At 68.5% G+C, this 55858-nt stretch carries 51 protein-coding genes and 2 pseudogenes (1 of these 53 cut by a window edge); 34 read left to right on the forward strand and 19 right to left on the reverse strand.

The features are described from left to right. Positions 1-411: pseudogene (locus CVH10_RS15720) on the forward strand (aldehyde dehydrogenase (NADP(+))); the annotation flags it as partial. A 108-nt stretch (positions 412-519) separates the two neighbouring features. Here CVH10_RS15720 and CVH10_RS15725 read toward each other — a convergent pair. Continuing rightward, a complete protein-coding gene (locus CVH10_RS15725) occupies positions 520-1461 on the reverse strand; it encodes an AEC family transporter (RefSeq protein WP_106489191.1) in 942 nt (313 codons plus the stop codon). 625 nt (positions 1462-2086) lie between these two features. On the opposite strand from CVH10_RS15725, the gene CVH10_RS15730 reads away from it, so the two are divergent. The 10 genes from CVH10_RS15730 to CVH10_RS15775 all read left to right on the forward strand — a co-directional run bounded on the left by CVH10_RS15730 (position 2087) and on the right by CVH10_RS15775 (position 11318). Further along, on the forward strand, positions 2087-3091 hold the full coding sequence (locus CVH10_RS15730) for a TRAP transporter substrate-binding protein (protein WP_106489192.1): 1005 nt from the start codon (positions 2087-2089) through the stop codon (positions 3089-3091). A 62-nt stretch (positions 3092-3153) separates the two neighbouring features. Next, complete coding sequence (locus CVH10_RS15735; RefSeq protein ID WP_369335827.1) at positions 3154-3687, forward strand: TRAP transporter small permease; 534 nt, start codon at positions 3154-3156, stop codon at positions 3685-3687. A 3-nt stretch (positions 3688-3690) separates the two neighbouring features. Then, complete coding sequence (locus tag CVH10_RS15740; protein ID WP_106489194.1) at positions 3691-4971, forward strand: TRAP transporter large permease; 1281 nt, start codon at positions 3691-3693, stop codon at positions 4969-4971. Positions 4972-4999: 28 nt separating this feature from the next. Continuing rightward, entirely contained in the window at positions 5000-6142 is a 1143-nt protein-coding gene (locus CVH10_RS15745; RefSeq protein ID WP_106489195.1) for a mandelate racemase/muconate lactonizing enzyme family protein, read from the forward strand. Between the two features lie 136 nt (positions 6143-6278). After that, a complete protein-coding gene (locus CVH10_RS15750; RefSeq protein ID WP_106489196.1) occupies positions 6279-7076 on the forward strand; it encodes an NAD(P)-dependent oxidoreductase in 798 nt (265 codons plus the stop codon). Next, positions 7063-7488, forward strand: coding sequence for an Ldh family oxidoreductase (locus CVH10_RS15755; protein ID WP_369335829.1), 426 nt, complete (start codon positions 7063-7065; stop codon positions 7486-7488). Before CVH10_RS15750 ends, CVH10_RS15755 begins: the two co-directional genes overlap by 14 nt. A 114-nt stretch (positions 7489-7602) precedes the next feature. Beyond that, the gene (locus CVH10_RS15760; protein WP_046078947.1) at positions 7603-8331 is read left to right on the forward strand and encodes a FadR/GntR family transcriptional regulator; all 729 of its coding nucleotides are present in this window, start codon (positions 7603-7605) and stop codon (positions 8329-8331) included. 248 nt (positions 8332-8579) lie between these two features. Continuing rightward, the gene (locus CVH10_RS15765) at positions 8580-9395 is read left to right on the forward strand and encodes an alpha/beta fold hydrolase (protein ID WP_106489198.1); all 816 of its coding nucleotides are present in this window, start codon (positions 8580-8582) and stop codon (positions 9393-9395) included. Then, positions 9392-10252, forward strand: a complete 861-nt coding sequence (locus tag CVH10_RS15770; RefSeq protein ID WP_106489199.1) for an alpha/beta fold hydrolase — start codon at positions 9392-9394, stop codon at positions 10250-10252. The genes CVH10_RS15765 and CVH10_RS15770 overlap by 4 nt, the downstream gene beginning before the upstream one ends. Before the next feature lie 13 nt (positions 10253-10265). Then, a complete protein-coding gene (locus CVH10_RS15775; protein ID WP_106489200.1) occupies positions 10266-11318 on the forward strand; it encodes a patatin-like phospholipase family protein in 1053 nt (350 codons plus the stop codon). 4 nt (positions 11319-11322) lie between these two features. Here the strand turns inward: CVH10_RS15775 and CVH10_RS15780 are convergent, their stop codons facing one another. Continuing rightward, positions 11323-11898 (reverse strand): Smr/MutS family protein, encoded by a 576-nt coding sequence (locus CVH10_RS15780; protein ID WP_046078951.1) that lies wholly within the window; start codon positions 11896-11898, stop codon positions 11323-11325. 190 nt (positions 11899-12088) lie between these two features. Between CVH10_RS15780 and prmB the strand changes: the two genes are divergently transcribed. From prmB to phaC, 5 genes are all read left to right on the forward strand, one after another. After that, positions 12089-13045 (forward strand): 50S ribosomal protein L3 N(5)-glutamine methyltransferase, encoded by a 957-nt coding sequence (prmB, locus tag CVH10_RS15785; protein WP_106489201.1) that lies wholly within the window; start codon positions 12089-12091, stop codon positions 13043-13045. Positions 13046-13064: 19 nt separating this feature from the next. Then, positions 13065-14150, forward strand: a complete 1086-nt coding sequence (aroC, locus tag CVH10_RS15790) for a chorismate synthase (RefSeq protein WP_106489202.1) — start codon at positions 13065-13067, stop codon at positions 14148-14150. A 55-nt stretch (positions 14151-14205) separates the two neighbouring features. Continuing rightward, positions 14206-14604: a DUF6489 family protein gene (locus CVH10_RS15795; protein WP_106489203.1), complete on the forward strand. Its 399-nt coding sequence runs from the start codon at positions 14206-14208 to the stop codon at positions 14602-14604. A gap of 132 nt (positions 14605-14736) precedes the next feature. Further along, positions 14737-15222 (forward strand): phasin family protein, encoded by a 486-nt coding sequence (locus tag CVH10_RS15800; protein ID WP_106489204.1) that lies wholly within the window; start codon positions 14737-14739, stop codon positions 15220-15222. A gap of 86 nt (positions 15223-15308) precedes the next feature. Continuing rightward, the gene (gene phaC / locus CVH10_RS15805) at positions 15309-17138 is read left to right on the forward strand and encodes a class I poly(R)-hydroxyalkanoic acid synthase (RefSeq protein WP_106489205.1); all 1830 of its coding nucleotides are present in this window, start codon (positions 15309-15311) and stop codon (positions 17136-17138) included. Between the two features lie 137 nt (positions 17139-17275). Here the strand turns inward: phaC and lnt are convergent, their stop codons facing one another. From lnt to miaB, 5 genes are all read right to left on the reverse strand, one after another. Further along, positions 17276-18733 carry an apolipoprotein N-acyltransferase gene (lnt, locus tag CVH10_RS15810; protein ID WP_035598888.1) on the reverse strand — a complete coding sequence of 486 codons (1458 nt, stop codon included), beginning with the start codon at positions 18731-18733 and terminating at the stop codon, positions 17276-17278. 50 nt (positions 18734-18783) lie between these two features. Then, positions 18784-19653 carry an HlyC/CorC family transporter gene (locus CVH10_RS15815; RefSeq protein WP_035598886.1) on the reverse strand — a complete coding sequence of 290 codons (870 nt, stop codon included), beginning with the start codon at positions 19651-19653 and terminating at the stop codon, positions 18784-18786. After that, positions 19650-20162 (reverse strand): rRNA maturation RNase YbeY, encoded by a 513-nt coding sequence (gene ybeY, locus CVH10_RS15820; protein ID WP_106489206.1) that lies wholly within the window; start codon positions 20160-20162, stop codon positions 19650-19652. The genes CVH10_RS15815 and ybeY overlap by 4 nt, the downstream gene beginning before the upstream one ends. Next, entirely contained in the window at positions 20159-21247 is a 1089-nt protein-coding gene (locus CVH10_RS15825; protein WP_035598881.1) for a PhoH family protein, read from the reverse strand. The genes ybeY and CVH10_RS15825 overlap by 4 nt, the downstream gene beginning before the upstream one ends. A gap of 318 nt (positions 21248-21565) precedes the next feature. Further along, positions 21566-22909 carry a tRNA (N6-isopentenyl adenosine(37)-C2)-methylthiotransferase MiaB gene (gene miaB, locus CVH10_RS15830; RefSeq protein ID WP_035598878.1) on the reverse strand — a complete coding sequence of 448 codons (1344 nt, stop codon included), beginning with the start codon at positions 22907-22909 and terminating at the stop codon, positions 21566-21568. Positions 22910-23304: 395 nt separating this feature from the next. On the opposite strand from miaB, the gene CVH10_RS15835 reads away from it, so the two are divergent. Both CVH10_RS15835 and CVH10_RS15840 read left to right on the forward strand, forming a co-directional pair. After that, entirely contained in the window at positions 23305-23946 is a 642-nt protein-coding gene (locus CVH10_RS15835; RefSeq protein ID WP_106489207.1) for a TIGR04211 family SH3 domain-containing protein, read from the forward strand. A gap of 9 nt (positions 23947-23955) precedes the next feature. Beyond that, a complete protein-coding gene (locus tag CVH10_RS15840) occupies positions 23956-24597 on the forward strand; it encodes a thiopurine S-methyltransferase (protein WP_035598871.1) in 642 nt (213 codons plus the stop codon). A gap of 82 nt (positions 24598-24679) precedes the next feature. Here the strand turns inward: CVH10_RS15840 and CVH10_RS15845 are convergent, their stop codons facing one another. Together CVH10_RS15845 and ggt are read right to left on the reverse strand one after the other, a co-directional pair. Further along, a complete protein-coding gene (locus CVH10_RS15845) occupies positions 24680-25270 on the reverse strand; it encodes a YajG family lipoprotein (RefSeq protein ID WP_106489208.1) in 591 nt (196 codons plus the stop codon). Between the two features lie 108 nt (positions 25271-25378). Beyond that, positions 25379-27124, reverse strand: a complete 1746-nt coding sequence (ggt, locus tag CVH10_RS15850; RefSeq protein ID WP_106489209.1) for a gamma-glutamyltransferase — start codon at positions 27122-27124, stop codon at positions 25379-25381. A gap of 169 nt (positions 27125-27293) precedes the next feature. Between ggt and rpe the strand changes: the two genes are divergently transcribed. The 3 genes from rpe (at position 27294) to CVH10_RS15865 (ending at position 29207) form a co-directional block, all read left to right on the forward strand. After that, the gene (rpe, locus tag CVH10_RS15855; RefSeq protein WP_016853796.1) at positions 27294-27992 is read left to right on the forward strand and encodes a ribulose-phosphate 3-epimerase; all 699 of its coding nucleotides are present in this window, start codon (positions 27294-27296) and stop codon (positions 27990-27992) included. Positions 27993-27994: 2 nt separating this feature from the next. Beyond that, entirely contained in the window at positions 27995-28291 is a 297-nt protein-coding gene (locus tag CVH10_RS15860) for a GIY-YIG nuclease family protein (protein WP_035598862.1), read from the forward strand. Between the two features lie 70 nt (positions 28292-28361). Further along, positions 28362-29207: a mechanosensitive ion channel family protein gene (locus CVH10_RS15865; RefSeq protein WP_106489210.1), complete on the forward strand. Its 846-nt coding sequence runs from the start codon at positions 28362-28364 to the stop codon at positions 29205-29207. 74 nt (positions 29208-29281) lie between these two features. Here CVH10_RS15865 and CVH10_RS15870 read toward each other — a convergent pair whose 3' ends face one another. Further along, a complete protein-coding gene (locus CVH10_RS15870; RefSeq protein ID WP_106489211.1) occupies positions 29282-30577 on the reverse strand; it encodes an NAD(P)/FAD-dependent oxidoreductase in 1296 nt (431 codons plus the stop codon). Positions 30578-30867: 290 nt separating this feature from the next. Between CVH10_RS15870 and CVH10_RS15875 the strand changes: the two genes are divergently transcribed. The 5 genes from CVH10_RS15875 (at position 30868) to trpC (ending at position 36069) form a co-directional block, all read left to right on the forward strand. Further along, positions 30868-31563, forward strand: coding sequence for a phosphoglycolate phosphatase (locus CVH10_RS15875; RefSeq protein WP_035598853.1), 696 nt, complete (start codon positions 30868-30870; stop codon positions 31561-31563). A 218-nt stretch (positions 31564-31781) separates the two neighbouring features. Next, the gene (gene trpE, locus CVH10_RS15880) at positions 31782-33269 is read left to right on the forward strand and encodes an anthranilate synthase component I (RefSeq protein ID WP_035598892.1); all 1488 of its coding nucleotides are present in this window, start codon (positions 31782-31784) and stop codon (positions 33267-33269) included. Between the two features lie 306 nt (positions 33270-33575). Continuing rightward, positions 33576-34160, forward strand: coding sequence for an aminodeoxychorismate/anthranilate synthase component II (locus tag CVH10_RS15885; RefSeq protein ID WP_106489212.1), 585 nt, complete (start codon positions 33576-33578; stop codon positions 34158-34160). A gap of 32 nt (positions 34161-34192) precedes the next feature. Beyond that, positions 34193-35212, forward strand: coding sequence for an anthranilate phosphoribosyltransferase (gene trpD, locus CVH10_RS15890; protein ID WP_106489213.1), 1020 nt, complete (start codon positions 34193-34195; stop codon positions 35210-35212). A 50-nt stretch (positions 35213-35262) separates the two neighbouring features. Then, complete coding sequence (trpC, locus tag CVH10_RS15895; RefSeq protein WP_106489214.1) at positions 35263-36069, forward strand: indole-3-glycerol phosphate synthase TrpC; 807 nt, start codon at positions 35263-35265, stop codon at positions 36067-36069. A gap of 75 nt (positions 36070-36144) precedes the next feature. Here the strand turns inward: trpC and CVH10_RS15900 are convergent, their stop codons facing one another. Beyond that, positions 36145-37101, reverse strand: coding sequence for a helix-turn-helix domain-containing protein (locus CVH10_RS15900; RefSeq protein ID WP_369335828.1), 957 nt, complete (start codon positions 37099-37101; stop codon positions 36145-36147). A gap of 189 nt (positions 37102-37290) precedes the next feature. Here CVH10_RS15900 and CVH10_RS15905 point away from each other — a divergent pair, with 189 nt between their 5' ends. The 3 genes from CVH10_RS15905 (at position 37291) to eat (ending at position 41073) form a co-directional block, all read left to right on the forward strand. Then, positions 37291-38697 (forward strand): ethanolamine ammonia-lyase subunit EutB, encoded by a 1407-nt coding sequence (locus CVH10_RS15905; RefSeq protein WP_035598841.1) that lies wholly within the window; start codon positions 37291-37293, stop codon positions 38695-38697. Continuing rightward, entirely contained in the window at positions 38697-39521 is an 825-nt protein-coding gene (eutC, locus tag CVH10_RS15910; RefSeq protein WP_106489216.1) for an ethanolamine ammonia-lyase subunit EutC, read from the forward strand. The genes CVH10_RS15905 and eutC overlap by 1 nt, the downstream gene beginning before the upstream one ends. Before the next feature lie 100 nt (positions 39522-39621). After that, positions 39622-41073: an ethanolamine permease gene (gene eat / locus CVH10_RS15915; RefSeq protein WP_106489217.1), complete on the forward strand. Its 1452-nt coding sequence runs from the start codon at positions 39622-39624 to the stop codon at positions 41071-41073. Between the two features lie 77 nt (positions 41074-41150). Here the strand turns inward: eat and CVH10_RS15920 are convergent, their stop codons facing one another. The 4 genes and pseudogenes from CVH10_RS15920 to CVH10_RS15930 all read right to left on the reverse strand — a co-directional run bounded on the left by CVH10_RS15920 (position 41151) and on the right by CVH10_RS15930 (position 46562). After that, a complete protein-coding gene (locus tag CVH10_RS15920; RefSeq protein ID WP_035598834.1) occupies positions 41151-42977 on the reverse strand; it encodes a sodium:proton antiporter in 1827 nt (608 codons plus the stop codon). 103 nt (positions 42978-43080) lie between these two features. Continuing rightward, a complete protein-coding gene (locus CVH10_RS27255) occupies positions 43081-43182 on the reverse strand; it encodes a DUF2905 family protein (protein ID WP_369335830.1) in 102 nt (33 codons plus the stop codon). 46 nt (positions 43183-43228) lie between these two features. Next, positions 43229-43282 (reverse strand): annotated as a pseudogene (locus CVH10_RS27260) (hypothetical protein); the annotation flags it as partial. 37 nt (positions 43283-43319) lie between these two features. After that, a complete protein-coding gene (locus CVH10_RS15930) occupies positions 43320-46562 on the reverse strand; it encodes an FAD-binding and (Fe-S)-binding domain-containing protein (protein WP_106489218.1) in 3243 nt (1080 codons plus the stop codon). Positions 46563-46731: 169 nt separating this feature from the next. Between CVH10_RS15930 and serS the strand changes: the two genes are divergently transcribed. Continuing rightward, positions 46732-48009 carry a serine--tRNA ligase gene (serS, locus tag CVH10_RS15935; RefSeq protein ID WP_035598826.1) on the forward strand — a complete coding sequence of 426 codons (1278 nt, stop codon included), beginning with the start codon at positions 46732-46734 and terminating at the stop codon, positions 48007-48009. Between the two features lie 86 nt (positions 48010-48095). Here serS and CVH10_RS15940 read toward each other — a convergent pair whose 3' ends face one another. Then, a complete protein-coding gene (locus tag CVH10_RS15940; protein WP_106489219.1) occupies positions 48096-48899 on the reverse strand; it encodes an SIMPL domain-containing protein in 804 nt (267 codons plus the stop codon). Positions 48900-49070: 171 nt separating this feature from the next. Here CVH10_RS15940 and CVH10_RS15945 point away from each other — a divergent pair, with 171 nt between their 5' ends. Beyond that, positions 49071-50183 (forward strand): AI-2E family transporter, encoded by a 1113-nt coding sequence (locus tag CVH10_RS15945; protein WP_035598820.1) that lies wholly within the window; start codon positions 49071-49073, stop codon positions 50181-50183. Positions 50184-50251: 68 nt separating this feature from the next. Here CVH10_RS15945 and trxA read toward each other — a convergent pair whose 3' ends face one another. Then, a complete protein-coding gene (gene trxA, locus CVH10_RS15950) occupies positions 50252-50575 on the reverse strand; it encodes a thioredoxin (RefSeq protein WP_035598819.1) in 324 nt (107 codons plus the stop codon). A gap of 240 nt (positions 50576-50815) precedes the next feature. Here trxA and cysB point away from each other — a divergent pair, with 240 nt between their 5' ends. Further along, entirely contained in the window at positions 50816-51787 is a 972-nt protein-coding gene (cysB, locus tag CVH10_RS15955) for an HTH-type transcriptional regulator CysB (RefSeq protein WP_035598816.1), read from the forward strand. Positions 51788-51874: 87 nt separating this feature from the next. On the opposite strand, the gene CVH10_RS15960 is transcribed toward cysB, so the two are convergent. Together CVH10_RS15960 and pabB are read right to left on the reverse strand one after the other, a co-directional pair. Next, positions 51875-52495 carry a phosphoadenosine phosphosulfate reductase family protein gene (locus CVH10_RS15960; RefSeq protein WP_106489220.1) on the reverse strand — a complete coding sequence of 207 codons (621 nt, stop codon included), beginning with the start codon at positions 52493-52495 and terminating at the stop codon, positions 51875-51877. A gap of 171 nt (positions 52496-52666) precedes the next feature. Next, a complete protein-coding gene (gene pabB / locus CVH10_RS15965; protein ID WP_106489221.1) occupies positions 52667-54022 on the reverse strand; it encodes an aminodeoxychorismate synthase component I in 1356 nt (451 codons plus the stop codon). A gap of 225 nt (positions 54023-54247) precedes the next feature. Between pabB and CVH10_RS15970 the strand changes: the two genes are divergently transcribed. Together CVH10_RS15970 and prpB are read left to right on the forward strand one after the other, a co-directional pair. Continuing rightward, entirely contained in the window at positions 54248-54991 is a 744-nt protein-coding gene (locus CVH10_RS15970; protein WP_035598806.1) for a GntR family transcriptional regulator, read from the forward strand. Then, positions 54988-55858: the 5' portion of a methylisocitrate lyase gene (gene prpB, locus CVH10_RS15975; RefSeq protein WP_035598803.1), read on the forward strand. 32 nt of this gene lie beyond the right edge of the window; 871 of the gene's 903 nt are visible here — the first part of the coding sequence; it begins with the start codon at positions 54988-54990; the stop codon falls past the right edge of the window. Before CVH10_RS15970 ends, prpB begins: the two co-directional genes overlap by 4 nt.

Genomic DNA, 55858 nt, shown 5'->3' on the forward strand with positions numbered 1-55858 from the left:
CTGCAGGCCGAGGTCTTCGGCGCCACCTCGCTGGTGGTCGAGTGCGCCGACCTGGACGAGGTCAAGCGCGTGGCCGAATCGCTGGAAGGCCAGCTCACCGCCACCCTGCAGATGGACGACGCCGACCTGGACGCGGCCCGCGCGCTGCTGCCGACCCTGGAGCGCCGCGCCGGCCGGGTGATGGCCAACGGCTGGCCCACCGGCGTCGAGGTGTGCCACGCCATGGTCCACGGCGGCCCGTACCCGGCCACCTCCGACGCGCGCACCACCTCGGTGGGCAGCGCGGCGATCCATCGCTTCCTGCGCCCGGTGTGCTACCAGAACCTGCCCCAGGGCCTGCTGCCCGAGGCCCTGCGCGACGGCAACCCGGCCGGCGTCAGCCGCCTGGTCGACGGCCAGCGCGAGGCCTGAGGCGCATCATTCTGATTGGCAAGCAGTAGTTTCTTGGCGGCCCTCGGGCCGCCTTTTTTGTAGGCCGGTGCCGTACCGCTGACTGACATGAGGCCCAGATACAGAGGGTCAGACGAGCCCGAGAGCCTTTAGCGCGAAGACGCCCGTGCTGATGGTGAAGAGGCTGATCAGGGTGCTGACCACGATGATGCTGGCGGCCAGCTCCGCGTTGGCGCCGGCGCCACGGGCCATGACGTAGGCCACGGCGGCACTGGGGCTGCCCAGGAACAGGAAGAGGATGCCGAGTTCGGGGCCGCGAAAGCCCATCGGCAGGGCCAGCAGGACGCCGAGAGCCGGCATCAGCAGGACCTTCCACAGGCTGGCTTCGAGGGACAGTGCACTGCTCTGCTTGATGGCGGACACGCTGAGGCCGCCGCCGATGCAGATCAGCGCCAACGGCAGCGATAGTGAGGCCAGGTAGTCACCTGAGGTCATCAGCCAGGCGGGCAGTTCCACACGCATATAGGTGAGGGGGAGTGCCGCCAGGATGCCGAGGATGAGGGGGTTGGTGGCGACATCCTTGAGAATGGCGAGCGGATGCGAGCTGATGGTGGGGCTGTAGACCGCCAGCACGATCGCGGACAGCACCAGATTGAGCACGATGATGGCGCCGGCCATGAGGCCGCCGAGGGACAGGCCGAGATCGCCGTACATGCTCGCCGCCAGCGCCAGGCCGACGATGCCGCAGTTGCCGCGGAAGGCGCCCTGGACGAACACGCCACGGTCCTCGTGCCGGCAGCGGGGGAGTGCCCATAGCCATATCAGCCCAAAGGCCAGGGTCGAGATGCCCAGGTAAAAGCCGACCAGTTCGAGGTTGAGCGTGCGGCCCGGTTCCGCGCGCAGGATGCTCAGGAACAATAGCGTCGGCATGGTGGCCTTGAACACCAGGCTCGAGGCGGTATTCACGAAGGCCTGATCGATCCAGCCCAGGCGTTTCAGGAGTGCGCCGATGAACACCATGGCGAAAACGGGGAGGCTGACTTCCAGTGTCCCGTGTAGAACGTCGCCCATCTTGCTGTTTCCTCCCTGTTTGCTTTGATACGCCGGGCAGAGCTTTGCGGGCGTTATTTATGCGCCTTATTCATATGATGTATTACATGAAAAGAGGCGGCAAGTGTCTGATCGATTGAGGATCATGTTCGAATCGTCAGAGAAGGATGCCGTTTTTCGACGTTTCGGAGTCGAAGCTGTCTTTTAGCACTTTGGTATAAATGACCTTGGAAACGCTTGTCAGTCATATACGCCCCGACTAGCTTGTCATTCATATTATGTATTACGTGGAGTATTTTCCCTCGGTTTGGTGAAGAATCGTAATAAAAAGGGCCTCTTTAAACTTGATGAATCAAGCCGGTATCTCGGCGTTGTCATCGGTGAATGTCATCGGTGAATGTCGTCGGGAGAGGCCGATTCGCCACATCCTGAGTGGAATCCTCAATGGCCAGATGGCTTCCTGCCCAGTGCCCTCGGCATGGGGCTCGATCACCGGAGCACGGCGCATGTTTCTGACGGCGCATCTTGCTGGAGGGGGATCTGTCAGGAAGCAACAGAACAGCCGATGAAGCTGTTGCATGTCGTCCGGCGACGGCAAGACAAAAACCACAATACGCTATCTCATCCTGCACTCGAGGAGTTTGCCATGCTGACCAACAAGATCATCAAGACCAGCAGAACCCTGAAAGTGTTTGCCCTGGCCGGCATCGCGTCGGCCGTCTCGATGTCGGTCCAGGCCGAGCAGTGGCGCGGTTGGAACATCCATCCGCCGTCCTATCCGAACAGCATGGCGCTGGAGAGCTTCGCCGAGGAGGTGGCGGAGAACACCGATGGCAGGATCGAGCCCAAGGTGTACCACAATGGCGTACTGGGCGCTCAGCCCGATGCCATCGAGCAGACCCGCAACGGGGCCTTGAATTTCGCCAACTTCAACATGGGCCCGATGGGGCCGATCGTGTCGGCGACGAACATCCTCTCGCTGCCGTTCATCTTCCAGAGCCCGGATGACATGTATCGGGTGATGGACGGGGACATCGGCGAACGCTTCGCCGAGGCGCTGGAAGAGAAGAACCTGGTGGCTCTCTCCTGGTTCGGCTCGGGGGCGCGCAGCCTCTACAACACCGATCATCCGGTGACAACGCCCGGGGACGTCGAGGGGCTCAAGGTCCGGGTCATGAACAATGACCTCTACGTGCAGATGATCGATGAACTGGGTGGCAACGCCACGCCGATGGCCTACAGCGAGGTCTATCAGTCGCTCAAGACCGGTGTCATCGACGGCGCCGAGAACAATTACCCCTCCTTCGAGTCCAGCGGCCACTACGAGGTGGCGAAGTATTACTCCCTCACCGAACACCTGATCCTGCCGGAATGCCTGTGCGTGGCGAAGTCGAGCTGGGACGAGCTGTCCGAGCAGGATCAGGGCATCGTGCGTGAAGCGGCGCAGAACGCGGCCGTGGAGCAGCGTCGGCTGTGGGAAGAGCGGGCCGAGACCAGTCGCCAGCGGGTGCTCGATGACGGCGTGGAGATCAACGAGGTGGCGGACAAGTCGGCGTTCCAGGCCGAGATGCAGCCGATCTACGACGACTTCGTTGCCTCGCATCCCGACCTCGAGGCGCTGGTCGAGGATGTTCGGGCCGCCCAGGAATGATCCTGTCCTCTCCCACGAGGGCCCCGGCGTCAGGCCGGGGCTCCCCGAAAGGATCCGACAACGTGAGCGCTTACTCTGATCACACGCAGGAAGCCGGGGAGGACGTCGATGCTCGTTCGGTGATCGATGTGGGGCTGGACGGTATCGCCCACGCCTGCATCGTCGTGTCGGGCGTGCTGCTGGTCTTTCTGATCGCGTCCTTCGGCTGGCTGGTCTTCGGCCGCTACGTGCTCAACGACACGCCGACCTGGGTGGAGCAGTCGTCGCTGCTGATCGTGGTCTACGTGACCTGCCTGGGGGCCGCCGCCGGGGTGCGCAACAAGAGCCACCTCAGCATCGAGTTCATTCGCGACGGGCTGCCGGCCCTGCCTCGTGCGCTGATGTGCCATGTGGCCGATCTCTTCGTGGTCCTGTTCGGGGTCTTCATGGCCTGGCAGGGCGGCATCATGGTGCTGGACAACCTCCAGCGGCCGATCCCGATGATCGGGCTCTCCGAGAGCTGGCGTGCGCTGCCGCTGGTCATCAGCGGTGGGCTGATGATGCTGTTCGCCGCCGTCAACATCGTCCAGCGCCTCGTCGCGCCTACCGGGAGGTGATCCATGGGACTCGCGATCCTCTTCGGCGTCTTCTTTCTGGGGCTGATCGCCGGCGCGCCGGTGGCCTTCGCCGTGGGCCTGGCGTCGGTCGTCACCTTTCTCTATGAAGGCTTCCCTCTGTTCGTCGGCTTCCAGCGCATTCTCTCCGGCATCTCGGTGTTCTCGCTGCTGGCGATTCCCTTCTTCATCTTCGCCGGCGAGCTGATGCTCCACGGCGGCATCTCTCACCGGCTGGTACGGCTGGCCTCGGCGGCGGTGGGGCGCATGCGTGGCGGGCTCGGCATGGTCAATGTCTCGTCGTCGATGCTGTTCGGCGGCATCTCCGGCTCGGCGGTCGCCGATACCTCGGCCTTGGGCTCGATCCTGGTGCCGGTGATGAAGGAGAAGGGCTACGACGCCGACTATGCGGTCAACGTCACCGTGACCTCGTCGGTGGCCGGGGTGGTGATCCCGCCCAGCCACAACATGATCCTCTACGCCGTGGCCGCCGGTGGCGGCATCTCGGTGACCCAGCTGTTCATCGCGGGCATCGTCCCCGGCATCCTGATGTGCCTGGCCCTGGCCGTCGCGGCCTACGTGGTGGCCGTCAAGCGGGGCTACGCCGGCGAGGCCTTTCCGGGCTGGCAGGCGCTGGCCGTGAGCTTCGCCGCGGCGCTGCCCGGCCTGCTGACGGCGGTGATCATCGTCGGTGGCGTGCTGTCCGGCATCCTGACGGTGACCGAGTCCGGTGCCTTCGGGGCCATCTACGCCATCGTGATCACGGGGCTGGTCTATCGTGAACTGCGCTGGGCATCGTTCAAGCAGGCCGTCTATCAGTCGGTGCGCACGACCTCGCTGGTGATGATCCTGGTGGGCTGTGCCTCGGCGTTTTCCTACCTGCTGGCGCTGTACAGCGTGCCGGAGATGCTGAGCCACGCGCTGCTGGCGATCTCCGACAATCCCTACGTGATCCTGCTGATGCTCAACCTGCTGCTGCTCGGCCTGGGCATGATCATGGACATGGCGGCGCTGATCCTGATCTGTACGCCGATCTTCCTGCCGGTCGCCACCCAGTTCGGCATGGATCCGATTCAGTTCGGCATCATCCTGATGATCAACCTGGGGCTCGGGCTGTGCACCCCGCCGGTGGGGTCCTGCCTGTTCGTCGGCAGCGTGATCGGCAAGATCCGGATCGAGCAGGCGGTCCGCACCATCTGGCCCTTCTACCTGGCGCTGTTCGCGGTGCTCATGCTGGTCACCTACGTGCCGGCGGTGTCGTTGCTGCTGCCGTCCTTTTTCCAGTAAGGCTTCTCGTACACGAAAGGACGCCTCGATGAAGATCGAACGCGTGCAGACGCATGTTCTCGATTATCGGCTCGATCAGGCCTTCGAGAGCGCCTCGATGCGCTTCGAGCGGCGCCAGCACTGTCTGGTCGAGATCGTCTGCGACGACGGCACCGTGGGCTGGGGAGAGTGCCTGGGACCGGCCAGGGCCAACGCCACCATCATCGGGCTCTATGCCGACGCCCTGGTCGGGGCCGATCCCCTCGAGACCGAGAAGCTCTGGCTCGACCTCTACCACCGTCTGCGCGACCAGGGACAGCGTGGCCTCACCATGACGGCCCTGAGCGGCATCGACATCGCGCTGTGGGACATCAAGGGCAAACGCTACGGTGCGCCGGTCAGCGAGCTGCTCGGCGGGCGCTTCCGCGAGGAGATTCGCGCCTACGCCACCGGCTCGTTCCGCCGTGATGGCGTGGACCGGGTGCAGGATGTCGCCGAGGAGGTGGCCGGCCATGCCCGGGAGGGGTTCCACGGCGTCAAGATCAAGATCGGCTTCGACGTCGAGGAGGACCTGCGCGTCATCGCCGCCGTGCGCGAGGCCATCGGCCCCGAGCGGCGGCTGATGATCGATGCCAACCACGGCTATGACGTGCTGGAGGCGATCGAGGTCGGCAAGCGCGCCGAGCGCTTCGGCATCGACTGGTTCGAAGAGCCGGTGTTGCCCGAGCAGCTCGAGGCCTATCGTGCCGTGCGCCAGGGCCAGCCGATCCCCGTCGCCAGTGGCGAGAACTGGCACGGCCGCTACGCCATGCTCGAGCCACTGTCGACCCGGGCGGTGGACATCGTCCAGCCCGACGTCTGCGGTGTCGGTGGCGTCAGCGAGATGCGCCGCGTGGCCGACATGGCGGCGATGTTCGGCGTGCGCCTGGTGCCGCACGTCTGGGGCACGGCGGTCTGCATCGCCGCCAGCCTGCAGTGCATGGCCGCGCTGCCGCCCAATCCGCCGCGGCGTCGCCCCATCGAGCCGATCATGGAGTTCGATCGCACCCCCAACCCCTTCCGTCAGGCCGTGGTCGAGGCGCCGCTGGAGCATCGGGACGGCGTCATGCGCATTCCCGACGGGCCGGGGCTGGGGATCGCCATCGACCGTGATGCCTTGCAGCGGTTCGCGCTAGTGGAGGAGGGCGCATGACCGGGGTGCCCGCCGGCACGCGGCGCGCTGCAAGGCTTCGACTCCGCCTGACAGCGGAGCGACGCTGATCCTGTTTTTCCATTCGCTTCCGTGTCCAAGAGGGCCGGTAGCGACTCGAACGCGAAGGAGGTAACAGATGTTGAATCGGATTCTGGTCACCGGCGCTGCCGGCGGCGTAGGCAAGGCCATTCGCCCCCATCTCTCGCGTCTGGCTCATCGGGTGCGCCTGTCGGACGTCGCCGACCTGGGCGAAGCGGCCGAGCACGAGGAACTCGTGCCCTGCGACCTGGCCGACGCTCAGGCGGTCAAGGCGCTGATGGCGGACTGCGATGGCGTGATTCACCTGGGCGGCGTGTCGGTGGAGAAGCCCTGGGAGGGGATCCTGCAGTCGAACATCATCGGGGTCTACAACCTCTATGAGGCGGCGCGCCACCTGGGCAAGCCGCGCATCGTGTTCGCCAGTTCCAACCATACGATCGGCTTCTATCCGCGCAGCACGCGTATCGACAGTCGGGTGCCGCACCGTCCCGACTCCCTGTATGGCGTCTCCAAGTGCTTCGGCGAGGACCTGGCCAGCCTCTATCACGACAAGTTCGGCATCGAGACGCTGAGCGTGCGCATCGGCTCCTGCTTTCCCAAGCCGGCGGACACCCGAATGCTGGCGACCTGGCTGAGCGTGGAGGACTTCGTCGCCCTGCTCGAGCGCGCCTTCGCCGCCCCGAAGCTGGCCTGCACGGTGGTCTATGGTGCCTCCGCCAACGCCGAGCGCTGGTGGGACAACAGCCAGGCGGCGTTCCTCGGCTGGACGCCCCGCGACAGCTCCGAACCCTGGCGCGTGGAGGTCGAGGCCGAGGCCGGCGAGATCGATCCCGACGACCCGGCGGTGGTCTACCAGGGCGGCAAGTTCGTGACCCTCGGCCATCCCGACGACTGAGCGATGCCTCGCTGGCGCCACCCTCGATCCTGACGCAGCGCTGAATGGCGCCATGCTGACGTTCGGAGGATACAAGGGATCGGCGTTGTCGATCATGATAGAGCTGCTCGCAGGCCCGTTGATTGGCGACCTGTCGGGTCATGAGACGTCGCCGGCCAACGAGGACGGGACCGGACGGCCCTGGCATGGGGAGTTGATCGTGGCGATCGATCCGCACAGGCTGCTTGGCGATGAGGCGGCGCGTCATCGCCAGCATGCCGAGGCGCGCTTCGCAGGCGTGCTGGCGCAGGGCGCTCGGCGTCCGTCACGGCGTCGTCATGAGGCCCGTCGACGCAGCCGGGAGCAAGGCGTGACGATCCCCCGAGGCCTTCATCAGCAGCTGGTCCGGGTGCGGGATGGCGCTCGAGGCTGAGGCGGCGAGGCGGAAGGTCTATTAGTATGATGTATGATGAATGCTGGTGGCGCCTGTGTCTGTCGTCGGTATCATGTCGGTCATGCGGTGAAACAGTCGGTAAAGGATTCGGAAATGGCGAGATCGTGGGAGGTTCAGCGAGTCAAACGTACGGGCAGCCTGTCCCAGGCGGTCGTGGAGCAGCTCGAGCGTCGCATCACCTCTGGTGAGGTCGCGGTGGGTAGCAAGCTGCCCACCGAGAGCGAGCTGTGCGACGCCTTCGGCGTCAGTCGCACCGTGATTCGGGAGGCGATCACCCATCTCAAGTCGCTGGGGCTGGTCGAGACCCGTCGCGGGGTCGGCACCACGGTGCTGCGCAACGAGGCGGCCGAGGCGCGTCCGGCGGTGCATGTCAGCCCGCGGACCGTGGAGGACATCCTGCAGGTGCTGGAGCTGAGGCTGACCCTGGAGCCGCGGGCCGCCGAGCTGGCCGCCGAGCGGCACGACGAGGAGGATCGTCGGCGGCTGGAGGCGCGTCACGCCGAGTTCATCGCCGCCCAGGCGGCGAACTCCCAGGCTCGGCGCGAGGACTTCGCCTTCCACCACGCGATCATCAAGGCGACCCACAACGACTGCTTCGACCGTCTCTACGAGCCGCTGAGCGACAGTGTCATTCCGCGGGCCAAGCTGCTCAGCGGCGATATCGACCCGCGCGGCACGGCGCGCTACCTGGAGCGGGTGAACGAGGAGCACGTGCGGATTCTGGAGGCCATCCTCGACCGGGACGGCCCGGCGGCGCGCGAGGCCATGCAGCAGCATCTCGAGCGTTCCCGGGCGATGTACGCCCGCTATCGCGAGAGCTGAGGAGCGCCCGAGGCGGCGTTCGGTGGGGCGGGGAAGGCGTGCCGCGTCAGCGGGTCAGCCACAGGCCGACCACCACGGCGGCGATCACGGTGGCGAAGAACAGGCGGTTGCGCAGGCGGGTATCGCGGGGCGGCTTGTGGGGATTCACGCGGGGCTCCGTTGGGCAGGCTGGCCGAAAGACGACTTGGCGGCCCATGGTATTCTCGTTAGCCTGCCATGGCCACTCGCGCCTCGACACGGATGATGCCATGCGCCGACACGTCCCCGATGCCCCCCAGCCGCTGGTCTTCGCCCATGCCAACGGCTTCCCGGGCCAGAGCTACCGCAGCCTGCTGGCGCCGCTGGCCGAGCGTTACGACATCCATCCCCTGGACCGGCTCGGCCACCATCCCGACTTCCCCGTTGGCCACAACTGGCTGGCCCTGCGTGACGAACTGCTCGAGCACCTGGCCGAATTCGATGCCCCGGTGATCGGCGTCGGCCATTCCATGGGCGGCGTGCTGATGGCCATGGCCGCGCAACAGGCGCCGGAGCGCTTCCGCTGCGTGGTGATGCTCGATCCGCCGCTGATGCTGGGGTTCGATGCCCTGGCGATGAAGGCGGTCAAGCGCCTGGGGCTGACCGACCGTTTCACGCCCGCGGGCCGCACTGTCGGCCGCCGCGACAGCTGGTCGAGCCCCCAGGCGATGCGCGACTACCTGCGGCGCCGTCGGCTGTTCCGGCGCTTCACCGACCAGGCCCTCGACGACTACGTGGAGGGCGGTACCCGCACCCTGGATGACGGCCGTGTGGTGCTGCTGTTCGACCCCGACATCGAGGTGGCGGTGTTCCGCCATCTGCCCGACCACCTGGACGAGCTGCCGGACACGCTGCAGGTCCCGGTGGGCGTGCTGGCCGGCGGCGAGTCGGACCTGCTGACGCCGCACCGATGCCGGCGGCTGAAGCGCCGGGGCGTGCGGCTGGCCGAGGTGCCGGGCGGCCACATGTTCCCCATGGAGCATCCCGACGCTACCCGCCGTGCCCTGACGACGATGATCGACCAGATGCTGGAGACCACGCCATGACGGCGCCGGAACCGCTGCGGCTGGCCGACGGCCGCCTCGCCGCCTTGGCCTGGGGAGACGCGTCGGCGCCGACCTGGCTGGCGCTGCACGGCTGGCTCGACAACGCCGCCAGCTTCTCGCGGCTTGGCCCGCTGCTGGTCGAGCGCCTGGGCATTCGCCTGGTGGCGCTGGACTTCGCCGGCCACGGCCATTCGTCGCCGCCGCCGGGCGCGGCCGACGTGGCGCTTTGGGACTACTGCCACGATGTCCTCGATGTCATGGAGGCCCTGAACCTCGAGCGGACCACGCTGCTCGGCCACTCCATGGGCGCCGGCGTGGCCTGCCTGCTGGCCGCCGCCATGCCGGAGCGCGTCGCGGCGCTGCGCCTGATCGACGGGCTCGGGGTGCTGACCACCGAAGCCTTTGATGCGCCGGCGCAACTGCGCAAGGGGCTGCGGGCCCATCGGCGGCCGATGTCGCGGGCGCCACGCTATCCTGATGAAGAGAGTGCCGTGGCGGCCCGGGTGGCCGGCGGGGTCACCCCGATCGACGCCGAGACCGCCCGCCCGCTGGTGAGGCGCAACCTGGCCGAGGAGGGCGATGGCCATCTGCGCCTGCGCACCGACCCGCGCCTGCTGCGGGCGTCGCCGGTCCGCTTCACGCCCGAGCAGGCCATGGCCATGCTGGCGGCGATCCGCTGCCCGGTGCTCTGCGTGGAGGGGGAGACGGGGATCCTCGGCGAGCGGGAACGGGCGCAGCGGGCCCGCGCCGCGGTGGGCGACCTGCAGCGGCGCGTGCTGCCGGGCGGGCATCACCTGCACCTGGAGCCGGGCCGGGTGGCGGCGGTGGCCGAGGCGATCGTGGTCGGCCAGGCGTGACGGGAGGCGAGCGATGAAGGCGAGGCAGGAGACCGGACAGGGGCGGCGCGTCTCGCTGACGCTGGGCAGTGGCGGCGCCCGGGGCTATGCCCATATCGGCGTGATCGAGGAGCTGGAGGCGCGTGGCTACGAAGTGGTGGCGCTGTCGGGCTGTTCCATGGGCGCGCTGGTGGCCGGCGTGTACGCGGCGGGCCAGCTCGACCGCTACAAGGAGTGGGTGTGCCGGCTCGACTATTTCGACGTGCTGCGCCTGGTGGACGTCTCCTGGAGCCCCATGGGCGCCATGAAGGCCAGCAAGGTGATGAACAAGCTCGACGAGCTGGTCGGCGACATCCGGCTCGAGGATCTGTCGATCCCGGTGACCACGGTGGCCACCGACCTGACCCGTCAGCGCGAGGTATGGTTCCAGCACGGCCCGCTGCTCGAGGCGATCCGCGCCTCCATCGCCGTGCCCGGGGTGATCACTCCGGTCCATCGCGGTGACCAGGTGCTGGTCGACGGCGGGCTGCTCAATCCGCTGCCGATCATGCCCACCGTGTCCACCCGTGCCGACCTGGTGATGGCGGTCAACGTCACCGCCCAGAGTTCCCAGCCGGTCACCCTGGAGGCCCTGCTGCCGCCTGAAGAGGCGGCCGAGGAGCAGGCCCGCGAGGTGGCGCGGGACAAGGGCGCGGTCGACTTCGGCGGCTGGATGGAAGGCGTGCGCGGGGCCACCCGGCGGCTGTTCGGCAACGGCAGCGAGGGCGAGGCCGCCGAGGCCGCGGAGTCAGAGCCGGGGCGCCGCGCCTGGGGGCGGCTGGACATGATCCTGGCCTCCTTCGACATCGCCCAGGCGGCGCTGGCCAAGTACAAGGTGGCGGGCTATCCGCCGGACGTGCTGATCGAGGTGCCGAAGACGGTCTGCGGCGCCTACGAATTCCATCGCGCCGAGGCGCTGATCGCGCTGGGGCGGCATCTGGCCCGTGAGGCGCTCGACCGCCGCGAGCAGGGGCTCGGGCGGGTGTCCGGACCGGAGGTGGTGGAAGCGCGGCCGGTCTCCGCCGAGGGGTCCGGCGAGGAGGCGTAGCGCCTCAGCGTCCGTCGCGCTGACGGCGCAGCATCACGTAGACGGCGCCGGTGCCGCCGTCGGCCTCGGTGGCCGAGCAGAAGGCCAGCACGCTGGGCCATTCGCGCAGCCAGGCGTTGACGTGGCTCTTGATCACCGGGTAATCGGCCTGGCCGGTCCAGGCCTTGCCATGCACCACCAGCACGCAGCGGGCGCGGTTGGCGGCGGCATCGGCGAGGAAGGTTTCCAGCTCGGCGCGGGCCTCTTCCAGGGTGTAGCCGTGAAGGTCGAGTCCCGCCTCCCAGGCGAGCTGGCCGCGCTTGAGCTGCTGGCGGTCGCGATAGGGCATGTCCGGCAGGAAGAAATCCAGATACTCCGAGGGGCGCACCGCCTCCACCCGGCCGTCGGAGGTGCGACCGCTGGCGGCGTCCTCGCCGGCCGAGGTGGCGGCCTCGCGCCGCGCCCGGGCGGCCTCGTCGGCGCGTCGCGGGCGACCCGGGTCGGCACGGTTGCTGCTCAGCGGACGCACGCCGGCGTCGCTCAGGGCCTGGCGGAAGGCGCTGATCTCGTCGTCGTCGGGGCGGTGGCGGCGTCGGCTCATGGGGCTCTCTCGGAGGTCGGCTGGCGATGGCGGTAGAAGGGGTGACGGAGACACGGTCCGAGGCGATGCCCTGCCGGGCAGGCGCCTCTCGAGCCATCCGAGTATACCGGCCCTGACGTGGCTGTGAACCGCCGCCGCGGGTACAATCAGGGCCTTGCCGATTTCCCCACCGTCAACCACAGGATGTCTCGTGGCCGAACCTTCCGCTTCCTCGTCCGCTTCGACCCTGACGCTCACCGATGAGGCCCTCGTCGAGGGGCTGATCACGCTCAGGGACTGCCTGCGCTGGACCGCCAGCGAGTTTCACCTGGCCGGCCTGCACTACGGGCACGGCACCGACTCCGCCTGGGACGAGGCCGTGGCGCTGACGCTCGGCGCCCTGCACCTGCCGTGGAACGTCGACCCCGGCGTGCAGGAGGCGCGGCTGCTGCCCATGGAGCGTGCGCGCATCGTGGCCCTGGTGCGAGAGCGCATCACCAGCCGTCGCCCGCTGCCCTACCTGCTCGGCGAGGCCTTCTTCGCCGGCCTGCCGTTCAGCGTCGACGAGCGGGTGCTGATCCCGCGCTCGCCCATCGCCGAGCTGATCGAGCACGGCTTCGGCGCCTGGTTCCCGATGGAGCCGCCGGCCCGGGTGCTCGACCTGTGCACCGGCTCGGGCTGCATCGGCCTGGCCACGGCCCTGTATCTGCCGACCTGCGAGGTCGACCTGGCCGACATCAGCCCCGAGGCGCTGACCGTGGCGCGGCAGAACATCGCGCGCCATGACGTCGCCGAACGGGTGCGGGCCGTCGAGTCGGACCTGTTCGCCGGTCTCGAGGGCGAGCGCTACGACCTGATCGTCTCCAACCCGCCCTACGTGGACGAGCGCGACCTGGCCACCATGCCCGCCGAATTCGGCCACGAGCCGGGCCTGGCGCTGGGCGCCGGCGACGACGGTCTGGACATCGTGCGGCGCATCCTGCGCGAGGCCCGCGACCATCTGACCGACGACGGCGTGCTGATCGTCGAGGTCGGCAACTCCGATCGCCACCTGGAGGCCGCCTTCCCCGAGGTGCCCTTCCTGTGGCTGGAATTCGAGCGCGGCGGCCAGGGCGTGTTCGCCCTCACCGCCGCGGAACTCGACGCCCATGCGGCGTCCTTCAGCTGAGCAGTCAAGAGGCACGCCCATGTCCGGCAATACCTTCGGCAAGTTGTTCACCGTCACCACCTTCGGCGAGAGCCACGGCCCGGCGCTCGGCGCCATCGTCGACGGCTGCCCGCCGGGCCTGCCGCTGAGCGAGGAGGACCTGCAGCGCGACCTAGACCGTCGCCGCCCCGGTTCGTCGCGCCACACCACCCAGCGTCAGGAGGCGGACCGGGTGCGCATCCTGTCCGGCGTCTTCGAGGGCGTGACCACCGGCACCTCGATCGGCCTTTTGATCGAGAACACCGACCAGCGCTCCAAGGACTACTCGAAGATCAAGGACCAGTTCCGCCCGGCCCACGCCGACTACACCTACCAGCACAAGTACGGCATCCGCGACTATCGCGGCGGCGGACGCTCCAGCGCCCGCGAGACCGCCATGCGCGTGGCGGCCGGGGCCATCGCCAAGAAGTACCTGGCGAGCCAGGGCATCAGGATCCGCGGCTACATGAGCCAGCTCGGCCCCATCGCCATCGACTTCAAGCAGTGGGACGCCGTCGAGCAGAACCCCTTCTTCTGCCCCGACCCTGACCGGGTGCCCGAGCTCGAGGCCTACATGGACCAGCTGCGCCGCGATCAGGACTCGGTGGGCGCCAAGGTCTCGGTGGTCGCCGAGGGCGTGCCGCCGGGGCTCGGCGAGCCGGTCTTCGACCGCCTGGACGCCGAACTGGCCCACGGGCTGATGAGCATCAACGCGGTCAAGGGCGTGGAGATCGGCGACGGCTTCGCCTCGGTGGCCAGCCGCGGCAGCGAGCATCGCGACGAGATGACCCCCGAGGGCTTTCTCTCCAACCACGCCGGCGGCGTGCTGGGCGGCATCTCCAGCGGCCAGGCGATCATCGCGCATCTGGCGCTCAAGCCGACCTCCAGCATCACCACGCCGGGGCGGTCCATCGACCTGGACGGCCATCCGGTGGAAGTGGTCACCAAGGGCCGCCACGATCCCTGCGTGGGCATTCGCGCCACGCCGATCGCCGAGGCGATGATGGCCCTGACCCTGCTGGATCATCTGCTGCGCCATCGCGGCCAGAACGCCGACGTCAGCGTGAGCACGCCGCGGCTGTCCTGAGGCCGCGACTGCTACACTGATCGGCACAGCCACCCATCTTCGACAAGGCGGTCATATGAAGATCAACGTCGAGTTCGACCTGACCCCGGACGAGTTTCGCCGCGCCCTGGGCCTGCCCGACGTGGAGGCCTTCCAGCAGGACCTGCTGGCGCGCATCCAGAAGCAGATGGAATCTGGCGTCGAGGGCTACGACCCGATGAGCCTGATGCAACCCTTCCTGCAGCAGTCGATGTTCCAGCAGCCCGGCTTTCAGCAGGGGCTGTCACAGGGCCTGGCCAGTTTCGGCAGCTACCAGCAGATGATGCTCGACATGCTCAGCAAGGCCGCCGCGGGAAACCGTGGCGGCGAGGAGGGCGGCAGCGCCGGAGGTGACTCGAGCGGTGGTGCCGAGGGCGGCTCGGGCGGTGGCGCCTCGGCGGCCAGCGCCCGCTCCCGGAGCAAGCGCGAGGGCTGATCGCGCGCGTGGCTCGCGCGTTTTTCCTGCGGGGCTTGACGCCTGTCATGCGCTTGCAACGACAGGCGTGCGAGACTAGTCTTTGTGCAGTGCAGCACGGCTTTCGTCAGCATTCCTTCGGGAGGAGCGACCATGCAGGACAAGACCTTCGACGCCTTCAATGATCAGGCCCGCCAGTTCTTCGAGCCCATGCGCAAGCTGAACTCGCTGATGCTCCAGAACATGGAGCGCGTCAGCGAGTACCAGATGGAGTCCCTCAAGCGTTACAGCCAGATGGGGACCGAGCGCCTTCGCGACGCCACCGAGGTCACCGATGCCGAAAGCCTGCGCGACTTCGGCACCCGCCAGGCCGAGATGATGAACGCGCTCTCCCAGCAGATGCTGGAGGACGCCCGCACGCTCGGCGAGATGAGCCTGCAGTTCAAGGCCGAGCTCGAGCAGCTCTACACCGAATCCGGCCAGGCCTTTGCCGAGCAGGCCGGCCAGGCGGCCGAGGCAGCCAAGCCGGCCGCTGCCGCCAAGCCGACGGCGGAAAAGTCCGAAGCCGCCGAGAAGCCGGCGCCGGCCAAGTCCACCAGCCAGGCGACGCGCAAGCGCAGCGGCGGCAGCGCCAGCTGACCGTTCGACCCGGCATGTGATGGCCACCGCCTCGTGGTACCAGGGGCGGTGGTCCTGCGTTCATGGCAGCGCGACAGGAGGTGTCAATGCAGCCAGGGAGTGAAGCATTCTCGCAGGCCGACATGCAGGCCTGGCAAGCCCAGTTCCAGGCGATCGGCGAGGAGTACCAGGCCCTCCTGGAGGACCTGATTCCGCGGATGGTGCCGGACGATGCGGCCCAGTCCGTCTATGGGCACATGCGCGAGGCCTTCCAGGCCGGGGCGGAGTCGCTGATGCAGGACCCGACCTTGCTGTGGGAGACCCAGTCACGCCTGGTGCAGGACCAGTTCCAGCTGTGGCAGAACGGCATGCGCGCCCTGGCCGGCGAGGCGGTGGAGCCGCTGGTGATGCCTGCCAGGGGCGACCGCCGCTTCCAGGACGAGGCCTGGACCAGCGACCCGCACTATCTCGCCATCATGCAGCAGTACCTGCTGTTCTCGCGCTGGGTCGAGGAGCTGATCGAGCGGCTCGACGGGCTCTCCGCCGAGCAGAAGCGCAACCTGGCCTTCTATGCGCGCCAGCTGGTCAACGCCATGGCGCCGACCAACTTCGTCACCACCAATCCCGAGGTGATGCGTCGCACCCTCGAGACCCGCGGCGAGAACCTGGTCGAGGGCCTGGCCCGGCTGCGCCAGGACCTGCTGAACTCCGCCGAGGGGCTCAACGTCACCATGACCGACCGCAGCGCCTTCGCGGTGGGGGAGAACATCGCCGTGACGCCCGGTTCGGTGGTGTACGAGAACGAGCTGATCCAGCTGATCCAGTATGCGCCGAGCACCGAGCAGGTCTACAAGACGCCGCTGTTGATCGTGCCGCCCTGGATCAACAAGTACTACATCCTCGACCTGCGCCAGGACAACTCGCTGGTCAAGTGGCTGGTGGACCAGGGGCACACCGTGTTCCTGATCTCCTGGCGTAACCCCGGCCCCGAGCAGGGCGACCTGACCTGGGCCGACTACATGCAGCTGGGCCCGATCAGCGCCATGGAGGCGATCGAGCAGGCCACCGGCGAGAAGTCGGTCAACCTGCTGAGCTACTGCGTCGGCGGCACCCTGGCGGGCTCCACGGTGGCCTACCTGACCAGCACCCGACGCGGGCGCAAGGTCAAGTCGGCGACCTACATGACCAGCCTGTGGGACTTTCGCGATCCCGGCGAGATCGGCGTCTTCCTCGCCGAGCCGGTGCTCAGCGGCATCGAGGCCAAGCTCGAGCGGGACGGTTACCTGGACGGCCGGATCATGGCCTACTCCTTCAACCTGCTGCGCGAGAACGACCTCTTCTGGTCCTTCTACATCAACAACTACCTCAAGGGCGACGTTCCGGCCCCCTTCGACCTGCTGTACTGGAACACCGACGGCACCAACCTGCCGGCGGCGACCCACGGCTGGTATCTGCGCCACCTCTACGTCGAGAACCGCCTGGTCGAGCCCGGCGGCATCGAGCTCGATGGCGTGAAGATCGACCTGCGCAAGATCTCGGTGCCGAGCTACTTCGTTTCCACCCGCGACGACCACATCGCCAAGTGGAACAGCACCTACCACGGGGCGCTGCTGCCCAAGGGACCGGTCACGTTCGTGCTGGGCGGGTCCGGCCATATCGCCGGCATCGTCAACCCGCCGCACAAGAACAAGTACGGCTTCTGGACCAACGACGAGCTCCCCCCGACCCCGGAGGAGTGGCTGGAAGGGGCCGAGGCCCACGAGGGCTCCTGGTGGCCGCACTGGCAGGCCTGGATGACCGACAACGGCTACGCCGACGCCGAGAAGACGGTGCCGGCGCGCCAGCCCGGCGACGGCGAGCTCGACATCCTCGAGCCGGCGCCCGGGCGCTACGTCAGGATGACCATCCCCGAGGTGCTGGGCGAGCACCAGGCCTGAGGCGGAAAGAGCGCCGCTTCGCGGCGGGAAGCTGAAAGAAAACCGCCCCCAGGTACCTTGTCCTGGGGGCGGTTCTTTTTACGCTGCGTTCCAGCTTCCAGCTTCCAGCTTCCAGCTTCCAGCTTCCAGCTTCCAGCTTACGACTTCCGACGCCTGAGGCCGGGCAGCACCAGCAGGGCGCCGAGCAGCCAGATCGGCCAGCTGCCGATATGCGAGAAAGGTGTCAGGCCGGCCATCGGCGTGACCTCGCCGGTGAGCGTGGCGACCTCGAACTGCGGTGCTCGCTCGGTCACGCGGCCCTGGGCATCGATCAGCGCGGTGACGCCGTTGCTGGTCGCGCGGATCACCGGCCGGCCGTTCTCCAGCGCCCGCAGGCGAGCCATCTGCAGGTGCTGCAGCGGACCGATGGAGGCGCCGAACCAGGTGTCGTTGGAGACCGTGAGGATCACGTTCGAGCGCCTGGCTTGCTCGGCGACCAGGTCGGCGTAGATGATCTCGTAGCAGATGGCATTGCCGATGCGGGTGCCGGCCGCCACCAGCGGTGCCTGCCGGGCCGGGCCGGGGGTCATGGCCGGCATCGGCAGGTCGAAGAAGGCGATGGCGCCGCGCAGCAGGCTTTCCAGCGGCAGGTACTCACCGAACGGCACCAGATGGCGCTTGAGATAGCGCTCGCCGTCGGCGACGTCGAGCACGCCGTTGTAGTAGCGGCCGTCCTCGCGGGTCAGGATGCCGGTGAGCAGCGTGCTCTCCGGCGGCAGCAGGGTCTGGGCGCGCTCGAGGATCGGCCGGGCCTGGTCGGCGAACATCGGCAGCGCCGCCTCGGGCCAGATCACCAGGTCCGGGGGCTCGTCCAGCTCGGCGGTCAGCGACAGATAGGTGTTGGCGGCCTGGCGCCGGCCCTCCGGCGTCCACTTGATCAGCTGGGGCAGGTTGCCCTGCAGCAGGGCGACGCGCAGCGGCTCGCCGGCGGGCGTCGTCCACTGGGCAGGCAGCGCCAGCGGCGTGAGCCACAGCACGGCCAGCGGCAGGGCGGCCCACCAGCGCCGGCGCAGCAGCGACACGCCGAGCGCGCCGGTGAGGGCCACGATCAGCGACAGCAGATAGACGCCGCCGACCGGCGCCCAGGGGGCCAGCGGGGAATCCACCTGGCCGCTGCCCAGCAGCAGCCACGGGAAGCCGGTGAACAGCCAGGTGCGCAGCGCCTCGCCGAGCACCCAGGCGCCGGCGAAGGTCAGCACCGACAGCCGCGGCCCGCACAGGCGCCGGTAGAGGCCCAGGGTGACGGCGAAGAACAGCGACAGGGCGGCGACGAACAGCACGGTCAGCGCCAGCGCCAGCGGCACCCCCGTGTAGCCGTAGTCGTGGATCGAGACATAGACCCAGGAGGCACCGGCGCCGAACAGGCCGAGCCCGTAGCACCAGCCGCGCCAGGCGGCCTGGCGGGCAGTGAGCGATGGCAGCCCGGCGTAGAGCAGGCCGGCCGCCACCGGGGCCAGCCACCAGAGGTGAAACGGGGCGGCGGACAGGGTGGTGAGCACGCCGGCGGCGATCGCCGCCAGGGGCCCGAGGAACCGATGAAGGCGAGAGGGCGTCATGGCACCGTCCTTGGTGAAGATGGCCAGAGGAAAGAGGGCGAGAGGCGGGATCAGTCCTCGCCGGACGCCGAGGCCGGCTCGGCCTCGAGCAGGCGGATGCGGCGGTTGTCGGCGTTGAGCACCGTGAAGCGCCAGCCACCGATCTCGGTGTGCTCGCCGCGGCCGGGGAGGTGGCCGAAACGCTGCATGACCAGGCCGCCGAGGGTGTCGAACTCCTCGTCGGAGAAGCGCGTGCCGAAGCGCTCGTTGAAGTCCTCGATGGGGGTCAGGGCGCGGATCGCGAAGCGTGACTCGCCGAGCGCGCGGATGTCCTCTTCCTCGTCGGTGTCGTGCTCGTCCTCGATGTCGCCGACGATCTCCTCGAGGATGTCCTCGATGGTGATGATGCCGGCGGTGCCGCCATACTCGTCCACCACCACGGCCATGTGGTTGTGGGTATCGCGGAATTCCTTGAGCAGGCTGTTCAGGCGCTTGGATTCCGGCACGAACATGGCCGGGCGCAGCACCTCCTCGAGCTGGAAGGGATGGCCGTTATCCTGGCCCTGGCGCAGCAGCGGCAGCAGGTCCTTGACCAGCAGGATGCCCTTCACCTCGTCGAGGTTCTCGCCGACCACCGGATAGCGGGAGTGGCCGGTCTCGAGGATCACCGGCAGGTATTCCTCGAGGGGCTGGTCGAGGCCGATGGCGGTGATCTGCGAGCGCGGGATCAGCACTTCGCGGACCTGTTGATCGCTGATGTTCAGGGCGCCCTCGATGATCATCATGGCGTCCTGCTCGAGCTTGAGCCGGGTCGCCGCCTGGCGCAGAAAGGCCAGCAGCTCGTCCCGCGAGCTCGGTTCGTCGCTGTCGCTGGACAGGGCGCTGAACAACTTGTCGAACCAGGACTTGTTGCCCTGGCCGGTCGATCGGTCTTCGCTCATGCGTCGGCTCTCTCGTCATCGGGGTCGGAATCGCGATGCGGCGGGCCCGAGGCCCGGTAGGGGTCGCCGATGCCGAGGCCGGCGAGGATGTCCCGCTCCAGCGCTTCCATGACCTCGGCCTCGTCGTCCTCGATATGGTCGTAGCCCATCAGGTGCAGGGTGCCGTGAACCACCATATGAGCGTAGTGATCGCCGAGCGCCTTGTCCTGATCGCGGGACTCGTCGGTCACCACCGGGTGGCAGATCACCAGATCGCCGAGCAGCGGCAGCGGCACGCCCGGCGGGCACTCGAAGGGGAAGGACAGCACGTTGGTGGGCTTGTCCTTGCCGCGGTAGTCGCGGTTGAGCGCCTGGCTCTCGTCGGCGTCGACGAAGCGCACCGTCAGTTCTTGACGGGTCTCGTCGGGCAGGCGGGCCAGCACGGCGCCCACCCAGGCCTCGAGCTCGGCCTGGCTGGGCAGGCCCTCGGCGTCGATGGCCTGCTGGCGGTCGACCTCGGCCAGGCTCATTCGTCTTCCTCGCGGCCGTTCTGTCGCTCGAGGCGCTCCTGGCGGATGGCCTCGCGCTCCTGCTCGCGGGCCTCGCGCTTGGCGCGGGCCTGGGCCTCTTCCTCGGCCTCGAACTGGTCGTAGGCCTCGATGATGCGCTGCACCAGCGGGTGGCGGACCACGTCCTTGGCGGCGAAGTGGGTGACGCCGATGCCCGGGGTGCCGTCGAGCACGTCGAGCACCTGGATCAGGCCGGAGGCCTGGCCGCGGGGCAGGTCGACCTGGGTGATGTCGCCGGTGATCACCGCGGTGGAGCCGAAGCCGATGCGGGTCAGGAACATCTTCATCTGCTCGCGGGTGGTGTTCTGGCTCTCGTCGAGGATGATGAAGGCGTTGTTCAGTGTGCGCCCGCGCATGTAGGCCAGCGGGGCGATCTCGATCACCTGGCGCTCGATCAGCTTGGCGACCTGCTCGAAGCCGATCATCTCGTACAGGGCGTCGTAGAGCGGGCGCAGGTAGGGGTCGATCTTCTGTGCCAGGTCGCCGGGCAGGAAGCCGAGCTTCTCGCCGGCCTCGACCGCCGGACGCACCAGCAGGATGCGACGCACCTGCTGCTGGTTCAGCGCTTCCACCGCGGCGGCGACGGCCAGGTAGGTCTTGCCGGTGCCGGCCGGGCCGATGCCGAAGTTGATGTCGTGGTCGCGGATGCTCGAGACGTAGCTCTGCTGGTTGAGCCCGCGCGGCTTGATCAGCGCCTTGGGCGTGCGCAGCAGGACCTCGGCCTCGCCGCTGCCGCCTTCTTCCTCCTCCAGGGCCTCGAGGCCGGATTCCTGCAGGAACAGGTGCACGGTGTCCGGAGTCAGCTCACCGGCTTCTGTCTCGCGATAGAGGTGCTCGACGACGTTGGAGGCGGCCTTGACCCGGGGGCCGGGGCCGGCCAGCTGGAAGACGTTGCCCCGGTTGCGCAGGGTGACGCCGAGGCGTTCCTCGATCAGCTTGAGGTGCTCGTCCTGCTGGCCGCAGAGGTTGGCCAGGCGCTGGGGATCGTTGGGCTCGAGATTCAGGGTGATGACGCGGTTGGCCGCGGAGGCTGCTGGCTGGCTCAAGACGGGCAAGTCCGTGAGTTGATGGATGTCGGGGTCAGCTTACTGCCCCGGAAGCTACAAGGGCAATGAAGGGGGCTCGGAAACAGGGCGGGGCTGATCCGGCGACAGGCCTTCGAGGAGGCGCTGTGAACCCATCCCTAGGCGCTACCGACGCTCTGCTTCGCTCTCGCGTCCTGCTCTGCTTGCAGGACCTGTGCTGGCCATCCATGGCCAGCCCGTTCGAAGCAGTGCTTCTCACCCATGGCGTAGGACCTCCTCTTCGGCCTGTCCCCGGCGCCCCTTGTGCCCGTGCATCAGCCCATCGTGTCGTACCGGCGTTTAGAAACGCTCCGGCGAGGCCAGGTCGCCGCGCAGCGAGTTGGGCAGCGCCTCGGTGATTTCCACGTCGACGAAGTAGCCGATCAGCTCGGTGGGGTTCGGCGCGCGGAAGTTGACCACCCGGTTGTTCTCGGTGCGGCCGGACAGCTGGCCCGGGTCCTTCGGCGAGAAGCCGGTGACCAGCACCCGCTGGACGGTGCCCACCATGCGGCGGCTGATCTGCATGGCCTGCTGGTTGATGCGCTCCTGCAGGATCGCCAGGCGCTGCTTCTTGACCGCTTCCGGGGTGTCGTCCTCGAGGCCGGCGGCCGGGGTGCCGGGACGGGCCGAGTAGACGAAGCTGAAGGACACGTCGAAGCCGATGCGACCGATCAGGTCCATGGTGTTCGCGAAGTCCTCCTCGGTCTCGCCGGGGAAGCCGATGATGAAGTCCGAGGAGAAGCTGATATCCGGACGCAGCGCGCGGATGCGCTCCATCTTGTCCACATACTCCTCGACGGTGTGGCCCCGTTTCATGGCCGCCAGGATGCGGTCGGAGCCGGCCTGCACCGGCAGGTGCAGGTGGCTGACCAGCTCCGGGATCTCGCCGTAGGCCTCGATCAGGCTGTCGGAGAACTCCACCGGATGCGAGGTGGTGAAGCGGATGCGGTCGATGCCTTCCACCGCCGCCACGCAGGCGATCAGTTCGGCCAGGTCGATCTCCTCGCCGAGCTGGTTCTCGCCGCGGTAGGCGTTGACGTTCTGGCCCAGCAGGTTGATCTCGCGCACGCCCTGGTCGGCCAGGTGGATGACCTCGTCCATCACCGCCTCGAAGGGCCGCGAGACCTCCTCGCCGCGTGTGTAGGGCACCACGCAGAAGGTGCAGTACTTGGAGCAGCCTTCCATCACCGAGACGAAGGCGGTGGCGCCGTCGGAGTTCGGCTTGGGCAGGTGGTCGAACTTCTCCACCTCGGGGAAGGTCACGTCGACCACCGAAATCTGGTTGTCCTGGCGGGCGTCGAGCATCGACGGCACCCGGTGCAGGGTCTGGGGGCCGAAGACCATGTCGACCTGGGGCGCGCGCTTGCGCAGCGCCTCGCCTTCCTGGCTGGCGACGCAGCCGCCCACGCCGATGACCAGATCCGGGTTGGCGTCCTTGAGCTTCTTCCAGCGGCCGAGCTGGTGGAAGACCTTCTCCTGGGCCTTCTCGCGGATCGAGCAGGTGTTGAGCAGGATGACGTCGGCATCGCGCTCGTCGTCGGTGAGCTCCAGCTGGTGGGATTCGCCGAGCAGATCCGCCATGCGTGCGGAATCGTACTCGTTCATCTGGCAGCCATGCGTCTTGATGAAGAGTTTCTTCGCCATAAGAATAGGTCGTGGCGCCTGGGCCCGACGTTGCACCGGTGGATATTCGTTCGCAGGAGAGGCGGCCGGCAGGGCCGTCCGATTGAGAGCGGAGATTATACGCGCCCAGTCGGGACGGGGCCAGAGTGCCGGAACGCCCGGCGCGCGGGCCTGTGGTACCCTTGGCGGCTTCGGAGGCGCCGGCGAGGTGGTCAGGAAATGACCGAAACGTTGCCGTATCGGCAGCCATGCCGCCTGGCCGCGGGTTTCCAGCGGTTTTCCCGGCACTTGTCCACAGATGCTGTGGATGATCCGGAGACGCACTCTCATCTCGGCGGACCGGGCAGGGATGGTCCGGTCACGACCGCCATCGCCGCGAGCGGCGGACACAGAGCCTTGGACAGCCAGGACGACGCATGACGATGCAACGATACAAGACACTGATGACGCTGGGCGCACTGCTCGGGGCCCTGGCCCTGCCGGTGCAGGCCCAGCAGGACGACGCCCAGAACGCCGATGAACGCTGGGTGTCCGGCGACCTCACCACCTTCGTGCGCAGCGGTCCCACCGACGGCTATCGCATCGTCGGTACCCTGACCGCCGGCGACCCGGTCGAGCTGCTCGAGACCCAGGGCGACTACAGCCGCGTGCGCAGCCAGAGCGGCGACGTGGTCTGGGTGCCCTCGAGCGACCTGCAGGGCGAGCCCAGCGCCAAGGTCCGGCTGCCCGAGCTGGAGGCGCGGGTGGAAGAGCTGTCCGAGGAGCTCTCCGGCATCAACGAGACCTGGGAGAGCCGCATGGCCTCGGTCACCGAGACCCTCGACGTGCGCGAGCAGCGCATCGCCGAACTCGAGCGGCGCAATCAGGCGCTCGCCTCGGAGAGCGAGGAGGCCGGCGCACGGGTGCGCGAGCTTCAGGCACGCCTGGATACCCAGGAGGAAGACCTGCTGATGCGCTACTTCATGTACGGCGGCGGGGTGGCCGGTGCCGGGCTGCTGGTGGGCCTGATCGTGCCGCACCTGCCGCGCCGTCGCCGCAAGCGCGACCGCTGGTTCTGAGGCCCGGCCATGGATAACGAATGGCTCGCGCGCTGGCGCGAGGGGCGCATCGGCTTCCATCGCCACGAGGCGCACCCGGCCCTGGTGCGTTACTGGCCGACGCTGGGCGTGGCACCCGGCACCAAGGTGCTGGTGCCGCTGTGCGGCAAGAGCCTGGACATGCGCTGGCTGGCCGGCGAAGGCTATCCGGTGCTGGGCATCGAGCTGGCCGACGAGGCCATCGAGCAGTTTCTGGCGGAGGGCGAGGGGGAGGTCTCCCGCTATCGGGGCGACGGCTTCGACATCAGCCGCCAGGGCAACGTGGAGCTGTGGCGCGGCGACTTCTTCCACTTCCACATCGAGGCCGCCGCCGAGCTGGGCGCCTTCTATGACCGGGCGGCGCTGATCGCGCTGCCCGAGGCGACCCGTCAGCGCTACGCCTTCCACCTGGCCCAGCTGCTCCCGCCCGGCAGCCAGGGGCTGCTGATCGGCCTGACCCGGGCCCCCGGCGACGAGGGCGGGCCGCCCTTCAGCGTCGATGCCGACGAGATTCGCGAGCTGTTCGCGCCCAACTTCGAGGTGGTGCACCTGGAAGAGGGCGAGCCCGAGCCGGGCAGCGGCTTTCGCGAGAGCGTCTGGTCGCTGACGCGCCGCGGTCCCCAGGGCGGCTGATCGCGCCGTTCACCACACGGGCCCGTCGGCGTCGCGCCGGCGGGCCCGCGTTTCCATCGGGTACGTGGTGAAGGAAGCGTGATCAGCGCGCCAGCAGGCCCGCCAGCTCCGGATCGCGGAAGGCGCGGTCCAGGGCGTCGGAGAGCAGCTCCTCGATCATCGCCTGATTGGCCTCACGATCCGGCTTCACCGCGTATTGCTGGGTGCGACGCGCAGTGTAGCTGCCGGTGTAGGTGGTGCCGTCGTTCTGGGCCTTGGCCTCCAGCACCGCCGTCAGGCGCACGCTGCCGACCATCGGCGGGGCGTCGCCGCGGCCGTAGTCGAGCCGCTTCAGGGTCAGCGTCAGGTCAGGCCGGCCCGGTGCGGCGTCGCCGACCGGGCGGAAGCCCATGTCGCGCACCGCGCGCTCGGCTTCGGCCTGCAGGCGGGGCGTCAGCTCGCCCGGATCGACGATCACCACCGCCGTGGAGCCGGCGCTGCCGGAGCGAGTGCCGATCACCGCCTCCTGGCGGGTGTCCCGGGCGGTCACGCTGACCTCCTGGCCCTGACCGGCGGCCGGCACCTGGACGCTGCGCTTGGGCTCCGGCGTCAGATAGTGGGGCCCGGCGCAGCCGGCGAGCCCGCTGGTGACCAGCAGCACCAGGCCGAAGCCGAGAAGGCGTCGAGTCGTCATGGGCGGTCTCCTTGTCGATCGCAAAGGCCCGAGTATAGCGACTCTTATCGCTGCGGATCACGTCGGCGGCGGCCGTGCCGCCGAGCGGTGGCACGGCCGAGGGGCGGACTAGAGCCCCATCGCCGAGGAGGTGGAGCGGCGCGGGTCGGCGCCGCCGTAGAAGCGGCCGTCGTCGATCACGATCGACTGGGCAGCGCCCATGGCGGACTGCTGGCTGATGGTGTGGCCGCGGGCCTCGAGCAGCGACAGGGTGTCGGGGCTGAAGCCGGCCTCGACGCGCAGCTCGTCGGGCAGCCACTGGTGGTGCAGGCGCGGGGCGCTCACCGCCGACTGAACGTTCATGCCGTGGTCGATGACGTTCATCAGCACCTGCAGCGTGGTGGTGATGATCCGCGAGCCGCCGGGGCTGCCGGTGACCAGGAAGTTCTCGCCGTCGCGCCTGACGATGGTCGGGGTCATCGACGACAGCATGCGCTTGCCGGGCTCGATCTTGTTGGCCTCGCCGCCGATCAGGCCGTAGGCATTGGGCACGCCGGGCTTGGCGGAGAAGTCGTCCATCTCGTTGTTGAGCAGGAAGCCCGCGCCGTCCACGGCGATGCCCGAGCCGTAGCTGAAGTTGATGGTGTAGGTGTTCGACACCGCCAGGCCGTCGTCGTCGGCGATCGAGAAGTGGGTGGTCTCGTTGGATTCATACGGCGCCGGGTCGCCGGCGGCGATCTCGTCGCTGGGCGTGGCGCGGTCGATGGCGATCCGGGCGCGCAGCTCGTCGGCGTAGCCTTCGGAGGTCAGGCCCTCGAGCGGCACCTCGACGAAGTCGGTGTCGCCCAGGTACTCGGCCCGGTCGGCGTAGGCGCGCTTCATGGCTTCCGCCATCACGTGCATGGTGTCGGCGGCGCCGAAGCCCATGGTGCCGATGTCGTAGGCCTCGAGGATATTGAGCATCTGCACGATATGGACGCCGCCGGAGGAGGGCGGGCTCATGGCGTAGACGTCGTAGCCGCGGTAGCTGCCGTGGCTGGGCTCGCGGATCTCTGGCCGGTAGCCGGCCAGGTCCTCGCGAGTGATCAGGCCGTCGTGACGCTGCATCTCGGCGACGATCAGCTCGGCGGTCTCGCCCTCGTAGAATTCCCGCGCGCCCTGCTCGGCGATGCGTTTCAGCGTCGCCGCCAGGTCCGGCTGGCGGAAGGTCTCGCCCACTTCATAGGGGCTGCCGTCCTCCTTGTAGAACATCGCCTCGGTGGCCTCCCACTTCGTCAGCCGCTCGCCGGCCTCGGCCACGCCGTCGACGAAGCGCTGGGGCACCGTGAAGCCGTCCTCGGCCAGCTGGATCGCCGGGGCCAGCGCCTCGGCCAGGCTCAGGGTGCCGTACTCCTCGAGCGCCAGCGCCAGGCCGGCCACGGTGCCCGGCACGCCGGCGGCGCGATGAGTGAAGCGCGACCATTCGGCGACGGCGTTGCCGTCCTCGTCCTGGAACATGGTCTCGGTGGCGGCGGCCGGGGCGGTCTCGCGGTAGTCGATGGCGATCACCTCGTCGCTGTCCTCGTCGGAGATCAGCATGAAGCCGCCGCCGCCGATGTTGCCCGAGCGCGGCTGGGTGACCGCCAGGGCAAACCCCGCGGTGACGGCGGCATCCACGGCGTTGCCGCCCTCGGCCAAGATGTCGTGGGCGACCCGGGAGGCCAGGAAGTGGCTGGTCGCCACCATGCCACGCTCGCCGACCTCGGGGTGGAAGCGCTCGCCCTCTAGGATGGCGGACTGGGCGACGGCGAGCTGTGGGGCCAGCAGCGCGGCGGCCAGCAGGCCGGCGCCGAGGGGGCGAGGCAGAAATCGGCGGGGCAGGGCGGGGATTCGCATGGACGTCTCCGTGTCTCGAGGGCAAGAGGAACCCTCACTATCGAAGGCGCGCGGCCGGGGCGCAAGAAGAGGATGCCAGCAGAGGCGGTAAGGCGGAGCGGCAGGCGAGCGTGCGCGATGCTGTTAGAATGCCGTCCACATGACCGTGACCCGACAGGACCCCGTTCCCATGAGCGATTCGACGACCGACTTCCAGATTGCCCCCTCGATTCTCTCCGCCGACTTCGCCCGCCTCGGTGCGGAGGTCGACGACGTCCTCGCCTCCGGTGCCGACATCGTGCACTTCGACGTCATGGACAATCACTATGTGCCCAACCTGACCATCGGGCCGATGGTCTGCGAGGCGCTGCGCAAGCACGGCGTGACCGCCCCCATCGACGCCCACCTGATGGTCAAGCCGGTGGATCGGCTGATCGGCGACTTCATCGATGCCGGCGCCAGCTACATCACCTTCCATCCCGAGGCCTCGGAGCACATCGACCGCTCGCTGCAGCTGATCCGCGACGGCGGCTGCAAGGCCGGCCTGGTGTTCAATCCGGCCACGCCGCTGTCCTATCTCGACTACGTGATGGACAAGGTCGACATGGTGCTGCTGATGAGCGTGAACCCGGGCTTCGGCGGCCAGTCGTTCATTCCCGGCACCCTCGACAAGCTGCGCGAGGCGCGCCGGCGCATCGATGCCTCGGGGCGCCCGATCCGCCTGGAGATCGACGGCGGGGTCAAGGTCGACAACATCGCCGAGATCGCCCGCGCCGGGGCCGATACCTTCGTCGCCGGCTCGGCGGTGTTCAAGGCCCGCAACGAGGCTGATCCGAACCGCTACGACGGCGTCATCGCCGACTTCCGCCGCGCCCTGGCCGAGGCCTGAGCGTGACGGACGAGGCCGTTCCTCGCTGGCATCTCTATGTGATCGAGACGGCCGCCGGGGCCCTCTATACCGGTATCACCACCGACGTGACGCGGCGCCTCGGCGAGCATCGCGCCGGGCGGGGCGCCAAGGCGCTGCGTGGCAAGGGCCCGTTGCATCTGGTATATCACGAATGTATCGGTGAACACGGCGAGGCGCTGCGTCGCGAGGCGGCGATGAAGCGCCTCACCGCCGCGGCCAAGCGCCGCTGGCTGGCCGAGCGGCGAGCCATTCAAGCAAGCGGGGAATCCTTCCCCTAGGCTGTGTCGATAGCGCCGGCCGGGCGCCGGCGCGACCTCCGACATGGCACGAACACGACAGGGAGAGCCTATGGACCTTCAAGGAATCATCGACTTCGTGCAGTTTCAGGGCACGAATCTGGCCGTCAATCTGGTGGCGGCGCTGGCCATCTTCGTGGTCGGCCGCTGGGGGGTGAAGCTGCTGCATTCGCTCAGCATCAAGGCCATGCAGCGTGGCAAGCTCGACCCGCTGCTGGTCAAGTTTCTGGGCAATATTCTCTATGCGCTACTGATGGTGTTCGTGGTGCTGGCGGCGATCAGCCAGGTCGGCATCCAGACCACCTCGCTGATCGCGGTGATCGGTGCCGCCGGCCTGGCGGTGGGGCTGGCGCTGCAGGGCTCGCTGGCGAACTTCGCCGCCGGCGTGCTGGTGATCATCTTCCGCCCCTACAAGATCGGCGACTACGTGGAGGCCGGCGGCGTGGCTGGCACCATCGACGACGTGCAGATCTTCACCACCGAGCTGAAGACCGCGGACAACCGCAAGATCATCGTGCCCAACGGCCAGATGATGAACGGTGCCATTACCAACTACTCCAGCCACGATACCCGCCGGGTGGACCTGGTGGTCGGGGTCGGCTATGACGACGACATCGACGTCGTACGCCGGGTGCTGGAGAGCGTGGTGGCCGACGATCCGCGGGTGCTGGCCGATCCCGCGCCCAACATCCGCATGAGCGCCATGGGCGACTCCTCCGTCAGCTGGATCGTGCGCCCCTGGGTCAAGGCCGCGGACTACTGGAGCGTCCACTGGGAGATGACCGAGGAGATCAAGCGCCGCTTCGACGCCGAGGGCATCAGCATTCCCTTCCCGCAGCGCGACGTGCACGTCTATCACCATCCCGAGAAGGACGGCGAGGCGAGCCTCGAGCGCTGAGTCTCTCTGCCGTCAACGACACGGGCCCCGGCAATTTGCCGGGGCCCGTGTCGTTTCAGGCGGTGTTCAATGCTTCAGTGCAGCTTGAGGCGCGGCTTGAGGAACTTGTTGAGGCCGTCGACGACGACCATCAGGCCGGTCTTCAGCGTGCCGTGGATCGCCCGCTGGTGCATGCGGTAGAGCGAGGCGTAGAAGAACTTGGCCAGGTGGCCCTCGATGAACAGGCTGCGCGCCGAGGCGCCACGCATCAGGCTGCCGATGGCGTCGAAGTGGGCCAGCGAGATCAGCGAGCCACGGTCGCGGAACACGAAGGGCTTGAGCGGTTTGCCGTCCAGCCGCGCCACCAGGTTCCTGTACAGGCGGTCGGCCTGCTGGTGGGCCGCCTGGGCGCGCGGCGGCACCGTGGAGCCGTCCGCCTGGGGGCAGCTGGCGCAGTCGCCGAAGGCGAAGACGTGTTCGTCGTCGAGGCTCTGCAGGGTGGCGTCGACCTTGAGGCGATGGTTGCGCTCGGTGGAGAGCCCCAGTTCGGAGAGCAGCGCCGGGGCCTTGATGCCGGCCGCCCAGACGCCCAGGTCGATGTCGATGCGCTCGCCGTCGGCGGTGATGATGGCCTCGTCGTTCACCTCGGTGACCCGGGTGCCGACATGCACGTTCACGCCCAGACGCTCCAGCTCGTCGTGCACGGCGCCGCTGATGCGCTCGGGCAGGGCGGGCAGCACCTTGGGGGCGGCCTCGATCAGGTGGACCTCGAGATGATCGCTGTCCAGGGTGGTGAAGCCGTAGCTGTTGAGCATCTCGGAGGCGCCGTAGAGCTCGGCGGCCAGCTCCACGCCGGTGGCGCCGGCGCCGACGATGCCGACGACCATCTTTGCCGACGGCTCCTGCGGCGCGTTGTAGCGCAGGAAGGCGTTGAGCATGGCCTGGCGGAACTGCTCGGCCTGGTGGGGGCTGTCGAGGAAGTGGCAGTGCTCGGCCACGCCGGGGGTGCCGAAATCGTTGCTGACGCTGCCCAGCGAGAGCACCAGCTCGTCGTAGGGCAGGGTGCGGGCGGGGAGCACCTCCTCGCCGTCGTCGTCCAGCACCGGGGCCAGGGTCAGGGTCCGGCCGTCGCGGTCGAGGTCGGTGAGGGTGCCCAGCTGGAAGCGATAGCCGTTGGCGCGGGCATGGCCCTGATAGGAGATTTCATCGAGGCCGGAATCCAGCGCGCCGGTGGCGACCTCGTGGAGCAGCGGCTTCCAGATATGGGTGGGGTTGCGATCGACGAGCACGATCTCGGCACGCTTGCGCTTGCCGAGCTTGCGGCCGAGCCGGGTCACCAGCTCGAGTCCGCCCGCACCTCCGCCGACCACCACGATGCGTGGTAGTGTCATGGAGTCTCCTGACTGAATGCATAAAAGGGACGTGGCAAAGAGTTGCCCGGGTCAGGGCTCGCCTCGATACGGCGGTCGGGCGTCACGGCAGGCGTCGTTGGCGTCCGGCCGAGGTAGGGGGCATGCCCTGTAGTCGGCAACGGCTGGTTTCAGCATAACGCTGCGACCTTCGCCTGCCTATGGGCGACAGGAAAAAGGCGCTATGTTTTCCGTAATATTACTTTCAGTGCCCCGGGCCGGTGCTCGACGGCCGCGGGGCCACGCTAACCCTGACATGGAGAGGCTCGCCCATGCACTCCTGCCTGGAAGGCATCACCCTGGTCGCCTTCGACCTGGACGGCACCCTGGTGGACTCGGTGCCGGATCTTGCCGCGGCGGTGGACGCCGCCCTGAGTGACCTGGCGCTGCCCGCTCCCGGTGAGGACAAGGTGCGCGACTGGGTCGGCAACGGCTCGCGCGTGCTGGTGGAGCGGGCGCTCACCGACGCCCTGGGTGAGGCGCCGGCCACGGCGTTCCTGGATACCGCCCATGAGGGCTTCCTGGCCCGCTACGGCGAGGCGCCCTGTGCGCGAACCCGTTTGTATCCTGGTGTGCGCGAGGCGCTGGAGGGACTCGCCGCCAGCGGTCAACGGCTGGTGCTGGTGACCAACAAGCCTGAGGCCTTCATCGCGCCGATCCTCGAGGCCACCGGCATCGCCGGGCATTTCTCGCTGTGCCTGGGCGGCGACAGCCTGCCGCGCCGCAAGCCCGATCCGCTGCCGCTGATCCACGTCGCCGAGCGTTTCGGCGTCGCCCCCGGCCGCTGCCTGATGGTCGGCGATTCGCGCCATGACATCGCCGCGGGCAGGGCGGCGGGCTTTCGCACCCTGGCCGTGCCGTACGGCTATAACCACGGTGAACCGGTGGCGGCCAGCGGGCCGGATGCCACGGTTGAATCGCTGGCACAACTCGTTTACTGTAAATCGAATTGCGCTATAACGATGTAATAATTGATTATTTTTCGTTATATACGATTCCGCCATTGCCGATGGAACCCCGCATCATGCTGGCCTTTTTCGTATCCTCGACCCTTCCCCGCCTTCACCGTGCTACCGGCCTGCTCGGCGGCTGGCGATGGTGACGCTCGCTTACTGAAACGGCGCCTTCCGGGGCGACCGTCGTCGCTTCACCGTCGCACACCCTTCATCGAGGATACGGGCCCATGATGACCCCCGAACGCTTCCAGTCCCTGGCCGAGGACGGCTACAACCGCATTCCGGTCACCCGCGAGGTGCTGGCCGATCTCGACACGCCGCTGTCCACCTACCTCAAGCTCGCCGACGCGCCCTGGACCTTCCTGCTGGAGTCCGTGCAGGGCGGCGAGAAGTGGGGGCGCTACTCGATCATCGGCCTGCCGTGCCAGGAACGCATCGAGGTGCGCGGCTTCCAGGTCACGCACATCGTCGACGGCGAGACCCAGGGCGTGACCGAGGTCGAGGACCCGCTGGCCTGGATCGAGACCTTCCAGGCACGCTTCAAGGTACCGCGCCTCGACGACCAGCCGCGCTTCGACGGCGGGCTGGTGGGCTACTTCGGCTACGACACCATCCGCTACATCGAGCCGCGCCTGCGCGGGGTGGAGAAGCCCGACCCTCTCGGCGTGCCGGACATCCTGCTCATGGTCTGCAACGATCTGGTGGTGTTCGACAACCTGTCGGGCCGCCTGACGCTATGGACTCACGCCGATCCGGCCGAGCCCGAGGCCTACGAGGGTGCCGTGGCGCGCCTGGCGCGCCTCGAGGAACGACTGCGCGGCGCGGTCCTGGACGCCCGCAGCCCCGGGACCGGCGGCCGGGCGGTGGAGGAGGGGCACTTCACCTCCGGCTTCACCGAGGAAGGCTTCAAGTCGGCGGTGGAGACGATCAAGGAATACGTGCTGGCCGGTGACATCATGCAGTGCGTGCCCTCCCAGCGGATGTCGATTCCCTATCAGGCGCCGCCGCTGGATCTGTACCGTGCGCTGCGCAGCCTCAACCCCTCGCCCTACATGTTCTACTTCGACCTGGGCGATCATCAGGTGGTGGGCTCCTCGCCGGAGATCCTGACCCGCCTCGAGGAGGGCGAGGTCACCGTGCGCCCGATCGCCGGCACCCGGGTGCGCGGCCGCACCGAGGCCGAGGATCAGGCGCTCGAGGCCGATCTGCTGAACGACCCCAAGGAGTGCGCCGAGCACCTGATGCTGATCGACCTGGGGCGCAACGACGTGGGCCGCATCTGCGAGACCGGCTCGGTGACCGTCACCGACAACATGGCTGTCGAGCGCTATTCCCACGTCATGCACATCGTGTCCCAGGTCACCGGTCGGCTGCGGCCCGGGCTGACCGCCATGGACGCGCTGCGCGCAACCTTTCCGGCGGGCACGCTCTCCGGGGCGCCGAAGATCCGTGCCATGGAGATCATCGACGAGCTGGAGCCGGTCAAGCGTGGCGTCTACTCCGGTGCCGTGGGCTATCTGTCCTGGCACGGCAACATGGACACCGCCATCGCCATCCGCACCGCGGTGATCAAGGACGGCGAGCTGCACGTGCAGGCCGGTGCCGGCGTGGTGGCCGATTCCGTGCCCGAAATGGAGTGGCAGGAGACCCTGAACAAGGGGCGCGCGCTGTTCCGCGCCGTGGCCATGGCCGAGCGGGGCCTGGACAATCTCGAGTAAGTCCCGCCGGAGTGCGCGCGAGGCCCCGTCACCGCGGGCCCCGGGCGTCTTGACACGGCCGGCCGCCGGCGAGCACTATGACGACCATGAACGTACCAGATCAGACATTCGGCCCGATGGCGTGGTGGCGCTCCTGAGCGAAGGGGCGGCACGCTTGCGACCGAAGAAAATGCCGCCGTCAGGGCGGCATTTTTGTGTCTATCGATCCCTGCACGGCTGGCCAGCCCGACGCGCCGACCCGGGCAAGATGCTGGGTAACAATCACCGGATCACGAATCCAAGCCAAGGAAATCAGGACCTATCGCCATGTCCGTGCTGATGATCGACAACTACGACAGCTTCACCTTCAACGTCGTGCAGTACCTCGGCGAACTCGGCGCCGAGGTGGTGACCCATCGCAACGATGCCATCACCCTGGAGGACATCGAGGCGCTGGCCCCGAGCCACCTGGTGGTGTCGCCGGGGCCCTGCACGCCCAACGAGGCGGGCATCTCCATGGAGGCGATCCGCCACTTCGCCGGCCGCCTGCCGATCCTCGGCATCTGCCTGGGCCACCAGGCCATCGGCCAGGTGTTCGGCGGCCGGGTGGGCCGCGCCCCGCAGGTGATGCACGGCAAGACCTCGCGCATCCGCCACACGGGCCAGGGCGTGTTCGAGGGCCTCGAGGATCCGCTGGAAGTCACCCGCTACCATTCGCTGGTGGTGGATCGCGACAGCCTGCCGGAGTGCCTGGAGGTCACCTCCTGGACCGACGCGGACGACGTGACGCCGGGACTGATCATGGGCATGCGCCACCGCGAGCTCGACATCGAGGGCGTCCAGTTCCATCCGGAATCGATCCTGACCCGCCAGGGCCACGAGCTTCTGGCCAACTTTCTCAAGCGTCGCTGAATCGCTGACACTGCCACAAGGAGACGACGGCCATGCAGATGCGGGAAGCCCTTGGTGCCCTGATGCGCCACGAGAACCTCAGCTTCGACCAGACCCATGCGCTGATGACCGCCATCATGACCGGGGAGGCCAGCGACGCCCAGATCGCCGCCTTCCTGATGGGCATGGCGATGAAGGGCGAGACCCCCGAGGAGATCAGCGCCGCCGCCCAGGTGATGCGCGAGCTGATGTCGCCGGTCACGCTGCACGTCGAGAACGTGGTCGACATCGTCGGCACCGGCGGTGACGGCTCCAACCTGTTCAACGTGTCCACCGCCTCGAGCTTCGTGGCCGCCGCCGCCGGCGCCCACGTGGCCAAGCACGGCAACCGCGGGGTGTCGTCGTCGTCGGGCAGCGCCGACCTGTTCGCCGTGGCCGGCATCGGCCTCGATCTGGACGCCGACCAGGTGGCGCGCTGCATCGAGGACGTGGGCGTCGGCTTCATGTTCGCCCCCAACCACCATCCCGCCATGCGCCATGCCATCACCGCGCGGCGCGAGATGGGCGTGCGTACCCTGTTCAACATCCTCGGCCCGCTGACCAACCCGGCCGGCGCCCGCCGCCAGCTGCTCGGCGTCTATTCCGCCGAGCTGGTGCCGCTGATGGCCGAGGTGCTCAAGCGCCTGGGCAGCGAGCACGTGCTGGTGGTCTGGGCCGAGGACGGCCTCGACGAGATCTCGCTGGCCGCGCCGACCCGGGTCGCCGAGCTCAAGGACGGCGAGATCCACGAGTACACCATCGCCCCCGAGGACTTCGGCATCGCCCGCCACGACCTCGACGCCCTCAAGGTGAAGACCGCCGAGGACAGCCTGCGGCTGGTGGAGCAGGCGCTGATCGGCGAGGGGCCGGCGGCGGACATCGTGGCGCTCAACGCCGGCGCGGCGCTGTATGCCGCCGACGTCGCCGATACCCTCAAGGAAGGCGTGGCCCTGGCGCAGGACGCCCAGGACTGCCAGCTGGCCCGCGAGAAGCTCAGGGAACTGGCCAACTTCACTCGCGTCTTCGCCCAGTAGTCGCCCATTCAGGACTCATCCGCTCAGGACTCTTTGTTCAGGACTCATCGATGACCGTATCCAACGCTACTCCGACCATCCTGACCCGCATCCTGGCGCGCAAGGACGCCGAGGTCGCCGAGCGCCGCCAGGCCGTGTCCGAGGACGAGCTGCTGCGCCTGGCTGGCCTGCAGTCCGCGCCGCGCGGCTTCGTGACGGCCCTGGACGCGCGCATTCGCGACGGCGATCCGGCGGTGATCGCCGAGGTCAAGAAGGCGTCGCCCTCCAAGGGCGTGATCCGCGAGGATTTCCGCCCGGCCGAGATCGCCGCCCGCTATGCCGCGGGTGGTGCCGCCTGCCTGTCGGTGCTCACCGATGCCGACTTCTTCCAGGGGCATGAGGACTTCCTGGTCGAGGCCCGGGAGGCCTGCTCGCTGCCGGTGATCCGCAAGGACTTCATCACCCACGGCTACCAGGTCAGCGAGGCGCGGGCCATCGGTGCCGACTGCATCCTGCTGATCGTCGCCGCCCTGGACGACGCCCGGCTGGCGGACCTGCACCGCCAGGCCACCGAGCTCGGCATGGACGTGCTGGTCGAGGTCCACGATGCCGCCGAGCTGGAGCGCGCCCTGGCGCTGGACCTGTCGCTGGTCGGCATCAACAACCGCGACCTGCACACCTTCGCGACCCGCCTCGAGACCACCCTGGACCTGCTGCCGCGGATTCCCGCCGGCGTCACCGTGGTCACCGAGTCCGGCATCCACAGCCGCGACGACGTGCTGCGCATGCGCGAGCACGACGTCCACGGCTTCCTGGTGGGCGAGGCCTTCATGCGCGAGGACGATCCCGGCGAGGCGCTGCGCCGCCTGTTCTACTAGCGCGTCTTCGACGCAGCACGACGCCCCCGGCGAGCCATCGCCGGGGGCGTCGTCGTTTCGGGGCCTGTCGCTGCGTCAGTGGCGGTGCCGGACCAGGGTGGCGGAGGGGGATTCGCCGAACAGCCGACGGTAGTCCCGGGCGAACTGCCCCAGGTGGTAGAACCCCCAGTCGGCCGCCGCCTGGCTCACCGTGGTCTCGGTGCCTGGCTCGCACAGGCGGCGGCGCACCCGGTTGAGCCGCGTCAGACGCAGGAACTGGATGGGGCTGATGCCGAGGATGCTGCTGAAGCTGTAGCGCAGGGTGCGCTGGCTGACGTGGGCGATCTCGCACAGCTCGTCGAGGCTGACCGGCAGCGCCGCACCGCTCTCCAGATGGTCGCGGATGCCGTCCACGACCTGGCGGCGGTGACGGTAGCTGGGCGGGCGTTCGGTATTGGGCGTCTCCTCGTGGAGGATCTCCTGCAGCGCCAGGCCGAGGATGTCCTGATGCACCTGGGGGGCGAGCCCTTCGCCCTGCAGGCCCAGCAGGCGCTCGATCAGGAAGGTCGTGGCCCGGCGCGTCCGGTGTGGCAGCTTCAGGCGCATCACCCGCTCCGGATCGGCGTCCAGCAGCGGGCGCGCCGCCTCGCCGCCCGCCCGGACCAGCCATTCGCGGCCGACCACCAGCCCGTAGATGCCGAAGCCGTCCGGGGTCACCAGCTCGAAGTCGCGGCCGCCGGGCTGGCACATGATCTCCCGCTCGCCGACCTCGTGACCGTTGATGCGGCAGCCGCGTTCGTCGACCGGAATGCCGAGCCACAGCGAGTCGGGCCAGACGTTGCACTGCTGGCCCAGCGCATGGCTGGTGTATTCCTTGAACACCTGCATCGCCGGCAGGTGGACCTCGTCGATGCGGCCGTAGAAGCCGCCCTGGCCGAACTGGTCGTACTCCTGGGACCAGTCGGTCAGGTTGTGGGCGTGCTCGTTGGCGTCCCAGGCCTCCCACATGCACTTCCTTGGTGCGCTCTCGGCGGTTCGAATCGTCTGTGACACGCGGCGTCACTCCTTCTGCCCCGGCCCTTCACGGTGCTCTATGGGGTAAGTTGTTGTTGATGTTGAACTATTGGCTTTTGCCGGAAATCGATAACGCCGGCCCTGGCGCCCTCGTTACCCTTTTCTGAAGCAACATTCGTTCCGTTCCGGCGCCTCGCGGCGGCCCGAACGCTCGACCAGGAGACGCTCATGGCCAAGGCCTATCACCATACGCTGGGAAATCGGCGCTATCACTTCGCGAGTCTCGCCGAGCTGATGGCCAAGGCCACGCCGGCCCGCTCCGGCGACCGGCTGGCCGGCGTCATCGCCGACTCCGCCGAGGAGCGGGTGGTGGCCCAGATGGCGCTGGCGGAGCTGCCGCTCTCGACCTTCCTCGAGGACCACCTGGTGCCCTACGGCGAGGACGAGATCACGCGCCTGATCATCGATAGCCACGACGCCGCCGCCTTCGCGCCCATCCGCCACCTGACGGTGGGCGACTTCCGCAACTGGCTGCTGAGCGATCTCGCCACGCCCGAGGCGATCGTTCGGGCGCGCGCCGGCATCACCCCGGAGATGGCCGCCGCGGTGAGCAAGATCATGCGCAACCAGGACCTCATTCTCGTCGCCCGCAAGTGCCGGGTGACCACCGCCTTTCGCAACACCATCGGCCTGCCGGGGCGGCTCTCCACCCGGCTGCAGCCAAATCACCCCACCGACGACGCCACCGGCATTGCCGCCAGCATTCTCGACGGCCTGCTCTACGGCAACGGCGACGCGGTGATCGGTATCAATCCGGCCACCGACAACGTCGCCCAGAGCATCAAGCTGATGACGCTGATGGACGAGGTGATCCAGAAGTACTCGATTCCCACCCAGTCCTGCGTGCTGACCCACGTCACCAACACCCTGGAGGCAATCGAGCAGGGCGCCCCCGTGGACCTGGTGTTCCAGTCCATCGGCGGCACCCAGGCCACCAACGAGAGCTTCGGGTTCGATCTCGCCACCCTCGGCGAGGCGCGGGACGCCGCCCGCAGCCTCCAGCGTGGCACCGTGGGCGACAACGTCATGTACTTCGAGACCGGGCAGGGCAGCTCGCTGTCCGCCAACGCCCATCACGGCCTCGATCAGCAGACCTGCGAGGCCCGCGCCTACGCCGTGGCCCGCCACTTCGAGCCGCTGCTGGTCAACACCGTGGTCGGCTTCATCGGCCCCGAGTACCTGTTCGACGGCAAGCAGATCATCCGCGCCGGCCTCGAGGATCACTTCTGCGCCAAGCTGCTCGGCGTGCCCATGGGCTGCGACATCTGCTACACCAACCACGCCGATGCCGACCAGAACGACATGGACAACCTGCTGACCCTGCTGGGCGCGGCGGGCTGCACCTTCATCATGGGCATCCCCGGCTCCGACGACATCATGCTCAACTATCAGACCACCTCCTTCCACGACGCCCTCTATGCGCGTCGGGTGCTCGACCTGTCGCCGGCCCCGGAGTTCGAACGCTGGCTGGACGAGATGGCGATCTTCGAGGACGTGGCCCGCCATCGCCCCAGCGGCCGGCTGCCCGACGCCTTCGCCCGTCCGCTGAGCCGGCTGCCCGAGGGAGGTGCGTGATGAGCGATGCGACTCCCACCCATGGCGTCATCGACAACCCCTGGCATCGGCTGCGCGAGTTCACCGACGCGCGCATCGGCCTCGGCCGCGCCGGCACCAGCCTGCCCACCCGGCGTTCGCTGGAGTTCCAGCTGGCCCATGCCCGCGCTCAGGATGCCGTGCATCTGCCGCTGGACGTCGAGGCGCTGTGCCACGACCTCGACGGCCTGAAGACCGGTCAGTCGATCCATCGCCTGCACAGCCAGGCGGCCGACCGCGAGACCTACCTGCAGCGTCCGGACCTGGGGCGGCGCCTCGACGAGGCCTCCCGCGAGCGGCTGGCCGAGGCCGACGACGCGCCGCGTCCCGCCGTCGATCTGGCCATCGCCGTGGTCGACGGGCTGTCGTCGCTGGCCGTGCAGCAGAACGCGCCGCCCTTCCTCGAGGCCCTGACCCGGCGGCTCGCCGAGGACGATCAGGACTGGTCGCTGGCGCCGCTGACGGTGGTCGAGCAGGGCCGGGTGGCGATCGGCGACGAGATTGGCGAGAGCCTCAACGCCCGGGCCGTGCTGGTGCTGATCGGCGAGCGTCCGGGGCTCAGCTCGCCGGACAGCCTCGGCCTCTATCTGACCTGGGGGCCGCGGGTCGGGCTGAACGATGCCGCCCGCAACTGCATCTCCAACGTGCGCCCGGCGGGCTTCGTCTTCGACGAGGCCAGCCGCCGGCTGATGTACCTGCTGCGCGAGGCGCGGGCCAAGGGCCTGTCCGGCGTGCGGCTCAAGGATCGTACCCAGGACGACGTCATCGCGTCCTCGGGCGGCGTCCAGAACTTTCTGACCTCCTGAGTCCTTGGCCTTCGGGCCCGGACACGACTCCCCGAACCGGCGGGTGCCACACCCGCTACCCTCCATCGCGATCTCACAACAACAGCGCAAAGGTGACCCGATGAACGACGCGACCCTGGACCAGGACTACCTGGCCAAACGACAGCTGAAGAAGGGCAGCGCCGGCTGGCTGCTGCTGGCCGGCCTCGGCGTGTCCTATGTGATCTCCGGCGACTTCGCCGGCTGGAACTTCGGCATCGCCGAGGCGGGCTGGGGCGGCTTCGTCATCGCCGCCGGCCTGATGGGCCTGATGTACTTCGCCCTGGTGCTGTCGCTGGCCGAGATGTCGGCGGCGATTCCCGCCGCCGGTGGCGGTTACAGCTTCGCCCGCCAGGCCATGGGGCCGGCCGGCGGCTACCTGACCGGACTGGCGGTGCTGATCGAGTACGCCTTGGCGCCGGCGGCCATCGTCATCTTCATCGGCGCCGCGGTGGAGGAGCTGCTGGGGCTCAACGGCCCGGTGGTCTATGCGCTGTTCTACGCGGTGTTCATCGGCATCCACCTGACCGGTGCCGGCGAGGCGCTCAAGGTGATGATGGTGATCAGCGGCCTGGCGGTGTTCGCCATCCTGGCCACCGCCCTGGCGCTGTTCGGCGTCTTCGATGCCAGCAACCTGTTCGACATCGCGCCCACCGATGCCGCCGGCGCCAGCGCCTTCCTGCCCTTCGGCTGGGCCGGGGTGTGGGCCGCGCTGCCGTTCGGCATGTGGTTGTTCCTGGCGGTGGAGGGCGTGCCGCTGGCCGCCGAGGAAGCCAAGAATCCGGCCCGTGACGTGCCCCGCGGCATCATCGGCGCCATGCTGTTCCTGCTGGTCACGGCGGTGCTGGTGGTGGTGCTGCTGGCAGGTGCCGCCGGGGCCGGCGCCATCGGCGCAAGCGGCGTGCCGCTGGTCGACGCGCTCAAGGCCGCCGATCATCCGACGCTGGCCACCCTGGTCAACGTGCTGGGCCTGGCCGGGCTGGTCGCCTCCTTCTTCTCGATCATCTACGGCTACAGTCGCCTGGTCTTCGCCCTGTCCCGGGCCGGGTACCTGCCGAAGATGCTGTCGCTGACCAGTCGCCGCAAGGCACCGACCTGGGCGCTGGTGGTGCCGGGCGTGTTCGGTTTCCTGGTCTCGCTGAGCGGCGAGGGCGACCTGATCCTGGGCATGGCCGTGGTCGGCGCCACCGTGTCCTACGCGCTGATGGCGCTGAGCCATATCCTGCTGCGCGTGAAGCGCCCGGAGCTGGCGCGCCCCTACAGGACGCCCGGCGGCATCCTGACCTCCGGCGTGGCCCTGGTGCTGTCGCTGGTGGCGCTGTCCGGCGTGTATGCCTTCGATCCGCGGGCCTTCCTCTACACCCTGGGGCTTTTCGCACTCGGTGCGGCCTACTTCTTCCTGTACAGCAGGAACACCCTGGTGGCGAAGACCGCCGAGGAGGAGTTCGCGCTGGTGGCGGACGCCGAGGAGAGCCTCGAGGCCAGCGGCGGCACCGATGCCGAGACCGACACCAGGCCCAGCCCCGCTGGGTAAGTCTGAAGCCGGCCGAAAACGCAGCGGGGCCGCCCATCTGGGCGGCCCCGCTGCGTCCGTGCAGGCGACGAGCGCGACTAGATCGGGCTGGCGACCGTCTGCAGCGAGTGCTTGGGCGAGTCGGCGTAGACCAGGCTGATCAGGGTGTCGCCGCGCTTGGGCGACAGGCCGGTCTCGGCCGTGGCCAGGCGCAGCCGTCCGGCGGGGCCGATGCAGATCATCGGCAGCCAGCGGCCGGCGTGTCCCTGCCGCAGCGGTTCCATGCGGAATTTCTCGCCGCAGCGCTCCAGGTGCACTTCGCCACCTTCCGCCACCAGGCGCGACAGCTTGGCGAAGGTGACGTCGCGGCCGAACAGCAGCGGCAGATGATCCAGCGCCTGGCCCTGGGGGCGGTTGCCACGACGGCCCTCGTCCACCGCCAGGCGGAAGACCCGATCGCGGCCCAGCAGGTGCTCGAAGTGCAGCGCCGCCAGGTCGTTGAGCTCCCGGTACGGCGAGAGCGGCAGCAGGTAGCCGATGCCGCTGAGCTCCAGGTGCTGGGCGGCGTGCTCGGAGAGCGGGTCGCCGTAGTAGGTGGTCAGGCCTTCGTTGCGGGCCAGCTGGATGGCGTCCCAGCTGCTGTCGGCCAGTACCACGCTGACGCCGGCGTCGCGTAGCTTGCAGGCCAGCTGGCGTGCCACGGCGTTGGCGCCGATGATCAGCACGCCGTTGGGTGAGGGGCGCTGCACGCCCAGCCAGCGGGCCAGGGGGCGGGACAGCAGGCTCTGGCTGACCACGGTGCTGATGATCACCAGGAAGGTCACCGGCACCAGCATCTCGGCCCCGGGCATGCCTTCCTCCTCGAGGCGCAGGGCGAACAGCGAGGCCACCGCGGCGGCCACGATGCCGCGCGGCGAGATGAACGCCAGCAGCGCCTTCTCGCGCCATGCCAGGTTGCTGCCCAGGGTGCACAGCCAGACCGACAGCGGCCGGGCGACGCCCACCAGCACCAGCAGGAAGATCCAGGTCGGCCAGCTCAGCAGCGCCAGCTGCTCCACGGTGAGCCGCGCGGCGAGCAGCAGGAAGAGCCCCGAGATCAGCAGCACCGAGAGGGTTTCCTTGAACTCGATGATGGGGCGGGTCGGTACGCCGCGCATGTTGGCCATCCATACCCCCATCACCGTCACCGTGAGCAGTCCCGACTCGTGGAACAGCTGGTTGGAGACGGTGAACAGCGTCAGCATCAGCATCAGGGTGCCGAAGCTGTGCAGCTGGTGGGGCAGCCAGTGCTGCCGAAGCACCAGGCCCCAGCACCAGCCGCCGGCGATGCCGAGGCCGAAGCCGATCAGCGCCGTCTGGGCGAACACCATCAACGTCTGGGTGGCCGCCTCGCCGCCGGCGCCCAGGGCCACGAACTCGTAGACCAGCACCGCGCCGATGGCGCCCATGGGATCAATCAGGATGCCTTCCCAGCGCAGGATCTGGGTCAGGTGCTCGCGGGCGCGCAGCGTCTGCAGCATCGGCAGGATCACGGTGGGGCCGGTGACCACCAGCAGCGCCCCCAGCACGCTGGCCATCTCCCAGGAGAGGTCCAGCAGCAGCCGGGCGGCCACGGTGGCGATGACGCCGGTGATCAGCGCGCCCCAGGTCACCAGCCGGCGCACCGTGCGTCCGTGGCCGCCGAGCTCGCGGAAGTTCAGCGTCAGGCTGCCCTCGAACAGGATCACCGCCACCGCCAGCGAGACCAGCGGGAACAGCAGGTCGCCGAACAGCGCATCGGGGTTCAGCAGACCCGTGACCGGGCCGGCGGCGATGCCGGCAACCAGCAGCGTCAGGATGGCGGGCAGCTTCAGCTGCCAGGCGAGCCATTGGCAGATCAGCGCCAGCAGGCCGATCATCGCCAGGTCGAAACCGGCATGCTCCATGGTCGTTCGCTCTCTCGTCAGGGTTGGGTTAAAGGGCGCGCAGCCTAGCGTCGCCGGCCCCGACATGCAATCGATGGAAGCGATGAATAACGTCGATAACGCGTCAACGTCGGAAAAGCCACAGCAGCAGCGTCAGTATGGCGCTGATCAGCAGCATGCTGGTGAGGGGAACGTAGAAGGTGGTATGGCCGCGGCGGATCAGGATATCGCCCCGGCAGCTGCCCCAGGGGCAGCCGACCGAGCCAGGGCCACAGCAGCCCGGCGGCGACTAGCAGCAGGCCGATGATGATCAGCGTGCGTGACAGGGTCTCGCCTCCGGGCCGGGTGGAGTGAAGGCCGCCTTCAGGTGGCCCGCTTGAGCGCGCTCAGAAGCCCCTGCAGCGGATGGGGTAGGGCGGCATCCGAGAGGCGCTTGGCCTGGCTGCGGCAGGAGTAGCCACTGGCCAGCAGCCGGCCGGCGTTGGCCGGGTCCTCGACCTTCGGCTGCCAGGACTGGGCGTAGATGGTCTTCGAGGTCTCGAGGTTGCGCGCCTCGTGACCGTAGGTGCCGGACATGCCGCAGCAGCCGGTAGCGACCACCTCGAGCTCGAGGCCGAAGGCGGCGAACAGCCGCTGCCAGGCCTTGGGCGTGCCCGGGGCGTTGGTCTTCTCGGTGCAGTGGGCGAGCAGCCGGTAACCGGGATCGTCGAGGCTGGCGCCCTGCGCTGCCAGCTCGGGCGCTCGCTCGGCCAGCCGCTCACTCAGCCATTCGGGCAGCAGCTGTACCTCGGGCACGGCGTCGGCGCCCAGCGCCTTCACGTACTCCTGACGGTAGGTCAGGGTCATCGCCGGGTCGATGCCGACCAGCGGCACCCCGAACTCGGCCAGCGTCCGCAGGCGCTCGGCCTGCTTCTCGGCGGTGCGCTCGAAGGCGCCGAGGAAGCCCTGCACGTGCAGCGGCTTGCCGTTGGGTGAGAAGGGCGCGACGAACACCCGCACGTCGAGGCGCTCGAGCAGCTCGACCACGTCCATCACAAGCCGGGACTCGAAGTGACTGGTGAAGGCGTCCTGCACCAGCACCACGCTGCTGGCCTTCTGCGTCTCGGTGAGCCGGCCGAGGGTGGTCGGCGTGGCCGGCGCCACGCCCCAGGCCTCGAGCTGCTTGTCCAGGCGCGCCCGGGACAGCTTGGGGCTGTCGACCATGCCCACGGGACCGGCCAGCAGACGGCTGACCCAGCGGTTGTCCAGGGCGGCGTTGTAGAGCGGCGCGATGCGGGACAGCGCCGGCATCATGAACTCCAGACCGCCGATCAGGTAGTCGCGGGGCGGACGCAGATAGCGGCCGTGATAGACCTCGAGGAACTGCGAGCGGAAGGTCGGCACGCTGACCTTCACCGGGCACTGGCCGGCGCAGGACTTGCAGGCCAGGCAGCCCGCCATGGCGTCGTAGACCTCGTGGGAGAAGTCGTCCTCGCCGCGGCGTTTGGCCAGGGTGTTCTTCAGCTTGCCGGGGAAGGCCTTGAGCGCCCCCCAGGCGCCGCCGCGGCGGGCGTCGCGCGAGGCCTCGAGCACGTCGACGCCGGCCTCGCCCTGCAGGCGCAGCCATTCGCGCATCAGGCTGGCGCGGCCCTTGGGCGAGTGGATGCGCTGGCGGGTGGCCTTCCACGACGGGCACATGGCGTCGTCGGGATCGTAGTTGTAGCAGGCGCCGTTGCCGTTGCAGTAGACGGCGTCGCCGTGGGCCTGCCAGACCCGTTCGTCGATGCGGCGGTCATGCTGGCCGCGGGTCGGCACGCCGTCGATGGCCAGAAGCCCCGGGTCGACCCACTTCACGGCCTGCTCGTCGTCGCTCGGCGTTGTCGGCTCGGAAGCGGAAGCCTGGGCCCTACCCGCGTCTTCGGGCGGGTTAGCGAGCGCCGCATCTTCGGGCGGGTTGGCGAACGCCGCGTCTTCGGGCGGCTTGGAAAGAGCGAGCGGCGTCGCGATCTTGCCCGGGTTGAGCTGGTTATGCGGGTCGAAGGCGCCCTTGAGCCGCTGCAGGCTCGGGTAGAGCGGGCCAAAGAAGGCCGGGGCGTATTCCGAGCGCACACCCTTGCCGTGCTCGCCCCACAGCAGGCCGCCGTACTTCTGGGTCAGCGCGGCGACCTCGTCGGAGATCTCGCGGATCATCGCTTCCTGGGCCGGGTCCTTCATGTCCAGCGCCGGGCGCACGTGCAGCACGCCGGCGTCGACGTGGCCGAACATGCCGTAGGCCAGGCCGCGGGCGTCGAGCAGGGCGCGGAACTCGGCGATGTAGTCGGCCAGATGCTCAGGCGGCACCGCGGTGTCCTCGACGAAGGGCAGCGGGCGCTTCTCGCCCTGGACGTTGCCGAGCAGGCCCACGGCGCGCTTGCGCATGCCGTAGACCCGGGTGATCGCTTCGCGGCCCACGGCCTGGGTGTAGCCCAGCCGGATGACGCTGTCGTCCTCGGCGAGATGCGCGCAGAAGGCCGCGACCCTCTCACTCAGGCGCTCGGGATCGTCGTCGTTGAACTCGACCAGGTTGATGCCGTGGGTCGGCGTGTCGCCGGTGTCAGGAAAGAACTCGCCGACGCTATCCCACACGAAGTCCTGCTGGGCCAGGCCCAGCACCTTGTCGTCCACCGTCTCGATGGACGTGGGAGAGGCGCTGCTGGCCATCAGCGCCTTGGCGTCGCGCAGGGCGTCCATGAAGCCGGCGTAGCGCACGTTGACCAGGGTCGAATGCTTCGGGATCGGCAGCACGTTGAGCACCGCCTCGCTGGTGAAGGCCAGCGAGCCCTCGGCGCCGCACAGCACGCTGTTGAGGTCGAACCTGCCGTCCTCGGTGCGCAGGTGCGCCAGGTCGTAGCCGGTCAGGCAGCGGTTGAGCGGCGGGAAGGTGTCGCGGATGCGTACGCGCTCGGTGTCGATGATCTCGCGGGCCATGCGGTGCACCCTGCCCACGGCGTCGTCGCGCTGGCACAGCGCCTCGAGCTCGCCCTCGTCCACCGGGCGGGTGACCAGGCGCTCGCCGCCGAGCAGCACGCTGTCGAGCTCGAGCACGTGATGGCGGGTCTTGCCGTACTCGCAGCTGCCCTGGCCGCTGGCGTCGGTGGCGATCATGCCGCCGATGGTGGCGCGGTTGGAGGTGGAGAGCTCCGGGGCGAAGAACAGCCCGTGGGGCTTGAGCGCGGCGTTGAGCTGGTCCTTGACCACGCCGGCCTGGACGCGCACCCGGCGGGCCTCGACGTCGATGTCGAGGATGGCGGTCATGTGCTTCGAGACGTCGACCACCAGGCCGTCGGTCAGCGACTGGCCGTTGGTGCCGGTGCCGCCGCCGCGCGGGGCGAGTGCCACCCGGCGAAACTCGTCGCGGGCGGCCAGCCGGGCCAGGCGCTCCAGGTCGGAGGTATTCTTCGGATAGATGACCGCCTGGGGCAGGCGCTGGTAGATCGAATTGTCGGTGGCCAGCACCGTGCGGTTGGCGTAGTCGGGGGCGATCTCGCCCTCGAAGCCGGCGTCCGCGAGGGCCTCGAGAAAGTGCAGATAGGGGGCGTCGGAACGGTCGGAGGCGCTGAGGCGCCCGGTGTCCAGTCTGGCGATCATGGCGTTTTTCGGTCGCTGTCGCTGCCGCGCGGGGCAGGGGGAGAAGGAAACCCTACTGTACCGCGACGGGCCGCAACACGCATCCTGGCGCGTGGCGCCGGGGCGGGCTTTTGCCTACAATGGCCGCCTTGCGTTTGTTGATTTCACCGACTGCGACGGACCGGATTCCATGCTCGATCCCAAACTGCTGCGCGGCGACCTCGAGATGGTCGCCCAACGACTGGCCACCCGGGGCTTTGCCCTCGACACCGCTCGTCTCGCCGACCTCGAATCCCGGCGCCGGGAGCTCCAGGCCGAGACCGAGCGCCTGCAGAACGAGCGCAACACCCGGTCCAAGGCGATCGGCAAGGCCAAGGCCGCCGGCGAGGACATTCAGCCGCTGCTCGACGAGGTCAGCGACCTGGGCGAGCGCCTGGACGCCGCCAAGGCACGCCTGGCCGAGCTGCAGGCCGAGTGGGACGAGCAGATCAGCGGCCTGCCGAACCTGCCCCACGAGAGCGTGCCCCAGGGCGCGAGCGAGGACGACAACGTCGAGCTGCACCGCTGGGGCACGCCGCGCAGCTTCGATTTCGAGGTCCGCGACCACGTGGACCTGGGCGCCCGGACCGGCCAGCTCGACTTCGATCTGGCCTCCAAGCTGACCGGCGCCCGCTTCGCGGTGATGCGCGGCACCATCGCCCGCCTGCATCGTGCCCTCACGCAGTTCATGCTCGACAAGCAGACTCTCGAGCACGGCTACGAGGAGTGCTACGTCCCCTACATGGTCAACGACGACTCGCTGTACGGGACCGGCCAGCTGCCCAAGTTCGGCGAGGACCTGTTCCGCCTGGAGGACGAGCGCGGCTATCGCCTGATCCCCACCGCCGAGGTGCCGCTGACCAACTTCGCCCGCGACGAGATCCTCGAGCACAAGCGGCTGCCGATGCGCCTGACCGCGCACACGCCGTGTTTCCGCAGCGAGGCCGGCTCCCACGGCCGCGATACCCGCGGCATGATCCGTCAGCACCAGTTCGACAAGGTCGAGATGGTGCAGCTGGTGGAGCCCGAGACCAGCTACGACACCCTGGAGGAGATGCGCGGCCACGCCGAGGCGCTGCTGCAGGCGCTGGAGCTGCCGTACCGCGTGGTGACCCTGTGCACCGGCGACATGGGCTTCGGCGCCGCCAAGACCTACGACCTGGAAGTCTGGCTGCCGAGCCAGGACACCTACCGCGAGATTTCCTCGGTCTCCAACTGCGAGGACTTCCAGGCCCGTCGCATGCAGGCCCGCTTCCGTCATCCCGACGAGAAGAAGCCGCGGCTGCTGCACACCCTCAACGGCTCCGGCCTGGCCGTGGGCCGCTGCCTGATCGCGGTAATGGAGAACCATCAGAACGCCGACGGCTCGATCACGGTGCCCGAGGTGCTGCGGCCCTACATGGGCGGCGTCGAGACGATCAACGTCTAAGCCTCGAGCGGCAGGCGCCGAGCCACGAGAAAGCCCCGAAGGTTTCGCCTTCGGGGCTTTCTTTTTCGTCGGGCCAGGCGTGCCGCTTATTCCTGGCCGCCCTCGATCTCCCAGCTGACGCTGACCGCGGCGTCGATGGAGAGAGTGCCGGGGCGATACTCGGTGGCGCCGCCGCTCTCCCGCGCATCGGCGCTCATCGCCATCATCCGCGGCTGGAAGACCGGCGCCTGGTTCTCGCTGACCGACAGCACGTCGCCCAGCTCGACGTCGAGGGTGCCGGCCATCAGCTCGGCCTTGTGCTTCGCACGCTGAAGGGCCTGGTTCAGGGCCTCGTCGGTGGCCGCGTCGCGATCGGCGAGGTCGTAGGTGACGCCGTCGAGGGCGTCGACGCCGGCCTCGGTGAGGGCGTCGAGAATCGTCGGCAGCCGGTCGAGTTCGTGGATCTCGACTTCCATGGGGCGTTCGAGGCGGGTGCGCGAGAGCGTCTCGGTCTCGCCGTCGGGGCCGCTGGATTCGCGAATCATCTCGGGCTGCACGCGTAGCGAGCCGGCGCTGATGGCATCGCGCTCGACGCCGGCCGCCTCGAGCGCCTGGATCAGCGTGGCGGCGCGCTCCTCGAGCTGGCTGCGGGCCTGGCTCAGCGCCAGGGCATCGTCGCCGCTGGCGTCGCGCTGGGCGATGGCCGGGGTGCGCTCCCACAGCCGGGCGCTGAGCGTGGCCTGGTCCGGCACCACCTCGACTTCGGCGCGGGCCTGGACGTCGAGGCGATGCGGCGCGGGCTGGCCATTGGCGGCGGCGGTCATCGGCAGGGCGGCGAGGGCCAGGGCGAGCAGGCCGCCCGAGAGGCGGGCAGGGGGGAGGCGGCGGACGGTGCGACGAACGTGGCGCATGAGACTTTCCTTATCGGCGATGGGTTCGTTCGCTTTGAGCCGTCAGCATTGCCCGGGTTCCTTGGCGCCGGCGGTTTCCTTCGAGCTTGCACGTTGACGGCTTCCCGCCGCGTTGTGCGCCGAGGCGCCAGGCGTCATGATGGCGGTCTTTTCTATGGCGGAGTGGGCGGCATGGCGGCACCCGAGAACGATACCCCGAGCAGCATACCCCTTAACCTGACGCTGGCGCTGGCCGCCCTGGTGGTGATCGTCGCCGGGATGCGGGTCGGCTCCAGCCTGCTGGTGCCCTTGCTGCTGTCGGTGTTTATCGCCGTGGTGTGCACCGGACCGGTTCACTGGCTGAATCGCCTGGGGCTCGGGCTGCGGCTCTCGGTGTGGCTGACGCTGGTGGTGATCGGTGGACTGCTGTCGCTGCTGGGCCTGCTGCTGGTCAACAGCGTCGGCACCTTCGTCGATGCCCTGCCGGGCATCGAGGAGAAGCTCAATCAGTACTACCTGAGCCTGCTCGACGGCCTCGCCAGCCTGGGGTTGGCCATCGACACCGACCGGCTGGCCGAGCTGGTGGATGCCCAGCAGCTCGGCGACTGGATCCCGGCGCTGCTCGGTCAGGTCGGCAATCTGATGATGCAGAGCGTGGTGGTGGCACTGCTGGTGATGTTCCTGCTGTTCGAGACACTGAACTTCCGCGACAAGGTGTCTCGGGCGCTGGTCAACCCGGCGCCGAGCCTGCGCCGGTTCCAGGAATTCAGCATGACGCTGAAGCGCTACCTGGCGGTGAAGACGGTGATCAGCCTGGCCACCGGGGCGCTGATCTGGCTGGCCTGCAAGCTGATCGGGGTCGAGTTCCCGCTGCTGTGGGCGGTGCTGGCCTTCGCCCTCAACTATATCCCCAACATCGGCTCGGCCATCGCCGCGGTGCCGCCGGTGCTGCTGCTGCTGGTGTCGCCGGACGGCGGTATGTTCAAGGCGGTGATGCTGAGCGGTGCTTACCTGGGCGTGAACTTCGTGCTCGGCAACCTGGTCGAGCCGCGGGTCATGGGGCGGGCCCTGGGGCTCTCGACCTTCGTCGCCTTCCTGTCGCTGGTGGTGTGGGGCTGGATCTTCGGGGCGGTGGGCATGTTGCTGTCGGTGGTGTTGACCATGACCCTGAAGATCGCGCTGGACAGCCATCCCCAGACACGCTGGATCGCCCATCTGCTGGGCTCGGGCAGCGCGCCCCTCGAGACGGCCAATCGCCCGCCCTCCGAGCGCGACAAGGTGAAGAGGGAGACGAACGCCGACTGACTCTCCGAAACGACGACGCCCCGGCCGGAGCCGGGGCGTCGTGGAGACCGCAGCCTTGCGTCGATCGATCAGGCGTTCTGATCGATGAACTGGGTCAGCTGTGACTTGGACTGGGCGCCGACCAGGGAGGCGACCTTGGCGCCGGACTTGAACAGCATCACGGTGGGCACGCCGCGCACGCCCTGTTCGGCGGCGATCTCCGGGGCGTCATCCACGTTGATGCTGACGATCTTGAGGCTGCCGTCGCGTTCTTCGGCGACCTCGTCGACCACCGGTGCCATGACCTTGCAGGGGCCGCACCAGGGCGCCCAGAACTTCAGCAGCACCGGGGTCTCGGCGTTGAGGACTTCCTGCTCGAAGTTGGCATTGGTGACATCGACGTTGTTGGCCATGGGGATTCTCCAATTACTACGTAGCGCATCGTGCGCGGATGGTCTGGGCATGCTCTCAGGCATGCTAGGTGGCTCGATGTTAGCGGTCGGTTAGGATGCTGGCAAATCTCGCGTATCGGAACCTCGCCACGTCGACGGGCGTGTGTCGCCCGGCTTGCTATGCTATAAAGTAATTATGGATGATATTCTTATTTCGCATTGGTCTTTTAAAGGCCGGATGAGCCAGGGGGAGACGCGCGCATGAAGCTCCAGCAGCTGAAATACATCTGGGAAGTCTCGCGTCACAACCTCAACGTCTCGGCCACCGCCCAGAGCCTCTATACCTCGCAGCCGGGCATCTCCAAGCAGATTCGCCTGCTGGAGGACGAGCTGGGCGTGGAGATCTTCGCCCGTAGCGGCAAGCACCTGACCCGGGTCACGCCGGCGGGGCAGGCGATCATCGACCTGGCCGGCCAGGTGCTGCGCCTCACCGAGAATATCAAGCACGTCGCCCAGGAGCATAGCGACGAGCGGCGTGGCAGCCTGTCCATCGCCACCACTCATACCCAGGCGCGCTACGCGCTGCCACCGGTGATTCGCGAGTTCACCCGCCGGTATCCCGACGTCGCCCTGCACATGCAGCAGGGCACGCCCAAGCAGATCGCCCAGATGGTCAGCGAGGGACAGGCCGACTTCGCCATCTGCACCGAATCCCTGGAGCTGTTCAACGACCTGGTGCTGCTGCCTTGCTATCGCTGGAACCGTTGCCTGCTGGTGCCCAAGGGGCATCCGCTGGCCTCGCTGGAGTCGCTGACCCTGGAGGCGCTGGCCGAGCACCCGTTGGTGACCTACGTGTTCGGCTTCACCGGGCGCTCGCAGCTCGATGATGCCTTCCGCGCCGAAGGGCTCACGCCCAACGTGGTGCTGACGGCCGCCGATGCCGACGTCATCAAGACCTACGTGCGCCTCGGCATGGGCGTGGGCATCGTCGCCCACATGGCGGTGGATCCGGAACTCGACGACGACCTGGTGGCGCTGGATGCCAGCCACCTGTTCGAGAGCTCCACCACCAAGATCGCCATCCGCCGCGGCACCTTCATGCGCAGCTTCATGTACGACTTCCTGCAGGGCTTCGCCGATCACCTGGACCGGGCACTGGTCGATGCGGCCCTGGCCGCCGGGCCGCGCCACGAGCAGGCGCTGTTCGACGACATCGTGCTGCCGGTGCGCTGACCCGGGGCGGCCCGGCCCGTACACGGAAAGAGAACGCCGGCGCCCGTCCAGAGGACGGGCGCCGGCGTCTTGCGTTTCAGCGTCGGCTCAATGCTGCAGGTGCAGGCCGCACTCGCGCTTCTCTTCCACCTTGGTGGGGTCGAAGTAGTCGAACTCGTTGGGCAGGTCGTGGGCTTCCAGGTACTGGTACATGTCGCGGGCACTCCAGTGCAGCAGCGGGGCGACCTTCAGCAGGCCGTCGGCGTTGCGGCTGACCGGATCCATCTTGGCGCGTTCCGGGGTGTCCTCGGCGCGCAGCGCGGTGAACCAGACGTCCGGGGCCATCTCGCTCAGGGCGCGATTGAAGGGCTCGAGCTTGACCTCCTCGGTGAAGGCCGCGTGGCGCGGGTCGTCGATGCCCGGCATGGGGCCCTCGACGGCCTCGCGGTGCGCCCGGGTGCGACGCGGGATGTAGCTGACCAGGTTGAGGCCGAGCTGCTTCACCACGGCGTCGGCGAAGCGGTAGGTGGCCTCGGTGTTGTAGCCGTGGTCCATCCACACCACCGGAATGTCCGGCCGCACCTGGCTGACCATGTGCAGGATCACCGCCTCGAAGGGACGGAAGTTGGTGGTGACGATCGGTCGGGCGCCCTGTTCCAGGGCCCAGCGGACCAGGGCTTCGGGGTCCTGGCCCAGGTCGCGGTTGATGGCGTCGAGTTGCGGCTCCATGAGCGCCTCCAAGAATGATGGTGTTCTCGATGACGCTACCCTAGCAGAGCCGCCATGAGCGGCCCCAATACCGATTGCTTGGATATTTATTCCGCTAAGAATTAAAAGCGTGTTTTTCTTATTCCATGGCGGACTGTTCGACCGGCGTGGCCGCGGAGTGTCCGGGCGCGGTCAGGCCGGATCGCTCAGCGCCGCCATCAGGTGGCGGATCTTGTCCAGGGTCTCGGTGTATTCCGCCTCGCCCTCGGAGTCCGCCACCAGGCCGCCGCCGCCCCACAGGTGCAGCCGGCCGCGGTCGGCCACGGCGGTGCGGATGGCGATGGAAGTGTCCATGTGGCCGCGCACGTCGACGTAGCCGAGGCTGCCGCAGTAGGCGCTACGTGCCGAGGGCTCCAGCTCGTCGATGATCTGCATGGCGCGTACCTTGGGGGCGCCGGTGATCGAGCCGCCGGGGAAGGCGGCGGCCAGCAGCGCCAGGGGCGAGTGCTGCTCGGCCAGCTCGCCGATCACCACGCTGACCAGGTGATGGACGTTGGCATAGCTTTCCAGCCCGCACAGCTGGGGCACTCGCACCGTGCCGGGGCGGCATACCCGTCCCAGATCGTTGCGCAGCAGGTCGACGATCATCACGTTCTCGGCGCGATCCTTGACGCTCGTCGTGAGTTCCTCCGCCAGACGGCGGTCCTCTTCCGGCGTGGCGCCACGCGGCCGGGTGCCCTTGATCGGGCGCGTTTCCACTCGGCCCTCGGCGCAGTGCAGGAAGCGCTCAGGCGACATCGACAGGATCGCCTGCTCGCCCCATTCGAGGAAGCCGGAGAAGGGCGTGGGCGTGGCCCGACGCAGGCGGCGATAGGCCGTCCACAGGTCGCCTTCGTAGGGCGCGCTGAGTCGTTGGGCGAGGTTGATCTGGTAGCAGTCGCCGGCGCGGATGTAGCGCTGCACGGCATCGAAGCGTGCCAGATAGTCGTCCCGGCTCATCGCCGCCGTGAAGTCGCCGGTCAGGCGGAACGCGTCGTCATCCTGGCGATCGGCCGTCGCGTCGAGCCAGCCCAGCGCCTGGGCGCGGCGTTCCGGCGTGGCGACCAGCCAGGCCTCGCAGCGCTCGTGATCCTGGATCAGCGCCCAGTCGTAGAGGCCGACCCGAGCCGCCGGCAGCTCGGCCGCGGGCTGGGCGCGGCCGGGAATCGGCTCCAGGCAGCGGCCGAGGTCATAGCTCCAATAACCGATCAGTCCGCCGAGGAAGGGCAGCTCGCTGTCGGGCACGTCCCGGGGCAGCCGCTCGAGCAGCGCGCGCTGGGCCTCGAAGGGCGACAGGTCCGCGGGCGCATCATCGACGTGGCTGCGGCCCTCGGCGTCGACCTCCAGTACGCTCAGCGGGTCGCAGGAGAGGATGTCGTAGCGGCCGCCCGGTGCGGCCGGACGGCCACTGTCGAGCAGCACGGCGTGGGGCCGGTGGCGCAGGGCGGCGAAGGCGTCCAGGGGCGAGTCCCGATAGGGGTAGGGGGTGATCTCGAGTGGTGATGTCATCGATGCGGTTTCCCTCGTCAGGCGGCACATTCTAGGCGCCAAGAAGGGCTTTGTCCCGTCACCGCGCGGCCGAGCGTCGACGGGGCGCCGTGGAGGCCACCGCTCGACGGGCCGCTCCGTCAGGTTGTTTACAACCAAAGGGGGATAAGTGCGATCATGAGGCGTATTGACCCCTGAGACGGCACTGGCTAGAGTGCTTACATCCCTTGATTGTCGACAATTACCATGACCAACGCCCAGACATCACCGGCCAACGTTCCCGAGGTCCGCACCCTGGCGGAGCGGGTCTTCCAGCAGTTGCAGGATGCCATCGTGCGTGGCGAGCTGCCGCCCGGTAGCAAGATCACCGAGCCGGGACTGTCGCGGGCCTATGGCATCTCCCGCGGGCCGCTGCGCGAGGCGATGCGTCGCCTCGAGGCGCACCGCCTGATCGAGCGGGTCCCGCATGTAGGGGCTCGGGTGGTGAAGCTCTCCATCCAGGAACTGCTCGAGCTGTTCGACGTGCGCGAGGCGCTGGAGAGCATGGCGGCGCGGATCGCCGCCGAACACATGACGCCCGAGGAGATCGCCGGGCTGCGCGAGGTGTTGGCGCTTCACGAGCGCCAGAGCGACCTGAGCCGCGGCGAGGCCTACTACCAGCGCGAGGGCGATCTGGACTTCCACTACCGCATCGTTCAGGGCAGTCACAACAGGATGCTGATGGGCATGCTGTGCGATGACCTCTACTACCTGGTGCGGCTGTATCGCACCCAGTTCAGCGCCAGCGGCTCGCGTCCACAGCGGGCCTTCGTCGAGCACCACCGCATCGTCGATGCCATCGAGGCCGGCGACGCCGAGCTCGCCGAGCTGTTGATGCGGCGCCACGTCAGCGCCTCGCGGGAGAACGTCGTCGAGCGCTACGCCGCCGTCCTCGAACAGGAACAGTCGGCCGCTTCCCAGGCCGCCGCCACCGACCGGAGAAACCCATGACCCAAGCGACGCCCGGCGCCCGTTTCCGCGCCGCCCTCGAGGCCAGTCGGCCGCTGCCGATCGTCGGCACTGTCAATGCCTACACCGCGATGATGGCCGAACGCGTCGGCCATCCGGCGATCTACCTGTCCGGCGGCGGCGTGGCCAACGCCTCCTTCGGCCTGCCGGATCTCGGCATGACCACCATGAACGACGTGGTCGAGGACGCCCACCGCATCTGCGGTGCCACCGATCGGCCGCTGCTGGTGGACATCGATACCGGCTGGGGCGGGGCCTTCAACATCGCCCGTACGGTCAAGGAGATGCAGCGTGCCGGCGTCGCCGCCGTGCATCTGGAGGATCAGGTGGCCCAGAAGCGCTGCGGGCACCGGCCCAACAAGGCCATCGTCTCCCAGCAGGAGATGGTCGACCGCATCAAGGCCGCCGCCGACGCGCGCCTCGATCCGGACTTCTACCTGATCGCCCGCACCGACGCCTTCCAGAAGGAGGGGCTCGAGGCCGCCATCGAGCGCGCCAACGCCTGCCTGGAGGCCGGCGCCGACGCCATCTTCGCCGAGGCCGTGCACACGCTGGACGATTACCGCGCCTTCTGCGAGCGCCTCGACGCGCCGATCCTGGCCAACATCACCGAATTCGGCGCCACCCCGCTGTTCAGCCAGCAGGAGCTCGCCGAGGTCGGCTGTCGCATGGTGCTCTATCCGCTGTCGGCCTTCCGCGCCATGAACGCCGCGGCGCTCAGGGTCTATCAGAGCATTCACGAACAGGGCCATCAGCGCGACGTGGTGGACCAGATGCAGACCCGCGAGGAGCTCTACGATTTCCTCAACTACCACGACTTCGAGCGCAAGCTCGATGCCCTGTTTGCAG

This window comes from Halomonas sp. ND22Bw (genome assembly GCF_003011945.1).
Taxonomy (GTDB): Bacteria; Pseudomonadota; Gammaproteobacteria; order Pseudomonadales; family Halomonadaceae; genus Halomonas; species Halomonas halophila.

What these genes read in the sequence shown, in the direction of transcription:
- CVH10_RS15725 (WP_106489191.1), bottom strand. Translation starts at nt 1,461, where the DNA reads ATGGGCGACGTTCTACACGGGACACTGGAAGTCAGCCTCCCCGTTTTC.
- CVH10_RS15730 (WP_106489192.1), top strand. Translation starts at nt 2,087, where the DNA reads ATGCTGACCAACAAGATCATCAAGACCAGCAGAACCCTGAAAGTGTTT.
- CVH10_RS15740 (WP_106489194.1), top strand. Translation starts at nt 3,691, where the DNA reads ATGGGACTCGCGATCCTCTTCGGCGTCTTCTTTCTGGGGCTGATCGCC.
- CVH10_RS15745 (WP_106489195.1), top strand. Translation starts at nt 5,000, where the DNA reads ATGAAGATCGAACGCGTGCAGACGCATGTTCTCGATTATCGGCTCGAT.
- CVH10_RS15750 (WP_106489196.1), top strand. Translation starts at nt 6,279, where the DNA reads ATGTTGAATCGGATTCTGGTCACCGGCGCTGCCGGCGGCGTAGGCAAG.
- CVH10_RS15760 (WP_046078947.1), top strand. Translation starts at nt 7,603, where the DNA reads ATGGCGAGATCGTGGGAGGTTCAGCGAGTCAAACGTACGGGCAGCCTG.
- CVH10_RS15765 (WP_106489198.1), top strand. Translation starts at nt 8,580, where the DNA reads ATGCGCCGACACGTCCCCGATGCCCCCCAGCCGCTGGTCTTCGCCCAT.
- CVH10_RS15770 (WP_106489199.1), top strand. Translation starts at nt 9,392, where the DNA reads ATGACGGCGCCGGAACCGCTGCGGCTGGCCGACGGCCGCCTCGCCGCC.
- CVH10_RS15775 (WP_106489200.1), top strand. Translation starts at nt 10,266, where the DNA reads ATGAAGGCGAGGCAGGAGACCGGACAGGGGCGGCGCGTCTCGCTGACG.
- CVH10_RS15780 (WP_046078951.1), bottom strand. Translation starts at nt 11,898, where the DNA reads ATGAGCCGACGCCGCCACCGCCCCGACGACGACGAGATCAGCGCCTTC.
- aroC (WP_106489202.1), top strand. Translation starts at nt 13,065, where the DNA reads ATGTCCGGCAATACCTTCGGCAAGTTGTTCACCGTCACCACCTTCGGC.
- CVH10_RS15795 (WP_106489203.1), top strand. Translation starts at nt 14,206, where the DNA reads ATGAAGATCAACGTCGAGTTCGACCTGACCCCGGACGAGTTTCGCCGC.
- CVH10_RS15800 (WP_106489204.1), top strand. Translation starts at nt 14,737, where the DNA reads ATGCAGGACAAGACCTTCGACGCCTTCAATGATCAGGCCCGCCAGTTC.
- phaC (WP_106489205.1), top strand. Translation starts at nt 15,309, where the DNA reads ATGCAGCCAGGGAGTGAAGCATTCTCGCAGGCCGACATGCAGGCCTGG.
- lnt (WP_035598888.1), bottom strand. Translation starts at nt 18,733, where the DNA reads ATGACGCCCTCTCGCCTTCATCGGTTCCTCGGGCCCCTGGCGGCGATC.
- CVH10_RS15815 (WP_035598886.1), bottom strand. Translation starts at nt 19,653, where the DNA reads ATGAGCGAAGACCGATCGACCGGCCAGGGCAACAAGTCCTGGTTCGAC.
- ybeY (WP_106489206.1), bottom strand. Translation starts at nt 20,162, where the DNA reads ATGAGCCTGGCCGAGGTCGACCGCCAGCAGGCCATCGACGCCGAGGGC.
- miaB (WP_035598878.1), bottom strand. Translation starts at nt 22,909, where the DNA reads ATGGCGAAGAAACTCTTCATCAAGACGCATGGCTGCCAGATGAACGAG.
- CVH10_RS15835 (WP_106489207.1), top strand. Translation starts at nt 23,305, where the DNA reads ATGACGATGCAACGATACAAGACACTGATGACGCTGGGCGCACTGCTC.
- CVH10_RS15840 (WP_035598871.1), top strand. Translation starts at nt 23,956, where the DNA reads ATGGATAACGAATGGCTCGCGCGCTGGCGCGAGGGGCGCATCGGCTTC.
- CVH10_RS15845 (WP_106489208.1), bottom strand. Translation starts at nt 25,270, where the DNA reads ATGACGACTCGACGCCTTCTCGGCTTCGGCCTGGTGCTGCTGGTCACC.
- ggt (WP_106489209.1), bottom strand. Translation starts at nt 27,124, where the DNA reads ATGCGAATCCCCGCCCTGCCCCGCCGATTTCTGCCTCGCCCCCTCGGC.
- rpe (WP_016853796.1), top strand. Translation starts at nt 27,294, where the DNA reads ATGAGCGATTCGACGACCGACTTCCAGATTGCCCCCTCGATTCTCTCC.
- CVH10_RS15865 (WP_106489210.1), top strand. Translation starts at nt 28,362, where the DNA reads ATGGACCTTCAAGGAATCATCGACTTCGTGCAGTTTCAGGGCACGAAT.
- CVH10_RS15870 (WP_106489211.1), bottom strand. Translation starts at nt 30,577, where the DNA reads ATGACACTACCACGCATCGTGGTGGTCGGCGGAGGTGCGGGCGGACTC.
- CVH10_RS15875 (WP_035598853.1), top strand. Translation starts at nt 30,868, where the DNA reads ATGCACTCCTGCCTGGAAGGCATCACCCTGGTCGCCTTCGACCTGGAC.
- trpE (WP_035598892.1), top strand. Translation starts at nt 31,782, where the DNA reads ATGACCCCCGAACGCTTCCAGTCCCTGGCCGAGGACGGCTACAACCGC.
- CVH10_RS15885 (WP_106489212.1), top strand. Translation starts at nt 33,576, where the DNA reads ATGTCCGTGCTGATGATCGACAACTACGACAGCTTCACCTTCAACGTC.
- trpD (WP_106489213.1), top strand. Translation starts at nt 34,193, where the DNA reads ATGCAGATGCGGGAAGCCCTTGGTGCCCTGATGCGCCACGAGAACCTC.
- trpC (WP_106489214.1), top strand. Translation starts at nt 35,263, where the DNA reads ATGACCGTATCCAACGCTACTCCGACCATCCTGACCCGCATCCTGGCG.
- CVH10_RS15905 (WP_035598841.1), top strand. Translation starts at nt 37,291, where the DNA reads ATGGCCAAGGCCTATCACCATACGCTGGGAAATCGGCGCTATCACTTC.
- eutC (WP_106489216.1), top strand. Translation starts at nt 38,697, where the DNA reads ATGAGCGATGCGACTCCCACCCATGGCGTCATCGACAACCCCTGGCAT.
- eat (WP_106489217.1), top strand. Translation starts at nt 39,622, where the DNA reads ATGAACGACGCGACCCTGGACCAGGACTACCTGGCCAAACGACAGCTG.
- CVH10_RS15920 (WP_035598834.1), bottom strand. Translation starts at nt 42,977, where the DNA reads ATGGAGCATGCCGGTTTCGACCTGGCGATGATCGGCCTGCTGGCGCTG.
- CVH10_RS15930 (WP_106489218.1), bottom strand. Translation starts at nt 46,562, where the DNA reads ATGATCGCCAGACTGGACACCGGGCGCCTCAGCGCCTCCGACCGTTCC.
- serS (WP_035598826.1), top strand. Translation starts at nt 46,732, where the DNA reads ATGCTCGATCCCAAACTGCTGCGCGGCGACCTCGAGATGGTCGCCCAA.
- CVH10_RS15940 (WP_106489219.1), bottom strand. Translation starts at nt 48,899, where the DNA reads ATGCGCCACGTTCGTCGCACCGTCCGCCGCCTCCCCCCTGCCCGCCTC.
- CVH10_RS15945 (WP_035598820.1), top strand. Translation starts at nt 49,071, where the DNA reads ATGGCGGCACCCGAGAACGATACCCCGAGCAGCATACCCCTTAACCTG.
- trxA (WP_035598819.1), bottom strand. Translation starts at nt 50,575, where the DNA reads ATGGCCAACAACGTCGATGTCACCAATGCCAACTTCGAGCAGGAAGTC.
- cysB (WP_035598816.1), top strand. Translation starts at nt 50,816, where the DNA reads ATGAAGCTCCAGCAGCTGAAATACATCTGGGAAGTCTCGCGTCACAAC.
- CVH10_RS15960 (WP_106489220.1), bottom strand. Translation starts at nt 52,495, where the DNA reads ATGGAGCCGCAACTCGACGCCATCAACCGCGACCTGGGCCAGGACCCC.
- pabB (WP_106489221.1), bottom strand. Translation starts at nt 54,022, where the DNA reads ATGACATCACCACTCGAGATCACCCCCTACCCCTATCGGGACTCGCCC.
- CVH10_RS15970 (WP_035598806.1), top strand. Translation starts at nt 54,248, where the DNA reads ATGACCAACGCCCAGACATCACCGGCCAACGTTCCCGAGGTCCGCACC.